Annotated in this window: 56 protein-coding genes and 1 riboswitch (2 of these 57 only partly in view); of the genes, 30 read left to right on the forward strand and 26 right to left on the reverse strand. The window is 67.5% G+C overall.

The genetic code is table 11. The features are described 5' to 3' along the window. Positions 1 to 764, forward strand: the 3' portion of a protein-coding gene (locus P5F91_RS02405; RefSeq protein WP_277906373.1) for an APC family permease. 700 nt of this gene lie to the left of the window's left edge; 764 of the gene's 1,464 nt are visible here — the last part of the coding sequence; its start codon lies off the left edge, out of view; it ends in the stop codon at positions 762 to 764. Here the strand turns inward: P5F91_RS02405 and P5F91_RS02410 are convergent, their stop codons facing one another. The 5 genes from P5F91_RS02410 to P5F91_RS02430 form a co-directional block, all read right to left on the reverse strand. After that, on the reverse strand, positions 765 to 1,196 hold the full coding sequence (locus tag P5F91_RS02410) for a type II toxin-antitoxin system VapC family toxin (RefSeq protein ID WP_277906374.1): 432 nt from the start codon (positions 1,194 to 1,196) through the stop codon (positions 765 to 767). Then, on the reverse strand, positions 1,178 to 1,429 hold the full coding sequence (locus P5F91_RS02415; RefSeq protein ID WP_145612627.1) for an AbrB/MazE/SpoVT family DNA-binding domain-containing protein: 252 nt from the start codon (positions 1,427 to 1,429) through the stop codon (positions 1,178 to 1,180). The genes P5F91_RS02410 and P5F91_RS02415 overlap by 19 nt, the downstream gene beginning before the upstream one ends. 70 nt (positions 1,430 to 1,499) lie before the next feature. Further along, positions 1,500 to 2,798: a spinster family MFS transporter gene (locus tag P5F91_RS02420; protein WP_277906375.1), complete on the reverse strand. Its 1,299-nt coding sequence runs from the start codon at positions 2,796 to 2,798 to the stop codon at positions 1,500 to 1,502. 86 nt (positions 2,799 to 2,884) lie between these two features. Next, on the reverse strand, positions 2,885 to 5,086 hold the full coding sequence (locus tag P5F91_RS02425; protein WP_277906376.1) for a TonB-dependent receptor: 2,202 nt from the start codon (positions 5,084 to 5,086) through the stop codon (positions 2,885 to 2,887). Positions 5,087 to 5,164: 78 nt separating this feature from the next. Then, positions 5,165 to 5,944, reverse strand: coding sequence for an alpha/beta fold hydrolase (locus P5F91_RS02430; protein ID WP_277906377.1), 780 nt, complete (start codon positions 5,942 to 5,944; stop codon positions 5,165 to 5,167). A 213-nt stretch (positions 5,945 to 6,157) separates the two neighbouring features. Here P5F91_RS02430 and P5F91_RS02435 point away from each other — a divergent pair, with 213 nt between their 5' ends. From P5F91_RS02435 to P5F91_RS02450, 4 genes are all read left to right on the forward strand, one after another. Next, on the forward strand, positions 6,158 to 6,859 hold the full coding sequence (locus P5F91_RS02435; protein WP_277906378.1) for a TetR/AcrR family transcriptional regulator: 702 nt from the start codon (positions 6,158 to 6,160) through the stop codon (positions 6,857 to 6,859). A 74-nt stretch (positions 6,860 to 6,933) separates the two neighbouring features. After that, positions 6,934 to 8,460 carry an AMP-binding protein gene (locus P5F91_RS02440; RefSeq protein ID WP_277906379.1) on the forward strand — a complete coding sequence of 509 codons (1,527 nt, stop codon included), beginning with the start codon at positions 6,934 to 6,936 and terminating at the stop codon, positions 8,458 to 8,460. After that, the gene (locus P5F91_RS02445) at positions 8,457 to 9,227 is read left to right on the forward strand and encodes a MaoC/PaaZ C-terminal domain-containing protein (RefSeq protein WP_211107043.1); all 771 of its coding nucleotides are present in this window, start codon (positions 8,457 to 8,459) and stop codon (positions 9,225 to 9,227) included. The genes P5F91_RS02440 and P5F91_RS02445 overlap by 4 nt, the downstream gene beginning before the upstream one ends. Positions 9,228 to 9,268: 41 nt before the next feature. Continuing rightward, positions 9,269 to 9,393, forward strand: a riboswitch (SAM-I-IV-variant riboswitch). Between the two features lie 49 nt (positions 9,394 to 9,442). Next, positions 9,443 to 9,799: a hypothetical protein gene (locus P5F91_RS02450; RefSeq protein WP_277906380.1), complete on the forward strand. Its 357-nt coding sequence runs from the start codon at positions 9,443 to 9,445 to the stop codon at positions 9,797 to 9,799. A 16-nt stretch (positions 9,800 to 9,815) separates the two neighbouring features. Here P5F91_RS02450 and P5F91_RS02455 read toward each other — a convergent pair whose 3' ends face one another. The 4 genes from P5F91_RS02455 to P5F91_RS02470 all read right to left on the reverse strand — a co-directional run bounded on the left by P5F91_RS02455 (position 9,816) and on the right by P5F91_RS02470 (position 14,148). Beyond that, a complete protein-coding gene (locus P5F91_RS02455; protein WP_277906381.1) occupies positions 9,816 to 11,147 on the reverse strand; it encodes a TetR/AcrR family transcriptional regulator in 1,332 nt (443 codons plus the stop codon). A 238-nt stretch (positions 11,148 to 11,385) separates the two neighbouring features. Beyond that, positions 11,386 to 12,012, reverse strand: a complete 627-nt coding sequence (locus P5F91_RS02460; RefSeq protein WP_277906382.1) for a cytochrome P460 family protein — start codon at positions 12,010 to 12,012, stop codon at positions 11,386 to 11,388. A gap of 36 nt (positions 12,013 to 12,048) precedes the next feature. Next, complete coding sequence (locus P5F91_RS02465; protein ID WP_277906383.1) at positions 12,049 to 13,056, reverse strand: GlxA family transcriptional regulator; 1,008 nt, start codon at positions 13,054 to 13,056, stop codon at positions 12,049 to 12,051. 144 nt (positions 13,057 to 13,200) lie between these two features. Further along, positions 13,201 to 14,148: an aldo/keto reductase gene (locus P5F91_RS02470; RefSeq protein ID WP_277906384.1), complete on the reverse strand. Its 948-nt coding sequence runs from the start codon at positions 14,146 to 14,148 to the stop codon at positions 13,201 to 13,203. A gap of 326 nt (positions 14,149 to 14,474) precedes the next feature. Between P5F91_RS02470 and P5F91_RS02475 the strand changes: the two genes are divergently transcribed. Genes P5F91_RS02475 through P5F91_RS02490 form a run of 4 tightly spaced genes read left to right on the forward strand, consistent with a single transcriptional unit; the run spans position 14,475 to position 17,354 of the window. Further along, complete coding sequence (locus tag P5F91_RS02475; RefSeq protein WP_145612620.1) at positions 14,475 to 15,950, forward strand: capsular biosynthesis protein; 1,476 nt, start codon at positions 14,475 to 14,477, stop codon at positions 15,948 to 15,950. A 27-nt stretch (positions 15,951 to 15,977) separates the two neighbouring features. Then, the gene (locus P5F91_RS02480; RefSeq protein ID WP_277906385.1) at positions 15,978 to 16,736 is read left to right on the forward strand and encodes a glycosyltransferase family 2 protein; all 759 of its coding nucleotides are present in this window, start codon (positions 15,978 to 15,980) and stop codon (positions 16,734 to 16,736) included. A 58-nt stretch (positions 16,737 to 16,794) separates the two neighbouring features. Beyond that, positions 16,795 to 17,055: a type II toxin-antitoxin system ParD family antitoxin gene (locus P5F91_RS02485; RefSeq protein WP_277906386.1), complete on the forward strand. Its 261-nt coding sequence runs from the start codon at positions 16,795 to 16,797 to the stop codon at positions 17,053 to 17,055. Next, positions 17,055 to 17,354, forward strand: coding sequence for a type II toxin-antitoxin system RelE/ParE family toxin (locus P5F91_RS02490; RefSeq protein WP_277906387.1), 300 nt, complete (start codon positions 17,055 to 17,057; stop codon positions 17,352 to 17,354). The genes P5F91_RS02485 and P5F91_RS02490 overlap by 1 nt, the downstream gene beginning before the upstream one ends. Before the next feature lie 11 nt (positions 17,355 to 17,365). On the opposite strand, the gene P5F91_RS02495 is transcribed toward P5F91_RS02490, so the two are convergent. Both P5F91_RS02495 and P5F91_RS02500 read right to left on the reverse strand, forming a co-directional pair. Further along, the gene (locus tag P5F91_RS02495; protein ID WP_277906388.1) at positions 17,366 to 17,764 is read right to left on the reverse strand and encodes a hypothetical protein; all 399 of its coding nucleotides are present in this window, start codon (positions 17,762 to 17,764) and stop codon (positions 17,366 to 17,368) included. Between the two features lie 92 nt (positions 17,765 to 17,856). Next, positions 17,857 to 18,447 carry a TetR/AcrR family transcriptional regulator gene (locus P5F91_RS02500; RefSeq protein ID WP_277906389.1) on the reverse strand — a complete coding sequence of 197 codons (591 nt, stop codon included), beginning with the start codon at positions 18,445 to 18,447 and terminating at the stop codon, positions 17,857 to 17,859. A gap of 193 nt (positions 18,448 to 18,640) precedes the next feature. On the opposite strand from P5F91_RS02500, the gene P5F91_RS02505 reads away from it, so the two are divergent. Genes P5F91_RS02505 through P5F91_RS02525 form a run of 5 tightly spaced genes read left to right on the forward strand, consistent with a single transcriptional unit; the run spans position 18,641 to position 25,241 of the window. Further along, positions 18,641 to 19,819, forward strand: coding sequence for an isovaleryl-CoA dehydrogenase (locus P5F91_RS02505; RefSeq protein ID WP_277906390.1), 1,179 nt, complete (start codon positions 18,641 to 18,643; stop codon positions 19,817 to 19,819). A 59-nt stretch (positions 19,820 to 19,878) separates the two neighbouring features. Next, on the forward strand, positions 19,879 to 21,501 hold the full coding sequence (locus tag P5F91_RS02510) for a carboxyl transferase domain-containing protein (RefSeq protein WP_277906391.1): 1,623 nt from the start codon (positions 19,879 to 19,881) through the stop codon (positions 21,499 to 21,501). 10 nt (positions 21,502 to 21,511) lie between these two features. Then, on the forward strand, positions 21,512 to 22,309 hold the full coding sequence (locus tag P5F91_RS02515; protein WP_145612615.1) for an enoyl-CoA hydratase/isomerase family protein: 798 nt from the start codon (positions 21,512 to 21,514) through the stop codon (positions 22,307 to 22,309). Beyond that, positions 22,309 to 24,342: an acetyl/propionyl/methylcrotonyl-CoA carboxylase subunit alpha gene (locus P5F91_RS02520; protein WP_277906392.1), complete on the forward strand. Its 2,034-nt coding sequence runs from the start codon at positions 22,309 to 22,311 to the stop codon at positions 24,340 to 24,342. The genes P5F91_RS02515 and P5F91_RS02520 overlap by 1 nt, the downstream gene beginning before the upstream one ends. After that, positions 24,339 to 25,241: a hydroxymethylglutaryl-CoA lyase gene (locus P5F91_RS02525; RefSeq protein ID WP_277906393.1), complete on the forward strand. Its 903-nt coding sequence runs from the start codon at positions 24,339 to 24,341 to the stop codon at positions 25,239 to 25,241. The genes P5F91_RS02520 and P5F91_RS02525 overlap by 4 nt, the downstream gene beginning before the upstream one ends. 7 nt (positions 25,242 to 25,248) lie before the next feature. Here the strand turns inward: P5F91_RS02525 and P5F91_RS02530 are convergent, their stop codons facing one another. Continuing rightward, positions 25,249 to 26,145 (reverse strand): LysR family transcriptional regulator, encoded by an 897-nt coding sequence (locus P5F91_RS02530; RefSeq protein WP_277906394.1) that lies wholly within the window; start codon positions 26,143 to 26,145, stop codon positions 25,249 to 25,251. A gap of 113 nt (positions 26,146 to 26,258) precedes the next feature. Between P5F91_RS02530 and P5F91_RS02535 the strand changes: the two genes are divergently transcribed. From P5F91_RS02535 to P5F91_RS02545, 3 genes are all read left to right on the forward strand, one after another. Continuing rightward, the gene (locus P5F91_RS02535) at positions 26,259 to 27,062 is read left to right on the forward strand and encodes a substrate-binding domain-containing protein (protein WP_277906395.1); all 804 of its coding nucleotides are present in this window, start codon (positions 26,259 to 26,261) and stop codon (positions 27,060 to 27,062) included. Positions 27,063 to 27,073: 11 nt separating this feature from the next. After that, on the forward strand, positions 27,074 to 28,372 hold the full coding sequence (gene tcuC, locus P5F91_RS02540; RefSeq protein ID WP_277906396.1) for an MFS transporter: 1,299 nt from the start codon (positions 27,074 to 27,076) through the stop codon (positions 28,370 to 28,372). Between the two features lie 544 nt (positions 28,373 to 28,916). Continuing rightward, on the forward strand, positions 28,917 to 30,782 hold the full coding sequence (locus P5F91_RS02545; RefSeq protein WP_277906397.1) for a phosphoenolpyruvate carboxykinase (GTP): 1,866 nt from the start codon (positions 28,917 to 28,919) through the stop codon (positions 30,780 to 30,782). 150 nt (positions 30,783 to 30,932) lie between these two features. On the opposite strand, the gene P5F91_RS02550 is transcribed toward P5F91_RS02545, so the two are convergent. Continuing rightward, the gene (locus P5F91_RS02550; protein ID WP_277906398.1) at positions 30,933 to 31,310 is read right to left on the reverse strand and encodes an SRPBCC family protein; all 378 of its coding nucleotides are present in this window, start codon (positions 31,308 to 31,310) and stop codon (positions 30,933 to 30,935) included. Positions 31,311 to 31,406: 96 nt separating this feature from the next. Then, positions 31,407 to 32,747, reverse strand: coding sequence for an MFS transporter (locus P5F91_RS02555; RefSeq protein ID WP_277906399.1), 1,341 nt, complete (start codon positions 32,745 to 32,747; stop codon positions 31,407 to 31,409). 189 nt (positions 32,748 to 32,936) lie between these two features. Here P5F91_RS02555 and rraA point away from each other — a divergent pair, with 189 nt between their 5' ends. Beyond that, the gene (rraA, locus tag P5F91_RS02560; RefSeq protein WP_277906400.1) at positions 32,937 to 33,413 is read left to right on the forward strand and encodes a ribonuclease E activity regulator RraA; all 477 of its coding nucleotides are present in this window, start codon (positions 32,937 to 32,939) and stop codon (positions 33,411 to 33,413) included. Positions 33,414 to 33,446: 33 nt separating this feature from the next. After that, positions 33,447 to 33,857, forward strand: coding sequence for a hypothetical protein (locus tag P5F91_RS02565; RefSeq protein WP_277906401.1), 411 nt, complete (start codon positions 33,447 to 33,449; stop codon positions 33,855 to 33,857). On the opposite strand, the gene P5F91_RS02570 is transcribed toward P5F91_RS02565, so the two are convergent. The 3 genes from P5F91_RS02570 to P5F91_RS02580 form a co-directional block, all read right to left on the reverse strand. Beyond that, complete coding sequence (locus tag P5F91_RS02570) at positions 33,838 to 34,701, reverse strand: pirin family protein (RefSeq protein ID WP_088875233.1); 864 nt, start codon at positions 34,699 to 34,701, stop codon at positions 33,838 to 33,840. The genes P5F91_RS02565 and P5F91_RS02570 overlap by 20 nt on opposite strands. A gap of 84 nt (positions 34,702 to 34,785) precedes the next feature. Beyond that, entirely contained in the window at positions 34,786 to 35,106 is a 321-nt protein-coding gene (locus P5F91_RS02575; protein WP_277906402.1) for an AzlD family protein, read from the reverse strand. Next, positions 35,103 to 35,876 (reverse strand): AzlC family ABC transporter permease, encoded by a 774-nt coding sequence (locus tag P5F91_RS02580; RefSeq protein WP_277906403.1) that lies wholly within the window; start codon positions 35,874 to 35,876, stop codon positions 35,103 to 35,105. Before P5F91_RS02580 ends, P5F91_RS02575 begins: the two co-directional genes overlap by 4 nt. A 195-nt stretch (positions 35,877 to 36,071) precedes the next feature. Here P5F91_RS02580 and P5F91_RS02585 point away from each other — a divergent pair, with 195 nt between their 5' ends. The 4 genes from P5F91_RS02585 to P5F91_RS02600 all read left to right on the forward strand — a co-directional run bounded on the left by P5F91_RS02585 (position 36,072) and on the right by P5F91_RS02600 (position 38,847). After that, a complete protein-coding gene (locus P5F91_RS02585; RefSeq protein ID WP_277906404.1) occupies positions 36,072 to 36,518 on the forward strand; it encodes a MaoC family dehydratase in 447 nt (148 codons plus the stop codon). 224 nt (positions 36,519 to 36,742) lie between these two features. After that, positions 36,743 to 37,180 carry a hypothetical protein gene (locus tag P5F91_RS02590; RefSeq protein WP_145612604.1) on the forward strand — a complete coding sequence of 146 codons (438 nt, stop codon included), beginning with the start codon at positions 36,743 to 36,745 and terminating at the stop codon, positions 37,178 to 37,180. Positions 37,181 to 37,446: 266 nt separating this feature from the next. After that, positions 37,447 to 37,869, forward strand: a complete 423-nt coding sequence (locus P5F91_RS02595; protein WP_145612603.1) for a hypothetical protein — start codon at positions 37,447 to 37,449, stop codon at positions 37,867 to 37,869. A gap of 321 nt (positions 37,870 to 38,190) precedes the next feature. Next, on the forward strand, positions 38,191 to 38,847 hold the full coding sequence (locus tag P5F91_RS02600) for a hypothetical protein (RefSeq protein ID WP_145612602.1): 657 nt from the start codon (positions 38,191 to 38,193) through the stop codon (positions 38,845 to 38,847). A 60-nt stretch (positions 38,848 to 38,907) separates the two neighbouring features. Here the strand turns inward: P5F91_RS02600 and purU are convergent, their stop codons facing one another. Then, positions 38,908 to 39,786, reverse strand: a complete 879-nt coding sequence (purU, locus tag P5F91_RS02605) for a formyltetrahydrofolate deformylase (protein ID WP_246138780.1) — start codon at positions 39,784 to 39,786, stop codon at positions 38,908 to 38,910. Positions 39,787 to 39,907: 121 nt separating this feature from the next. Continuing rightward, complete coding sequence (locus P5F91_RS02610; protein ID WP_277906405.1) at positions 39,908 to 40,738, reverse strand: IclR family transcriptional regulator; 831 nt, start codon at positions 40,736 to 40,738, stop codon at positions 39,908 to 39,910. Positions 40,739 to 40,918: 180 nt separating this feature from the next. On the opposite strand from P5F91_RS02610, the gene P5F91_RS02615 reads away from it, so the two are divergent. The 5 genes from P5F91_RS02615 to P5F91_RS02635 all read left to right on the forward strand — a co-directional run bounded on the left by P5F91_RS02615 (position 40,919) and on the right by P5F91_RS02635 (position 45,648). Next, positions 40,919 to 41,962: an aldo/keto reductase gene (locus P5F91_RS02615; protein WP_277906406.1), complete on the forward strand. Its 1,044-nt coding sequence runs from the start codon at positions 40,919 to 40,921 to the stop codon at positions 41,960 to 41,962. Further along, positions 41,959 to 42,276 carry a UxaA family hydrolase gene (locus P5F91_RS02620; protein ID WP_145612599.1) on the forward strand — a complete coding sequence of 106 codons (318 nt, stop codon included), beginning with the start codon at positions 41,959 to 41,961 and terminating at the stop codon, positions 42,274 to 42,276. The genes P5F91_RS02615 and P5F91_RS02620 overlap by 4 nt, the downstream gene beginning before the upstream one ends. 1 nt (position 42,277) lies before the next feature. Beyond that, on the forward strand, positions 42,278 to 43,483 hold the full coding sequence (locus tag P5F91_RS02625; RefSeq protein WP_277906407.1) for a UxaA family hydrolase: 1,206 nt from the start codon (positions 42,278 to 42,280) through the stop codon (positions 43,481 to 43,483). A gap of 11 nt (positions 43,484 to 43,494) precedes the next feature. Next, positions 43,495 to 44,223 carry an SDR family oxidoreductase gene (locus P5F91_RS02630; RefSeq protein WP_277906408.1) on the forward strand — a complete coding sequence of 243 codons (729 nt, stop codon included), beginning with the start codon at positions 43,495 to 43,497 and terminating at the stop codon, positions 44,221 to 44,223. Between the two features lie 93 nt (positions 44,224 to 44,316). After that, entirely contained in the window at positions 44,317 to 45,648 is a 1,332-nt protein-coding gene (locus tag P5F91_RS02635) for a phospholipase D-like domain-containing protein (protein ID WP_277906409.1), read from the forward strand. On the opposite strand, the gene P5F91_RS02640 is transcribed toward P5F91_RS02635, so the two are convergent. Both P5F91_RS02640 and fucP read right to left on the reverse strand, forming a co-directional pair. Beyond that, a complete protein-coding gene (locus tag P5F91_RS02640) occupies positions 45,645 to 46,454 on the reverse strand; it encodes an amidohydrolase family protein (protein ID WP_277906410.1) in 810 nt (269 codons plus the stop codon). The two genes, P5F91_RS02635 and P5F91_RS02640, sit on opposite strands and share 4 nt — an antisense overlap. An 11-nt stretch (positions 46,455 to 46,465) precedes the next feature. Further along, on the reverse strand, positions 46,466 to 47,812 hold the full coding sequence (fucP, locus tag P5F91_RS02645) for an L-fucose:H+ symporter permease (RefSeq protein ID WP_277906411.1): 1,347 nt from the start codon (positions 47,810 to 47,812) through the stop codon (positions 46,466 to 46,468). Positions 47,813 to 48,052: 240 nt separating this feature from the next. Here fucP and folD point away from each other — a divergent pair, with 240 nt between their 5' ends. Next, a complete protein-coding gene (folD, locus tag P5F91_RS02650; RefSeq protein ID WP_277906412.1) occupies positions 48,053 to 48,961 on the forward strand; it encodes a bifunctional methylenetetrahydrofolate dehydrogenase/methenyltetrahydrofolate cyclohydrolase FolD in 909 nt (302 codons plus the stop codon). A gap of 113 nt (positions 48,962 to 49,074) precedes the next feature. Then, entirely contained in the window at positions 49,075 to 49,428 is a 354-nt protein-coding gene (locus P5F91_RS02655; RefSeq protein ID WP_277906413.1) for a DUF6984 family protein, read from the forward strand. 19 nt (positions 49,429 to 49,447) lie between these two features. Here the strand turns inward: P5F91_RS02655 and P5F91_RS02660 are convergent, their stop codons facing one another. The 5 genes from P5F91_RS02660 to P5F91_RS02680 form a co-directional block, all read right to left on the reverse strand. Next, on the reverse strand, positions 49,448 to 51,664 hold the full coding sequence (locus P5F91_RS02660) for a tetratricopeptide repeat protein (protein ID WP_277906414.1): 2,217 nt from the start codon (positions 51,662 to 51,664) through the stop codon (positions 49,448 to 49,450). Continuing rightward, the gene (locus P5F91_RS02665; protein ID WP_277906415.1) at positions 51,661 to 53,151 is read right to left on the reverse strand and encodes a tetratricopeptide repeat-containing glycosyltransferase family protein; all 1,491 of its coding nucleotides are present in this window, start codon (positions 53,149 to 53,151) and stop codon (positions 51,661 to 51,663) included. The genes P5F91_RS02660 and P5F91_RS02665 overlap by 4 nt, the downstream gene beginning before the upstream one ends. 163 nt (positions 53,152 to 53,314) lie before the next feature. Further along, positions 53,315 to 54,316 carry an efflux RND transporter periplasmic adaptor subunit gene (locus P5F91_RS02670; protein WP_277906416.1) on the reverse strand — a complete coding sequence of 334 codons (1,002 nt, stop codon included), beginning with the start codon at positions 54,314 to 54,316 and terminating at the stop codon, positions 53,315 to 53,317. Positions 54,317 to 54,335: 19 nt separating this feature from the next. After that, positions 54,336 to 54,551: a DUF1656 domain-containing protein gene (locus P5F91_RS02675; protein ID WP_145612588.1), complete on the reverse strand. Its 216-nt coding sequence runs from the start codon at positions 54,549 to 54,551 to the stop codon at positions 54,336 to 54,338. Further along, positions 54,548 to 55,070: the 3' portion of an FUSC family protein gene (locus P5F91_RS02680; protein WP_277906417.1), read on the reverse strand. The gene runs 500 nt beyond the window's last position; 523 of the gene's 1,023 nt are visible here — the last part of the coding sequence; the start codon falls outside the window, past its right edge; the stop codon is at positions 54,548 to 54,550. Before P5F91_RS02680 ends, P5F91_RS02675 begins: the two co-directional genes overlap by 4 nt.

Genomic DNA, 55,070 nt, shown 5'->3' on the forward strand with positions numbered 1-55,070 from the left:
TCGGCTGGTCTGGTGTGTTCCGCGCCGCCGGCACCCTGTTCTTCGCCTATATCGGTTTCGATGCGGTCTCCACCGCGGCGCAGGAGGCGCGGTCGCCCCAGCGCACGGTGCCGCGCGGCATCCTGGGCGGCCTGGCCGTGTGCGTGACGCTGTACGTGGTGGTGGGCCTGGTCATGACCGGCCTGGCGCCCTACACCATGCTGGATGCGCCCGAGGCCATCTTCATCGCCATCAAGAACGCCGGCCCGTCCCTGGCCTGGCTGGGCATGATCATCAACCTGGCCGCCATCCTGGGCCTGGGCTCCGCCATCCTGATCTGCAACTACGGCCAGATCCGCATCTTCTATGCCATGGCCCGCGACGGCCTGATGCCGCCGTCCTTCGCCTCGGTCAATCCGGAGCACCATGTGCCGTGGCAGGCGACGCTGTGGGTGACGGTGGTGGCCGCCATCATCGGCGGCATCGCTCCGCTGGACGTGCTGGGCGACCTGGTGTCCCTGGGCACGCTCATGGCCTTCGCCCTGGTCTGCGTCGCCACCCTGGTGCTGCGCGTGCGCGACCCGCACCGCCCGCGCCCTTTCCGCGTTCCCTACCTGCCGGTGGTGGCCGTCGTCGGCGCCGTGATCTGCGTGGCGCTGATGATCTCGCTGGGCCTCAGCAACTGGATCCGCTTCGGCGCATGGAGCCTGCTGGGCCTGGCCATCTACTTCGCCTACGGCATGCGTAACTCCGCCCGCCAGCGTGAGGCGCAACTGGCGGAGTGATCACCCAGCGGACAGCACAAGGGTGGGTTCGGCAGCGTTCCCGCCCATACGCCGCCAGCGATTGACGGCGCCACGATCAAACGAAACAAACACTTCACCACCCTTGTCCCGGCCATCGGTCGCGATGGCCCCATCGGCGAAGTCGCCACCGGCGCGCAGGAAAACGGCACCCGCCATCAGCGCCTGCCTGTCGATGACGATTGTTTCGACAAGAAGCAGGCGTTCCAACTGATCCGCGATATCTGCGGCGGGAAGTCGATACCCGCGTCGCAGTACCCATGCCGCCTCGCACAGCGCGGGCAGGGGAATGACGATCCGTGTCCCTTTGATCATCAGGGCGCGTGCCTGGGCCGCCTGCTCTGGATCGTCTTCAATGAAGAAACGGACCAGGATATTGGTATCGATTGTGATCTTTATCGTTCGCCGGCCCAACCGGCCGCGATCGCTTCATTCACCTCGTCAATGGTAAGGACAGGTTGGCCGGGCCGTTTCAGCGCACCGAACAGCTCCGTTATGGCTAGGCCCGGTTTGGCATGGACCTGGACCCGGCCATCCGGCAATAGATCGACCACGACCTTGTCGCCTGGCCCTATGCCTAAGTGAGCCAGGACTTCCTGACGCAGGATGACCTGGCCCTTGGCCGTTACCGTCAGTTCGATGGACATGGGAGAATTCCCTCCCGCGGGAATTTCCACATTATAAGGCTCCTAGCCCTTACCTGCAACCCACCGGACTTCACCCTTCCCAATCCCGTTCCAGGCGGCGGCTGGAAAGGATGAAGAACAGGGCGCTCAGCAGGTAGAAACCCAGCCCGATCAGCAAGGAATAGCGCAGGGCCTCGGTGCCGTACCGGGGGGCCAGGAAGTCGGACAGGCGGCCGAAGAAGAAGATGCCGAAGCCGATGCCCACCAGGTTGTTGATGAAGAGGAAGATGGCCGAGGCGGTGGCCCGCATGGCCGGGGGCACCACGTGCTGCACGGCGGCGATGACGGGGCCCAGCCAGGCGAGGCCCAGGGCCAAGGGCAGGGTGCACAGCGCCGCCACCAGCCACAGCTCCTTGGCCAGGAAGCCCAGGGCATAGAGCGGTACCGCCACCAGGAAGGCTACGGCCGGCACCAGCGGATAGGCGGCTTTGCGCGCGCTGCCCAGCCGGTCGGCCAGGGCGCCGCCGGCCCAGATGCCCAACGTGCCGGCCACCAGGCTGCCGACGCCCAGCAGCAGCGACACGTCCTTCAGCGCCATGCCGTGCATGCGCGCCAGGAAGGCCGGCATCCAGAACGCCAGCCCATACCCCAGGACGGAGCAGGAGGCGGCACCGGCCGACAGCAGCCAGAACGACGGCTTGGTACACAGAATGGACAGCACGGCCCGCAGCGGCACCGGGGCGCCCGCGTTCTTCACGGCGTCGAACGCGCCGCGCACCGGCTCGCGCACGCAAACCAGGAAGATGGGCGTCATGATCAGGCCGGCGATGCCGCAGACGGTGAAGGCCAGGCGCCAGTTCACGGCCGTGGCGATATAGCCGCCAAGCAGGATGCCCAGGGCGCTGCCAAAGGGGATGCCGAAGGAATAGACGGCCAGGGCGCGGGCGCGCTGGTGCTTGGGGAAATAGTCGCTGATCAGGGAATAGGCGGGGGCCACGCCGCCGGCCTCGCCCACGCCCACGCCCATGCGGCACAGGAACAGTTGCCAGAACAGGCCCACCTGGCCGGTGAGTGCCGTAAAGCCGCTCCACAGCGCCAGCGACACGGCCATGATGCGCACCCGGCTCATGCGGTCGGCCAATCGGGCGATGGGGATGGCGAGGAAGGTGTAGAACAGGGCGAAGGCCGGCCCGCCCAGCCAGCCCAGCTGCGTATCGGTCAGCCCCAGCTCCGTCTTGATGGGCACGGCCAGGATGCTGAGGATCTGCCGGTCCACGAAGTTCAGGGTGTAGACCACGAACAGCGCCGCCATCACCAGGACGCGGTATCCCGGCCGTACCAGTGCGGTCGTCGGCGTGGCGGTCGTCTCGGTCATCGTGCTCTCGCTCATGGGTGATCCTGGCTGATCTCTAGCATGGAGCGGCGGGCGGAACCGCTGATCTGGACCCGCCCGCCGAGGCGCCGGCCGCGCCGGTATCAGAAATGCAAGCCGATGGTGCCGGTGATGGTGCGCGGCGGGCCGTAATAGGCGGCGAAGGAATTGGCATAGGTGGCGCCGCCGAAGGGATAGCCGCCCACGCGGTACCGCTCATCCGTCAGGTTCTTGGCATGCAGGCCCACCTGCCAATGATCATCGGCGGAGGTCCAGATAAAGTTGAGGTCCAGCAAGGTGTAGCCCGGCTGATCCAGGATGCTGGCGGTGTCGTACAGCTGGGTGAAGCTGCGATAGGACACGCTGGCCGAGGAATTCAGGGTGCTCTTGTCATCGAAGGGCAGCAGGTAGGACAGGGTAAAGCCGGTGGTCCATTTGGGGGTGTTCTGGAAGCCGCGGGTGTTGGCCACGTCCACGTACTGCCTGCTGGTCAGGTCGTAGGACAGGAACTTGTCGAACTGCGCCAGGGTGTAGCCGACATTGGCCTGGGCGGTCAGCTGGCGGGTCAGCTTTGCCACGGCCTCGAACTCCAGGCCGTAGATATGGCTGGCGCCGGCGTTGTCGACGAAGCTGGCGATACCGGTGGCGGTGGGCACCTGGGTCGTCACCTGCTGGCCGCTATAGTCGGCGTAGAAGCCGGCCAGGTTCAGCGTCAGGCGCCGATCCAGATAGTCCCCCTTCAGGCCCACCTCATAGCTATCGACCGTCTCGGGGTTATAGCCCTTGACCGTGTCGGGGGTGAGCACGGCGTCGCCGCGCATGTCGAAGCCACCGGACTTGAAGCCCTTGGAGTAGGAGACATAGCCGGTCACGTCCGGCGTCAGCTTATAGCTGACGCTGGCGCGCGGCGTGAATTCACCGAAGCTGCGGTCGTTGGTGTAGTTGGTGCGGATGGAGAAGGGCGCCTGCTGCTTGCCACCGAACATGGGGCTGCGGATGCCCAGGTAATAGGCGCGATAGACGCTGCCGGTCTTGTCGTCGTTGGTGTAGCGCCCGCCCAGCGAGACCTTCAGGTCATCGGTGATGTCGTAGCTGAGGTCGGTGAAGCCGGCGATGCTCTTGGTCTTGACCGAACCAGACGTCAGGATGCTGAGGCCCAGGTTCTGCACATCGGTGTCGAAGGCGCCGGCGGCGGTCGCGTCCATATAATAGATGCCGGCCACGCCCTGCAGCCGTTCGCCGGTGTAAACGGCCTGAACCTCCTGGCTGAACTGGTGGTCCTTGTACCAGGCGGGCACGTCCAGATAGGGCTGGGGCAGGTTGTCGAAGTCGATGTTGGTCTGGGTGTAGCCGTCGCGGTAGGCGCTGATGGCCTTCAGCAGCCACTGGTCTGACAGCTGCCATTCGGCCGTCAGCGACATGCCCCGGTTGGTCACGAAGTTGTGGTCGCCAACGCCGGCCATGGTGTCGTAGTCGTCGGCCAGGGGAGCGGCGCCGGCCGGTGTCGCCGTTTCGCGGTGGCCGCTCTTGGCGTTGGACATGTCATTGGTCTGGTCGGCCGCCACCTTGATGGTGAATTTCTCGGTGGGCTTGAATTCCGCACTGATGCGGCCGGCTACCACGTCCTTATTGTACTGGTCGGCGCCGGTGTAGAGGTTGTGGCCGTAGCCGTCATGGCGGTAGATGGCCACGGCACCGCCGATGGCGAATTTCTCGCTGAGCGGCGTGCTGCCGGACAGGATGACGTTGTGCTCGTTATAGCTGCCGATCTCCACCCGCGCATTGGCGGTGGGCTGGTCGGTCATGTCGCGGGTTACATACTTGATGGCGCCGCCGATGGTGTTGCGGCCGTACAGCGTGCCCTGTGGTCCGCGCAGCACCTCGATGCGGCTGACGTCGTAGATGTCCAGCACGGCACCTTGCGGCCGGGCGACGTACACATCGTCGACGTACAGGCCCACGCCGGGCTCGAAACCCCACAGCGGGTCCTGCTGGCCCACGCCGCGGATGAAGGCGATGAGGGTGGAGTTGGAGCCGCGCGCCACCTGCACCGTGGTATTGGGTGACTTGTATTCTAGGTCGGTCAGGTTGACGGAGCCCTGGGCCTGCAACTGGTCGGCGGAAATGGCGGTGACCGCCACCGGCACATCCTTCAGGTTTTCCGCCCGGCGGCGGGCCGTCACCACTACCTCTTGCAGCACGTCGCTGTCGGTGGCGGGATCGGCGGCCTGTTGCGCCCACGCCGCATCCCCCAGCATCAGACCCGCGACCGAAACGCCCAACAACCAGCGTGCAGCCTTGCTCATTCCCTTTGCCCTCCCGTCTATGGCCCTGTTCATGGGCCCGTTCTTTCGTCCGTTGATTGCCGTTCCCCACCCGCTCCCTCAGGGCGGCAGGCCGGCGGCGAAGCCGGTGATGATCTCGTTGAAGCGCTGCGGCTCCTCCAGATGCGGCGCATGGCCGGAGGCGGCGAAGGTGACCTGCCGCGCCCGGGGCAGGGCCGTCGCCAGCCAATCGGCCGTGCCGGCGGGATAGAGCTGGCTCAGGCCCCCGCGCAGGATCAGCGTGGGCAAGTCCAACTGGCCCAGGTCGGCCCGGAAGTCCTGGGCCAGCAGGTCCAGCCATAGGGCGGCCATGGCTTCGGCATCGCATCGCGCAACCTCTCCCTCCACCCAGCGGCGCAGGTCGGTGTGCAGGCTGCCGGCGGCGAAGATGCGCCGGGCGATGCGCGGCGCGAAGGCCGCCCAGTCGGTTGCCAGTAGGCGGGCGGCTTGTGGCCCGCGCGCCTGGACCGCCCCCCGCAGGCCCCAGGGCCAGCTGGCGTCGTTGCACAGGCGCGGGCTCATATCCACCACCACCAGGCCGGCCACCCGCTCCCGGGCGCCGTCCAGCAGAGCGCGCCACGCCACCATGGCCCCCATGGACCAGCCGACCAGCAGGGTACCCCGCAGGTCCAGGGCGTTCAGCAGGGCACGCAGCGCATCCGCCTGGTCTCGCACGGTGGGGTGGGGGGCTGGGGTGGCGCCGTGGCCGGGCAGGTCCGGCACCAGCACCTGGAACGAGGCGGCCAGGTCCGTAAGCTGGGGCGCGAAGAAGCCGCCATGGGTGGCCCAGCCGTGCAGCAGCACCAGAGGGCGGCCCTTGCCAGCCAGACGATAGGCCATCAGGCCCCCGTCAGCCGGTAGCAGCGGGCGTGAGTCTTCCCCGCGTGGCCGGGTCCCGGCCTGTCGCCCCAGTTCGTGCATCGGTGTTTTCCGCGCTTCGTGGTATCCACCGACGGTAGCGTCGGCGGATCATCCTCCCGCCGTCATGCTTGCCGTAAGATGAAAGTTGAGTCAACGTTCAAGTTCCGAAAAGCGAGAGAGGGAGGTTGGGGCATGGCGCGTTCACCCGAGGCGGCGAAGCGGGCTGTCGGCGATGGCGAAACCGATGCCATGACGCAGGGCGGTGGGGTCGAGGGCGCTGAGACCGAGGCGGCGCCTGGGGAAGCGGCCGCCGATAAAACGCCGCGGACCGAGCGGGGTAAGCGTACTTTGCGCAAACTGCTGGACGCCGCCGCCCTGGAATTCGGTGAGCGCGGCTTCCACGAGGCGTCGGTCAGCGGCATCACCCAGCGCGCGGCTGTGGCCCTGGGCACCTTCTACACCTACTTCGACAGCAAGGAATCGCTATTCCGCGCGCTGGTGGAGGATATGGGCGCGCTGACCCGCCGCTGGATCGCGGAGCGGGTGGCCCACGCGCCTGACCGGCTGACGGCGGAACGCCTGGGCCTGGAGGCGTTCATCGAGTTCGTGCGCGCGCACCGCAACCTCTACCGCATCGTGATGGAGGCGCAGTTCGTTGCCGAGGATGCCTACCGGCGCTACTATCAGGTGTTCGCCGACGGCTATATCAACAATTTGGAGTCGGCCAAGAAACGGGGGGAAATCCGCGAGGGCGACGTGGAGGTGCGGGCCTGGGCCTTGATCGGCGTCAGCGTCTTCATCGGCCAGCGCTACGCCGTCTGGGGCGATGACCGCCCGGCGGCGGAAGTCGCGGCGGAGGCGGCCGACTTCATCGCCCGGGGGCTGAAGCCGTAAGTAACCAAGCCTTAAGTCGCCTGGATCATTTCTGAACCGGAACGATGAGGGAGCGGGGCGCTTGGCGCCGAACCATGTGGGATCTGTTCGACCTGACGGCGCAGCGCGCCCGGCTGTCGCCGGACCGCAGGGCCCTGGTGGACCTGACCGCGGTTGGGTCCGCTGCCGGGGCGCTGACCTATGCCGGCCTGGACGATCGCGCCGCGCGTGCCGCCAGCCTGCTGGCCGCCCTGGGCGCCGAACCCGGTGACAGGGTGGCGGTGCTGTGCCGCAACCGACCAGACTTCTTCACGCTGCTGTTCGCTTGCGCCAAGCTGGGCTGCCTGCTGGTGCCGTTGAATTGGCGCATGCCGGCGGCGGAACTGGCTCCCGTGCTGGCCGATTGCCAACCCCGGCTGCTGTTCCATGGGGCCGAGGACAGGGCCACGGCCCAAGCCCTGGCCGGCGGGCTGGCCCATGTCGATCTGGCCCATGTCGATGTGGACGATGATTTCGAGGACCGGGTGGCGAAGCAGCCGCCGTTGCCCTGCCGCGAAGTCTGGCCGGCCGACGATGTCTGGTACCTGCTCTACACCTCCGGCACGACCGGTGAGCCGAAGGCCGTGCTCTACACCTACGGCATGGCCATGGCGAACTACGTCAACCTGCGCCAGGGCGTGGATTTGTCGGAGAACGACCGCACCCTGAACTACCTGCCGCTGTTCCACACCGCCGGCATCAACCTGCACACTCTGCCGCTGCTGATGGCGGGGGGCGAGGTGCTGGTGCAGCCGCAATTCGACGCCGGCGCTGTCCTGGAGCTGATCGCCCAGGGCCGCATCACCACCTTCTTCGGCGTGCCCGCCGTCTATCGCCAGCTGGCCTTGCATCCCCGCTTCAGGACCACGGACTTGGGCGCCGTGCGGCGCTGGGCTTGCGGCGGCGCCCCGCTGGAGGATGCGCTGGCCCGCCGCTTCATTGAGCGCGGCGCGTTCGTGTGCAACGGCATGGGCATGACGGAGACAGGGCCCACCCTGTTCCTGAACGACCCGGCCGGGGCCGCCGCCAAGGTGGGCTCCATCGGCAAGCCGCAGATTCTATGCCGGGTGCGGGTGGTGGATGGGGCCGGGCGGGACGTGCCCGCCGGGCAAGTGGGTGAGGTGTGGGTGAAGGGGGCCGCGGTCACGCCGGGCTATTGGCGCCAGCCGGCGGCCACGGCCGCCGCCTTTTCCCCCGACGGTTGGCTACGCACCGGCGATTTGGTGCGCCAGGACGAGGACGGCTACTATTACCCCGTGGGGCGGTTGAAGGAGATGTTCATCTCGGGCGGGGAGAACGTCTATCCGGTGGAGGTGGAGAACGCCCTGCTGCGCCATCCCGGTGTGCTGGAGGTTGCGGTGGTGGCCGTGCCCGACCCGGTGTGGGGGGAGGTGGGGCATGCCCATGTCCGCGCCCAGCCCGGCACCGACATCGACAGCCTGGCCAGGCATTGCCGGGGGCTGCTGGCCGGCTACAAGGTGCCGCGCCGGTTCGTGCTGGTGGAGGATTTCCCCCGCACCGCCGCCGGCAAGATCCAGAAGCACCGCCTGGTGCCGCCGCCGGGCCTGGATCTGGCCTCGTGATCCTCACGCGCACCCTGAGCCAGGATGACTTCCACGCCTTCGCCCGGCTGTCGGGCGATGATAACCCCATTCATGTGGACCCGGACCATGCGGCCCGCACCCGCTTCGGCCGCACTGTGGCCCACGGCGCCCTGCTGTGCGCCCTGCTGCGCGGCCTGGCCGCCGACGCGCAGCCCGGCCAGCCCCTGGCCCGCTTGGCCGTGACCTTCCCCGCCCCCGCGTACGCGGACGAGGTGCTGACCTTCCGCGCCGATCCGCAAGACGGCGCCCACGTGCGTCTGGTGGCCCAGCGGCGGACGGACGGCCAGGTCGTGTGTGACGGCGTGGCCACCCTGGCGCCGCTGGCGCCGGATGAGGACTGGCGCGAGCCGCCGCCGGGCGCCGCCGCCCAGGTCACCCGCCTATACGCGGACCAGGATCTGGCGCTTTATGAACGCCTAACCGGCCATCGCCTGCGCGAGCCGCTGGTGCTGAGCCTCTTCTCCTTCCTGCTGGGCGTCCACCTGCCGGGGCCGGGCACCAACTACCTGAAGCAAGACACGGTGTTCTGGCGCCGGGTACCCTTGGATGCGGCGCTGTCCGCCACCGTGGCCATCACCCGCCTGCGGCCCGAAAAGCGGCTGGTGGACTTGGCCACGGTGTGCCGTATTCATGACAGTGGGCGGGACGGCGACATCGTCGCCACCGGCCGCGCCCTGGTTCTGGCGCCGCACTGGACGCCGGACGACTGGGGCCGTCATGCCCAAATGGCCGCTTGCCAGGGCTGACGGTTGCGGGTATCCACAACGCGCCGGTGTTCGTGCCGGCACTGTTGCATCAGGAGCGGGGCCGGCGTCCCGCACCAACCTGCCAGCCCAGGCAAGGTGGTTTCCGCGTCCGCGCGGAGATGTGGCGGCCCCCGGTTCCCGGGCGGCGGCAACCAAGTGGGTCGCAGCGTATGGTCGCATCATGCCGGATCCGCTCCGTTTGGAGTGGACATCCCGTGCATATTCCCGCCGCCTTCCCGCTAAGCACGCCCGGTACCATTGCGCAGGCGGAGGAAGAACCGCCGGCCCCGGTCTTGGGCACCGCCCCGGGCATCAGCAGCCATCCGGGGGATGCCGTACATCTGCTGCGGGAAGAGCGCATGCCCCTTGCTGGCGTGCCGGACTGTGTCGCCCGCACCTACGCCGTCATCCACCGTCACCACGGCGTGTACACCCATATCTACACGGTGCTGGAAAGCCGGCAGCATGTGCGCCGGGTGACCCATCTGCGGCGGGTCCTGGACGGCGAACAACTGGCAGCCGCCCGCGCCTGGGTTCTGGCCGGCCGCCACCTGGGGCGCCTGGCCTTTTGACGTCAGGGCTTTCTTGTCAGGTCTTGGGCATCGCCGGCTGCAGGTAGCGCAGCAGGACGATCATCTCGGCGGCGTAGCCGTCGATATCGGGGCCGGCGACACCGGGCGGGTCGTCCATGGCGTGCAGGATCTGCGCGCGCCCCTGCATCCAGGTGGACACGATTTGCGCCTGAAAGGGGGAGAGGGAGGCCTGCGGGCCCACCACGTAATCCAGCGCCGCGCGGATGCGGGAGCCGCGGCCCTGGCGGAAGGCCAGGTACAACGGCACGAGGCTGGCGTCCCGGCAGGCCTCCAGCGCGAAGTCGCCCATGGCGTGGGTGGTGTTGCGGCCGGCGATGCGCCCGCCCTCCACCGGGGTCAGCATGTTGTCGGCCACGGCCCGCAGGAAGATGTCCAGCGGTGGCGGTTCGCGATTCACCGCCGGGATTTCGCGCCGCAGCTCCTCATGGATGAACTGGAAGGCGCGGCGGATGATGTCGCCGCGCGAGCGGAAGTAATAGGTGGTGGAGGAGAGAGAGACGCCCGCCCGCTGCGCCACCGCGCGATGGGTCACGGCGGCCACGCCCTGGTCGATGATGGTGGCCACGGCGGCGGCGATGATGCGCCGTTCCGTCTCGCCCACCGGTTCACCGCCGCCGTCGCCCGTGCTGCCGGGACGGCGCAGGCGCTCATGCCACAGGGCGCCGCGGCCTTCTTCCGGTTCGCACAGGTGGCGGATGTTCTCCACAACCGATAGGGCGAGGCCCGATGCGCCGCCGGCCACCAGCAGGGTGGAGCGGTCGCCCACCAGATAATGGGTCATGATGTCGGCGATATGGATGGGCAGGCCGGCCAGTGCGAACAGGTCGCGATAGTGGCTGCGCCGCTCTTCATACCATTGCGTCAGGATGGGGCGCAGGGCGGGGGTATGGCGGGCCTGGTGGATCAGCTCGTACCATACCAACTCGATGGTGCCCTGGCGTGACGACAGGTCCAGCGCCTGCACCACCAGCGCATCGGCCAGGGCGTGGACGGGCAGGCCGCCATCGCCCAGCGATACCCGGAACTGTGCCCAAGCTTGACGGTCACGCTCTGCCGCGGCCAGGAACACCGCTTGGGTCAGGCGGTCTTTGTCGCCCAGGTGATAGGGGACGGCGCTGGTGGACAGGCCGGCGGCGGCGGCCAAGTTGCGGACGCTCAATGCCTTCAGGCCGCCCTGGGCCAGCAGGGTGTGCGCCTGGTCGATCAGCCGTTCCCGGGTGCTGTCCTGGGGCCGGCCGGCCGTGCGGGATGGGGCCGACCCTCCCGCCGCCGCCGGCGGAGAATCGGAAAGGGACGGGTCCAAGGAGGGGATCAGGCCGGGCTTCATGACCGCGCTTTTATCTGCCGAAGCGCACTGATAGTCCATCCCCGACACGACGGCAACGGCGCCGTGTCAGAATACGTCACAAAGGCCAGGAAGGACGCCCCGGCCCGCGGTCGCCCCGGCCGGCAGCAGGCGCCGCCAAGAGCAAGATACAATCAGCCATGATCGTATCTTGCCCTTAACCTATTCATAATAGAGCGGATTTACACGGTCAGGCGACCCCACCTGATCGCCTTCTGCTCTAGGGTTTTTCGGCCAGGTATGCGGCGCTGAAGGTTTTCTTGGCCTCGGCGATGGGGCGCAGGGTCGGATAGAATTGCACGAAAGTAGTGTTCACCGCCCCATGCTCCCGGTGGCAGCTGTAACAGCTCTGCTCCACCGGCAACTGCTCCGCGGGCCGGGGTGCCGCGTCGCCCGCGTCAAAGGAATAAAAGCCCCAGCCGTCGTCGTGGAAGCGGGCGGTGTCTTTCACATGAACCTCCAGCCCCATGACCTCCGACGTCTGGAAATGGCCGGACTTGTTGATGGAGCCTTTGTCCGCCGCGCCGCGCACCTCCAGCACGAAGGTGGTTTTCTCCGGCCAGGTGCCGGTCTGTTTGAAGGCCAGGTAGGCCTCGCGGTTCACGAAGACGTTGTCGAACATGGAATGGCCCATGCGCATGGCCGGGCCATAGGCCATGTCGATGCCGGTGGTGACATAGACCCATTCCCGGTAGTCGGCGGGGAAGGTCAGCCGATCGTCCTTGTCGAATTGCGGAACGAAGGGGGCAGGTTCGTCCGTGGCGGCGGACCCCGTCGCGGGGGTGAGCAGCAGGCAAAGCAGGGGCGTTGCCGCCGCGAGGCGGCGGGCAGGGGAAAACCAGGCCATGGGGCCCTCCGGTGGTTCAGGGTGGGATGAAACGGCTCAGCTGCTGCCGGCCGGGGAGAAATGCGCTTGATATTGGCTGGGGGACACGCCGTAGCGCTGGCGGAAGGCGCGGCGGAAGGCGTCGGCGCTGCGGAAGCCGATGGCGGCGGCCAGCGTCTCCACGCTCACGCCTGGCTGCACCAGGCGGCGGCAGGCCTCGCCCAGGCGCAGGTCGGCGACATAATCCGCCGGCGGACGGCCTAGGGCGGCGGTGAAGCGGCGCCGGAACTGCCGGGGGCTGAGGTTCACCCGCGTCGCCAACTCCTCCACCGAAAGGTCGCGGTCCAGGTTGCCCAGCATCCAGGCCGACAGGTCGGCGAAACGGTTGGCCGCCCGGCTTTGAAACCGCAGGGGTTCGGAGAATTGCGCTTGGCCGCCCGGGCGCTTCATGAACACCACCAGTTCCCGGGCCGTCGCCAGGGCCAGCGCCGGCCCGTGGTCCTCCTCCACCAGCGACAGGGCCAGGTCGATGCCGGCGGTGACGCCGGCGGCGGTGTAGAAGTCGCCGTCCTTCAGGAACAGGGCGTCGGCGCAGACGCTCAAGCGCGGGAAGCGGCGGGCCAGGTCGGCGGCATGACGCCAGTGGGTGGTGACACGGCGGCCATCCATCAGGCCGCTGGCCGCCAGGCCGTAGATGCCGGTGCAGACGCTGGCCACCCGGCGGAAGCGATGGGCGTTTCCGACCAGCCACTGCGCCACGGCGGCATTGGTGACCGGCTCACGCAGGCCCTTGCCGCCGGCGATGATCAAGGTATCCAGGTCCGGCACGTCATCGGCCGCCAGACTGTGCGCCGGGGTGAAGGTCAGGCCGGACTCGCTGGTGAAGGGCCCCGCCTTCACGCCCAGCGGCACGACGCGATAGGGCCGTTTCCCCGGCGCCATCTCGGCCTCGCCCCATTCCGCCAGGTCGGCGGCGTTGGCGAAGACCTCGGCCGGACCGGTCACGTCCAGGGCGTTGACGTCGTCATAGCCCAGAATTCCGATGCCTGCCGGTGCCCGCGTCATTCTCCATTCCCCTCATCGCGCCGCCTCTCCGGTCGGCCGCGTCGTGGGGGCAGTATCGGCCGGACGCGTGCCGGGCGGAAGGACATCCACCCGACACTATCGGCCACGACCGGTGGCACCATACGGAATGGCACCATCCCTCATTCAGGGGACTTCATGGCCCTGGCTGGCCTCCAGGATCTGGAACCAGTGCTGGCGCTGCATCTTCAGCTGTGCTGCCTGCATGTAGGTGCGCATGCGGTCCAGGCGCGTGGTGCCCAGCACCGGCACGGGGCGTGACGGATGGCGCATCAGCCAGGCCAGCGCCACCGTGCCCGGGTCGCCGATGCCCATTTCCGCGCCCACGGCCTCCAGCGCCGCCAGGGTGCGGCGCGCCTGCTCCGTGGCGCCGGTGAACAGGCCGCCGCCGCCCAGGGGTGACCAGGCCATGGGCCGCATGCGCAGTTCCAGCGCCTGGTCCAGCGTGCCGTCGAACAGGGGCGCCAGGCTGGTGACGGAGAATTCGATCTGGTTGGTCACCAGCGGCCGGCCCAGGCGGGATTGCAGCAGCCGCACCTGCGACGGGTTATGGTTGGACACGCCGATGTGGCGGATCACGCCCGACCGCAGCAGCCGGTCCAGCGCGTCGGCCGTATTGTCCGGGTTCATCAGGGGATCGGGCCGGTGCAGCAGCAGCAGGTCGATATAGTCGGTGCCCAGGTTGCGCAGCGATTGCTCGACCGAGGCGATGATGTGGTCGCCGCAGGTGTTGTAATGCTTCACCACATGGCCCGGCCGCAGCGGCGACAGCAAGGCAATGTCGCATTTGGTGACCAGCTGCAGGGCAGAGCGCTTGCCGCCCCATTCCTTCAGCGCCTGGCCGAACAGGGACTCCGCCCCGTAATCGCCGTAAATGTCGGCATGATCGAAGCTGCTGATGCCCAGCTGCAGGCATCCGTCCAGGAAGCGGGCAAGCTTTGCCGGGGTGCCGGTTTCTTCCCCCTCGCGTGAGCGCCACGCCCCCCAGACCAGCGGCGACAGTCGCGGGCCTTCGGCGTGCAGGCAGCTCTGGGCGTCGGGAACGGGCGGGGTGTGGGTGGGGGTGCCAGGCATGGATCAGGATCCGGTTCTGAGATGGGGAATGAAAACCGTATGAAAACCGTCTGGAGAAGGGGACGCTCTTGTCGTCCCGTCCGTCCTGCGCCGATCTTCGACCTCTCCAGGGACCGCCGTCGAGTGGAAAACGTCAAGCCCATGCCACATGTCACGCCTGGCCGCCGTCACGCTGGCCGCACACGGGGCGTTGCCCGTCCGCCTTCCACCGGAAAGGGTAGGCCCGGCCTCTTGTCGCCGCGCCGCCGCTGCTGGCACAATCCCTGCATTCTTGTCAGGCCATGCGTCGTCCACACCGGCGGTGCCGGTATCGAGGAGGGATCGCGATGGGCCTGACCATACTGTTCGATGACAGCCGCCGGGTTCCCGACGACATCCTCAGCATGACCGGCGTTGGCAGTTTCGGCGGCCTGATCCACGGCCGCCGCACCCTGCTTCGCCATGTGCAAGAAGCGGCGCAGGAGGCTGGCCTGCCCCCGCCCGTGGTGGCCACCACCCGTGCCGCCCTGGATGAGGCGGCGGAGCGGGCGGGGACGGCCCCGGCGTCCACGCAGTTCCTGCTGTTCCCCGCCAACCTGGCCGCCGCCGGCCCCCGTGGGCAGCTGACGCAGTTGCTGAAGACATTGGCCCAGGCCACCGGCAACCAGGCTTGGCCGGTGCGTACCGTCGCGGAGTGGACCGGGCTGGTGCTGGTGGAACAGCGCCTGGCCGAGGGCGCGCTGAGCGCCCTGGCCCAGGGACGCCTGCGCGAATTCGTGTCGCGGCGGCGCAAGGACTTCACGGCGCCCGACCTGGCCGACACGGGTCTGATCGATTTGCGCGACCCGGCACAGTTCGTGGGGTTCCTGGCCAACAACTTCGACGCGCGCCACTTCAATTCCATCAGCGACGGGCCGGACTACACCCTGGTGAAGCGGTCGCGCGACCGCGCCAAGCTGCGGCGGGAGTTTGAGTATTACGGTCTGTTGCCGGCGCAGCAGCGTATCTTCTTCGTGCAGCCCTTCGACTTCCAGGACGACGGCGACACCGCCAGCTATCGCATGGAGCGCCTGCTGATCGCCGACATGGGCATCCAGTGGGTTCATGGCACCATGACCCCGGCGGAGTTCGGCCTGTTCCTGGACCGGGTGTTCAGCTACGTGACCCAGCGCCCGGCGCGCCGCGTCGGCCGGCCGGAGGGCAGGGCCGTCATGGACCGACTCTATCGCGACAAGGTGGTGGAGCGGGTGGCCCTGCTGAAAAGCCTGCCTGCCTACGGCGACCTGGCGCCCCTGCTGGCCCGCGCCGTGGGCGGCATCGACGCGCTGACCGACCGCTACCTGGCGGCCTACCAAGGCCTGCGGGACCGCTTCCCCGCCGACCGGCTGGTGGTGGGCCATGGCGACCTGTGCTTCTCCAACATCCTCTATTCCAAGGCGACGCAGCTGCTGCGTTTCATCGATCCGCGCGGCGTGGAATCGGCCGATGAGCTGCACACCGATCCCTATTACGACTTGGCCAAGCTGTCCCACTCCATCCTGGGCGGCTACGACTTCGTCAACAGCGGGCAGTATGAGGTGGCGCTGGGCGCCGACCTGGGCCTGACCCTGGCCAGCGACGCCGGGGAGCGTGCCTGGGCGCAAGCGCTGTTCCGCGACCGCCTGGCCCAGGCGGGCTTCGACCCCCTGCTGGTGCGGCTGTGCGAGGCCTCGCTGTTCATCAGCATGGCGCCCTTGCACATCGACGTGCCGAAGAAGATTTTAGGCTTCGCCCTGACCGCCCGCTCCATCCTGGAAGAGATCGAGCAGGCGACCGCCGCTTGAAGCCAATCCGCTTGATGGAAGGTCCGCGTGCCCATGTCCACCGCCGCCCCGCCCACGGTCATCATCACCATGGCGGGCATGGGCCAGCGCTTCCGCGACGCCGGCTACACCGTGCCCAAGTACCGGATCGAAGCGCACGGCCGCACCCTGTTCGTCTGGTCCATGCTCAGCCTGCGCTCCTTCATCGAGGCAGGATCGCCCTGCATCTTCGTGGCCCTGCGGCAGGATGGGGCGGGGGATTTCATTCGTGAGCAAGCCGCCGCCTTGGGCATCCGCGACGTGTCCTTGATCGAACTGGACGCGCTGACCGATGGCCAGGCGACCAGCGCCTTGGCGGCCCGGGACGCGGTGGCCCACCCCGACCGGCCGATGCTGGTCTACAACATCGATACCCATGTCGACCCGGCCCACCTGCCGGCCGATGCCGTGCGCGGCGACGGTTGGGTTCCTTGCTTCCCGGGACCAGGGGCGGCCTGGAGCTTCGCCCGCGCCGATGAGAGCGGCCGCATCACGGAACTGAGGGAGAAGGAGCGCATCTCCGACGATGCCACCGTCGGGCTCTACTGGTTCTCCTCCTTCACCCTCTACGCCCGATCCTATGCCGAGTTCTTCGCCAACCCGGCCAACATGGCGAAGGGGGAGAAGTACATCGCCCCGCTCTACAACCATTTGATCCGGGCGGGGCTACCCGTCTACCTGCACCGCATGCCGTTCACGGCGGTGGTGCCCCTGGGCACACCAGCGGAGGTGGCGCGCTTCCTGGAGGCGACGCCGCCCGCGCTGTAAGGCCATTGTCCAAGCCGGGCGGCGACGCTATCATTAGATGATAGCGACAGGTGAAATCATGCCCAGCAGCTACACCCTTGGCCGGCATTTCGAAGAATTCATTCAGGACCAGCTACATAGCGGCCGCTACAATAACGCCAGCGAAGTCGTACGCGACGGCTTGCGTCTATTGGAGGCACGGGACCGGCGCCTATCGGCTTTGGATACCGCATTGGCTCAAGGCATCGCGGACATCGAAGCGGGCCAGGTTCATGATTTGCATGAAGTCTGTGCCGAGCTTGAAGCGGAGATCGCGGCGCTGCCGGACGCGTCGCACTAATGAAGGTGGTCCTTTCGGGTCGTGCCCGGGCAGGCCTGCGTGCCATCGCCCTTTACATTGCCCGCGATAATAAGGACCGCGCGATCACCTTCGTGAGGGAATTGGAGCGATGCGCGCTTGAGATCGGCCGCATGCCCGAGGCCTTCCCTTTGCTTCCGACTCATGAGGCGAGCGGTATCCGCCGCCGGGTTTTTCGCGATTACCTGATCTTTTACCGTGTCCAGGCGGGCCAGGTCAGCATCATCCATATTCTCCATGGCGCCCAGGATTACGACGGCATCCTGTTCTCGGATGAATAGGGCGGCCTGTCCTAATTCCGCCACCAAAGCATCTCGTCCGCCTCATGGCTCCAATAGAGGTTGATGGGGTCGCAATTGCCATCCTCAATGGACAATGCTTTCACCCCCTTGCCTGCCTTACAGCCGGACAGGGGGCCATCCTCTGTGTCGCAGACCAGATCAGTGGCGCGCAGGGTGACCGGTAGGCTGCACACGCCCTGTTGACTCGCGCCGCCAATGGCGAATTCCAGGATTTGGAAGGCTTGCCTGCCGCCACGCCGCACGGCTAGGAGCAGCGTCCGGTCACGATAGCCCAGGACGGCTTGGTCCGGTACGCCGTCGCCATTGAAATCGCCACAGACCATGGAGCGCGCGTCCCAGCGCACATCCTTGGTGGATCGCGCCAGGTTGGATGGGGTTTGGGTGGTCATCGCCTCTGTGGGGCAGGGCGCGGCGGCCGCGACCTGTGGCGCGAAAAGGCAAAAGGCGGCTAGCCCTATGGCCACGACCTGGCGGGGCGTCCTCACACCAGTACCCCGCCCAGGATCATGTCCTGATGCAGCCGGATCAGCTCTTCCTCGCCCATGCGGCCGGCGGGGTTGTACCAGGTGCAGACGCCGGTCAGCATGGCCAGGATGGCGTAGGCGGTGACGGGTGGGTCGGTGCGCTTGAACTGGCCAGCGGCCATGCCGTCCTCCAGGATGGCGACCAGCAGGCGCTCGTAATCGCGGCGCATGGCCAGGATGGCGGTACGGTTCTCCCCCTCCAGGCTGCGCAATTCGGACCCGCCGATGAACACCTCATCCGTGCGGCGGATGTGGTAGGAGACGTGGAAACGGATGAAGCGCCGCAGCCGGTCCAGGGGATCGGCCGCCCCCTCCAGCGCCGTGGCGACCTCGGCCGACAGGGCCACCATGTGGTCGCGGATGAGGATGAACAGCAGTTCCTGTTTCGACTGGATGTAGTTGTACATCGAGCCGGGCTGGATGCCGACTTCCTGCCCAAGCTGGCGCAGCGTGATGGCCTCATAGCCGTGCTGCCGGATCAGGCGCAGGCCCGCCGCGCGTATCGCCTCCATCGTCTTCGGGCCGCGAGAGCCCACCGTGCGCACCATGCTCAAAAATCCAATCTCAAACGTTTCCGGGGCTTAGCCCGTCCCGGCCTTGCGACTTTTCGGACCATGGGTGGCGGCCGTCAAGATCACGCCCCATTTGGTCTCTAAATCACCCTTGCGGCCCGCTCGAAAGAAACGTATGACCGTTTGTAAATAAGCAATCTCACATTCCCTGAGGGAGGACAAGCCCGCCATGTCGATCTCCGCCGCGTTCCCCACCATGGATTTTGGCCTCGGCGAAACCGCCGACATGCTGCGCGACGCCGTGGCGTCTTTCTCGGCGGCGGAGATCTCGCCCCTGGCGGCGGAGATCGACCGCACGGACCAGTTCCCCATGGACCTGTGGCGCAAGCTGGGCGACCTGGGCGTGCTGGGCGTGACGGCAGAGGAGGAGTACGGCGGGGCGGCCATGGGCTATATCGAGCACATGGTGGCGATGGAAGAGATCAGCCGCGCCTCCGCCTCGGTCGGCCTCAGCTACGGCGCTCATTCCAACCTGTGCGTCAACCAGATCCGCCTGAACGGCCGGGCGGAACAGAAGGCCCGCTACCTGCCCAAGCTGATCTCGGGCGAGCATGTCGGCGCCCTGGCGATGAGCGAGCCCGGTGCCGGTTCCGACGTGGTGTCCATGAAGCTGAAGGCGGAGCGCCGGGGCGACCGCTACGTCCTCAACGGCACCAAGATGTGGATCACCAACGGCCCGGACGCCGACACCCTGGTGGTCTACGCCAAGACCGACCCATCGGCGGGCCCCAAGGGCATCACCGCCTTCCTGATCGAGAAGGGCTTCAAGGGCTTCTCCTGCGCGCAGAAGCTGGACAAGCTGGGCATGCGTGGCAGCCACACCGGCGAGCTGGTGTTCGAGGACTGCGAGGTGCCGGAGGAGAACATCCTGGGCCAGGTGGGCGGCGGCGTCCGCGTGCTGATGAGCGGCCTGGATTATGAGCGTGCCGTGCTGGCGGCGGGTCCCCTGGGCATCATGCAGGCCTGCCTGGACGTGGTCGTGCCCTACATCCACGACCGGGAGCAGTTCGGCCAGCCCATCGGTGAGTTCCAGTTCATCCAGGGCAAGGTCGCGGACATGTATGTGGCCCTGAACTCCGCCCGCGCCTACGTCTACGCCGTGGGCCGCGCGGCGGACGCCAAGAAGATCACCCGCAAGGACGCGGCCGGGGCCATCCTGCTGGCGGCCGAAAGCGCCACCAAATGCGCGCTGGACGCCATCCAGATCCTGGGCGGCAACGGCTACATCAACGAATACGCCACCGGCCGCCTGCTGCGCGACGCCAAGCTGTATGAGATCGGTGCCGGCACCTCGGAAATCCGCCGCATGCTGATCGGCCGGGAACTGTTCCGCGAAAGCGCCACCTGACCGGCGCATCGGCCCGCCGACCTCATCTGCCTGAGACAACAAGGGGGAACACCCGCGTCATGCCCCAGCTGATTTCCCAGATCGACACCCGCGCCGCCGCCTTCGCCGACAATGTCGCGGCCATGCGCGCCCTGGTCGACGACCTGCACACCACCGTCACCGGCATCAAGCAGGGCGGGGGTGAGAAGGCGCGGGCCAAGCACCTGTCGCGCGGCAAGCTGCTGCCCCGCGACCGGGTGCGCCACCTGCTGGACCCGGGCAGCCCCTGGCTGGAGTTCTCGCAGCTGGCCGCCCACGGCGTCTATGACGACGTGGTGCCGGCCGCCGGCATCCTGACCGGCATCGGCCGCGTCTCGGGCTCCGAGTGCGTGGTGGTGGCCAACGATGCCACGGTCAAGGGTGGTACCTACTACCCCCTGACGGTGAAGAAGCACCTGCGGGCGCAGGAGATCGCGCGGGAGAACAACCTGCCGTGCGTCTATCTGGTGGACAGCGGTGGCGCCAACCTGCCCAACCAGGACGAGGTGTTCCCCGACCGCGACCATTTCGGCCGCATCTTCTACAACCAGGCCACCATGTCGGCCGCCGGCATCCCGCAGATCGCCGTGGTCATGGGCAGCTGCACGGCGGGCGGCGCCTACGTCCCGGCCATGGCGGACGAGTCCATCATCGTCCGCAACCAGGGCACCATCTTCCTCGGCGGGCCGCCCCTGGTGAAGGCTGCCACCGGTGAGGTGGTGAGTGCCGAGGATCTGGGCGGCGCCGACGTGCACAGCCGCACCAGCGGCGTCACCGACCATCTGGCCCAGAACGACGCCCACGCCCTGGCCATCGCCCGGCGCATCGTCGGCAACCTGAACCGGGTGAAGGCGCCGGCCCTGGCCCTGCGCGAACCGGTGGCGCCCAAGTACGCGGCGGAGGAGATCTACGGCATCATCCCCACCGACAGCCGCAAGCCCTTCGACGTGCGCGAGATCATCGCCCGCCTGGTCGACGGATCGGAGTTCGATGAGTTCAAGCAGCTGTACGGGACCACCCTGGTCTGCGGCTTCGCCCACCTATGGGGCTATCCCGTCGGCATCATCGCCAATAACGGCATCCTGTTCTCGGAAAGCGCGCTGAAGGGCGCGCACTTCATCGAGCTGTGCAATCAGCGCGGAATACCGCTGATTTTCCTGCAAAACATCACCGGTTTCATGGTCGGGCAGAAGTATGAGAACGCCGGCATCGCCAAGGACGGCGCCAAGCTGGTGACGGCCGTGGCCTGCGCCAAGGTGCCCAAGTTCACCGTCATCATCGGCGGCAGCTTCGGCGCCGGCAATTACGGCATGTGCGGCCGGGGCTATTCCCCCCGCTTCCTCTACATGTGGCCCAATGCCCGCATCAGCGTCATGGGCGGGGAGCAGGCTGCCGGCGTCCTGGCCACGGTGAAGCGCGATGGCCTGGAGGCCCAGGGCAAAACCTGGAGTGCCGAGGAGGAGGAGGCGTTCAAGGCCCCCATCCGCGCCCAGTACGAACACCAGGGCCATCCCTATTACGCCAGCGCCCGCCTGTGGGATGACGGCATCATCGACCCCGCGGAGACGCGGATGGTGCTGGCGCTGTCCTTGTCCGCCGCCCTCAATGCAGCCCCTGACGTCAATAGGGGGGAGCCGACCACCTACGGCGTCTTCCGGATGTGAGATCAAGACCATGACCGATGTTCTTGCCACAGTGGATCAAGCCGGGACCGCCACCGTCACCCTGGACCGGCCGGCCCTGCACAATGCCTTCAACGAGGGCGTGATCGCCGAGCTGACCCAGCTGTTCGACCAGCTGGGCCGTGACCCGGACGTGCGCGTCATCCTGCTGAAGGGCAATGGCCCCAGCTTCTCCGCCGGGGCGGACCTGGACTGGATGCGGCGCATGGCGGGCTATACCCGCGACCAGAACCACGCCGACGCGCTGGGCCTGGCCACCATGCTGCGCACCCTGAACCGCTGCCCCAAACCCACCATCGCCGTGGTGCACGGGGCGGCCTTCGGCGGCGGCGTGGGCCTGGTGGCCTGCTGCGACATCGCCGTCGCGGCCGAGGGCGCCACCTTCTGCCTGTCGGAGGTCAAGCTGGGCCTGATCCCGGCCACCATCGGCCCCTATGTCGTGGCCGCCATGGGAGAGCGTGCCTGCCGCCGCTATTTCCTGACGGCGGAGCGCTTCAGCGCGGCGGATGCCCAGGCGGCGGGCCTAGTGCACCAGGTGGTGCCGGCCGACCAGCTGGACGAGGCCGTGGCCACGCTGGTGAAGCGCCTGGGCGAGGGGGGCCCCGTTGCCCAGGCGGCCGCCAAGCAGCTGGTCTTCGACTGCGCCAACCAGCCGGTCACCGACGCGCTGATCAGCGACACGGCGGAACGCATCGCCCGCATCCGGGCCAGTGACGAGGGGCGGGAGGGTGTTTCCGCCTTTCTGGAAAAGCGCAAGGCCGCCTGGGTCCAGCCTGCAGGGGACAAGTGATGATCGATACGCTGCTGATCGCCAACCGCGGTGAAATCGCCTGCCGCATCATCCGCACGGCCCGCCGCCTGGGCATCCGCACCGTCGCGGTCTATTCCGACGCCGACGCGGGTGCGCTGCATGTGGCCTTGGCGGATGAGGCGCTGCGCATTGGCGCCGCCCCGGCCCGGGACAGCTACCTGCGCATGGACGCCATCCTGGACGCGGCCGCCCGCACCGGCGCCCAGGCCATTCACCCCGGCTATGGCTTCCTGTCGGAAAACGCCGGCTTCGCCGAGGCCTGCGCCGCCGCCGGCCTGATCTTCGTCGGCCCGCCGGCCAGCGCCATCCGCGCCATGGGCGGCAAGTCCGAGGCCAAGGCCCTGATGGAAACCGCTGGCGTCCCCCTGGTGCCTGGTTACCATGGGGAGGAGCAGAACAGCGGCGTGCTGGCGGCGGAGGCGGCCCGCATCGGCTTCCCCGTGCTGATCAAGGCGTCGGCCGGCGGCGGCGGCAAGGGCATGAAGGTCGCCACCTCGGCCGAGGACTTTCACGAGCAGCTGGCCTCCGCCAAGCGCGAGGCACAGGCCGCCTTCGGCAACGACCGGGTGTTGATCGAGAAGTACCTAGGCCGGCCGCGCCATGTGGAAATCCAGGTCTTCGCCGACAGCCACGGCAACTGCGTCTACCTGTTCGAGCGTGACTGTTCCATCCAGCGCCGCCACCAGAAGGTGGTGGAGGAGGCGCCGGCGCCCAACCTGCCGCTGGAGCTGCGGCAGGAGATGGGGGCGGCGGCCGTGGCGGCGGCCAAGGCCATCGGCTATGTCGGCGCCGGCACGGTGGAATTTTTGCTGGACCCGGTGGAGACGGGCGGCGACGGCCGTTTCTACTTCATGGAGATGAACACCCGCCTGCAGGTCGAACATCCGGTGACGGAGTACATCACCGGGCAGGATCTGGTGGAGTGGCAGTTGCGGGTGGCGGCCGGCGGCGCCCTGCCGCTGAACCAGGATCAGCTGGCGGTGACCGGCCACGCCATCGAGGTGCGCCTCTACGCCGAGGATCCAGACAAGGGTTTCCTGCCGCAGACCGGCACCCTGTCGCACCTGCGCTTCCCGGAAGCGGGGTCGCATGTGCGTGTGGACACGGGGGTGCGCCAGGGCGACGCCATTTCCATCCACTATGACCCCATGATCGCCAAGCTGATCGTCTGGGACGTGGACCGCCCCGCCGCGGTGCGGCGCCTGCGCCAGGCCCTGGCGGGTACGGAAGTGGGCGGCCTGGCCGCCAACATCCCCTTCCTGGCGTCCATCGCCGGCCATCCTGCCTTTCTGGCGGCCGACCTCGATACCCGCTTCATCGAGCGATACCAGGCCGGCCTGCTGCCCGCGCCGGCCGCTCCTGACGATGACGTGCTGGCGCTGGCTGCCTTGGGCGTGCTGCTGGAGCGCGAGGCGGAGACGGCAGCCGCGGCCGCTCGGACCAACGACCCGTGGAGCCCCTGGGCCATGGCGGACAGCTGGCGCCTGAACGACGCCGTGGCGGAGATCCTGACCTTCACCGATGGGCGCGAGGGCGCTGAGCCGCAGGAGGTGCGGGCCCGCCGCCGGCGCGATGGCGGCTTCGACATCACCCTGCCCAGTGGCCAGGAACTGGCGGGGAATGCCCGCTTCGCGGCGGATGGCCGCCTGGTGGCCGAGGTCGGCGGGCGCCGCCTGACGGCCGGGTGGTCGCGCCGGGCGCGGGAGCTGGACCTGTTCCGCCCCGGCCGGCATCACCGCCTGACGTTGATCGACCCGTTGGACGTGGGCGTGGTCGATGCCGGCGGCGGCGGGCGCTTGGTGGCACCCATGCCGGGCAAGGTCATCGCCGTGCTGGTGGCGGCCGGGGACCGGGTGGAGAAGGGCCAGGGCCTGGTGGTGCTGGAGGCCATGAAGATGGAGCACACCATCAAGGCGCAAGGGCCCGGCACGGTGGAAGCCGTGCGCTATACCGTGGGCGACCAGGTGCCGGACGGTGCTGAGCTGATCATCGTGAAAGGGGATGAGGCATGAGTGGTCCTGCCATCCGTATCGTCGAGGTCGGTCCCCGCGATGGCCTGCAGAACGAGGCGGCGCTGGTGCCCACCGACACCAAGGTGGCCCTGATCGACCGCCTGTCGGCCACCGGCCTGGCGGTGGTGGAGGCCGGGGCCTTCGTCTCGCCCAAATGGGTGCCGCAGATGGCCGACACGGCCGACGTGCTGGCCCGCATCCAGCGAAAGGCGGGCGTCGGCTACCCCGTGCTGGTGCCCAATGAGCGCGGCTTCACCCAGGCGCTGGCGGCCGGCGTGACGGAAATCGCCGTCTTCGCCGCCGCGTCGGAGGCCTTCTCCCAGCGCAACATCAACTGTTCCATCGCCGAGAGCCTGGACCGCTTCGCCCCCGTGACGCGCCTGGCGCGCGACAACGGCATCGCCGTGCGCGGCTATGTCTCGTGCGTGCTGGGATGCCCGTATGAGGGCGCGATCGACCCCGCCAAGGTGGCGGAGGTATCGGCCCGCCTGGTGGAACTGGGCTGCGCCGAAATCTCGCTGGGCGACACCATCGGCGTGGGCACGCCGGCCAAGGCGGCGGCCCTGATCCGGCGCGTGGCCGAAGAGGTGCCGGTGTCTCGGCTGGCCGTGCATTTCCACGACACCTACGGCCAGGCCCTGGCCAACCTGTTGGCCTGCCTGGATGAAGGCATCCGGGTCATCGACAGCTCCGTCGCCGGCCTCGGCGGCTGCCCCTATGCCAAGGGCGCCACCGGCAACGTGGCGACGGAGGACGTGGTCTACATGCTGGAAGGGCAGGGCCTGTCGACGGCCGTGGACCTCGACGCCCTGTCCGTCATCGGCGGCTGGATCTCCGACGCCATTGGCCGCCCTAACGCCAGCCGCGCCGGCCGCGCCCTGCTGGCCAAGGCGGGCTGAGGGGCGGTTAATCGCCGATCTTTTGCAAGATCAGGTCGTGAAGGGCGGACGCGGGCTGGCTCAGGCGCGTGCCGGCGCGGGTGACCAGGCCTAGGGTGCGGCTGAGTTCAGGGTCCCGCATCGGTATGCCCATCAGCCCCGGATAGGCGTTGTTGGCCAGGGCCAGCGCGGGCAGCACCGCCACCCCCAGCCCGGCCGATACAAGGCCCAGCGCCCCGGCGACATGATTGGCCTCATAATGGATGGTGGGCCGCCGCGGCAGGCCGGCCAGCACGTTCTCGATCAGGATGCGGTTGCCGCTGTTCAGCGAGACGGCGATCAGGCGTTCGGCCTCCAGGCTGTCCCAGCGGGCCGCCGCTGCCGCTGCCAGGGGATGGTCCCGGCGCACCGCCAGCACATAGGGTTCGCTGCGGATGGGAATGAAATCCACCTCCGCGTTCTGGGCGCCCAGGAAACTGATCCCGATATCGGCCTCGCTCTCCATGACGGCATCCAGCACCTTGCCGGCGCTTTCATCGATGATGCGGATGCGTACTCCCGGATGGGTTTGGGCATATAGGCGCAGGATGCCGGGCAACACATGGTTGGCCACGGAAGGCACGCAGGCCACCGTCACCAGCTGCTTGGCCCGGCTGGCGCGCTCTACCATGCTTGCGCGTGCTAATTCCAACTCTTCCAGGATGACGACGGCGTGGTTCAGGAACTGACGGCCGGCCTCCGTCAAGTCCACCTTGCGCGTCGTGCGCTCCAGCAGGCGCATCTCCAGCGCCGCCTCCAGCTTCTCCACCCGCCGGCTTAAGGCGGGCTGGGATAGGTGCAGCCTGTCCGCCGCTGCGCGGAAGTTCAGCGTCTGCGCCACTGTGACGAAGGCCAGCACCTCCCCAAACTCGAAATCCAGCCGCATGCCACGCGCTCCAATTGATGCACCATCGTTATTAATTGAGAAGATAAATGCAATTCCTGTCCGGTCGCCGGCATTCCACAATGGCGGCGATATTAAAACCGGAGGAGACGGTGATGACCGGAAGTGTCCCGCGTTCCGCGGGCGGCGTCATGTCGCGTGCGTTCGCCCTGCTGCTGGCGTTGTCGCCGCTGTCGGCCAACGCCGCGGAATTGCACGTCGCCAGTTCCGGTGGCTTCGCCGCCGCGTACAAGGCCTTGGCGCCGGAATTCGAAAAACGCACCGGGCACACGCTGGTCTCGGTGTGGGGCCCGTCCATGGGGGACACGCCGGAGGCCATCCCCAATCGGCTGCGCCAGCATCAGGATATCGATGTCGTCATCATGGTGGGCGACAGCCTTGAAACGCTGGTGCGGGACGGGCAGGTGATGGATCTGGACCACCGGGTCCTGGCCCTGTCCAAGATCGGCCTGGCCGTGAAGGCCGGCGCGCCCCATCTGGACATCTCGACCGTGGCGTCCTTGAAGAAGGTGCTGCTGGACGCCAAGTCGGTCGCCTATTCCGACAGCGCCAGCGGTGTCTTCCTGTCCACGGTCCTCTTCAAGCGCCTGGGCATCGCCGACGCCATGAGGGACAAGGCGCGGATGATCCCGGCGGAGCCGGTCGGCAACGTCGTCGCCCGCGGCGAGGCGGAGATCGGCTTCCAGCAGATCAGCGAATTATTGCCGCTGTCCGGCATCGACATCGTTGGGCCCCTGCCCGATGAGGCGCAGAAGGTGACACCGTTTTCCATCGGCATCGTCGCCGGAACACGGGAAACGCAGGCGGCCGAGGACCTGATCGCGTTCCTGTCCTCGCCCGACGCCGCGTCGCTGATCACCAAATCCGGGCTGGTGCCCGCCACCGCAGCCCCCCGCTGAGGATCGCTTCCATGCCGAGTTCCAATGCCAAGCAGCCGTCCAGGCTGGCCACGGTGCTGCGTGTGACCAGTGGCAACTTCCTGGAGATGTTCGATTTCTTCCTTTACGGCTTCTACGCGCCCTATATCGCGAGCACGTTTTTCCCCAGCGGCGACGACACCGCGTCGCTGATGCTGACCTTCGCCACCTTCGGCGCCGGATTCCTGATGCGGCCGGTGGGGGCCGTCATCCTGGGCAGCTACATCGACAGGATCGGGCGCCGCAAGGGCCTGGTGCTGACGCTGGCCATCATGGCGCTGGGCACGGTGCTGATCGCCTTCGTGCCGGGTTACGCCAGCATCGGGCTGCTGGCCCCCGCCCTGGTGCTGATCGGCCGTCTGCTGCAGGGCTTCTCCGCCGGGGTGGAGATGGGCGGCGTCTCTGTCTACCTGTCGGAAATGGCCACGCCGGGCCGCAAGGGCTTTTACGTCAGCTGGCAATCCGCCAGCCAGCAGGCGGCCATCATGGCCGCTGCCCTCATCGGCTATGGGCTGAGCCGGATTTTGACGCCGGAGCAAATCCACGACTGGGCCTGGCGCATACCCTTCTTCATCGGCTGCCTGATCGTGCCGGTGATCTTCGTCATCCGCCGCTCGCTGGAGGAGACGGCGGAATTCCAGCACCGGCGGCATCGTCCCACCTTTCGGGAGATCGTCCGGTCTATCGCCGCGAACTGGCGGCTGGTGCTGGCCGGCATGATGATGGTGGTGATGACGACGGTGTCCTTCTACCTCATCACCGTCTATGCGCCGACCTATGGCAAAAGCGTGCTGAAGCTCGATGCCGGGCAAAGCCTGCTGCTCACGTTCTGCGTCGGCCTGTCCAATTTCATCTGGCTGCCGGTGATGGGGGCTCTGTCCGACAAGGTGGGCCGCCGGCCTCTGCTGATAGCCTTCACCATCCTGGCCATGCTGACGGCGTATCCGGTGCTGAACTGGCTGGTCCATGACGTCAGCTTCGGCACCATGCTGGTGGCCGAGCTGTGGTTGTCCTTCCTCTACGCCAGTTACAATGCGGCGGCCCTGGTGGCCCTGACGGAGGTCATGCCCCCGGAGGTGCGGACGGTTGGGTTTTCCCTGGCCTACAGCCTGGCTACGGCCCTGTTCGGCGGCTTCACGCCGCTGGTGTCGACCTGGCTGATCGATCTGACGGACGACAGGGCCGCGCCCGGCCTGTGGATGGCCGCCGCCGCCCTCTGCGGTTTGCTATCCGTCCTCATGGTTTACCGGCGTGACCCGGCGACGGTGCGGATGCTGGCGGATACGCCATGATGTTAATACCTTGGATAAAGGCGCGCGGCCTTCCCAACCGGGCTGGTCGCCGTTGACACAGCCAAGCCACTGGACATCCGGTGGCGCGGCGGTAGAAGATGGATCAGGCACGCGCCCGGCGACAGGGCCGGCCATATTTTGAGGGTGGAGCTGGCGGTAAAGACCGGCCCACTCGTACTCAACTTCGGGGAGTAGCGCACAATGACCTTCACCCACGGAATCCATCGACGATCCCGTCCGCGGGGCGATCGCCCTGCCGCACCCGGCCTGTCCGGTGCCAGGGAGGCTTGCGCGTATAGTTGACCTGTCAACGGTCGGCCATCGCGCCCTTCAACGCCCCACACCAATCATGACCGTCTGCGCCGATGGAAGCGGCGCGGCATCATTTGCCATCGGCTGTGCCCACACCCTGCCGGCCCCCGGGAACGATGCTGCGAACCTGACGCTTCCGTTGATGGCCGGCGCCCCCTTCCGGGCCAGGCAGGCCGGAACGGCACCGGGCCAACCGCCAGCGGTTTCGCGGATCGAAAGGTAGAATATTTCCATGAGCAGCTCCGTCACGACGTCCTCCGCCCTGACCGGCTCCCCCCTGAGTGGCGCCACCGGCGCGCCCACCACCAACCAGGCCCTGCTGGACTGGGTTGATGAGGTTGTCGCCCATTGCCAGCCGGCGGCCGTCCATTGGTGCGACGGCAGCCAGGAGGAATATGACCGGCTGTGCGAAGAAATGGTGGCCCAAGGCACCTTCATCCGCCTGAACCCGGCCAAGCGGCCCAATTCCTTCCTCTGCCGGTCCGACGCCGGCGACGTCGCCCGGGTGGAGGATCGCACCTTCATCTGCACCCCGACGGCGGAAGAGGCCGGCCCGACCAACAACTGGGCCGATCCCGCCGAGATGCGCCAAACGCTGCAGGGCCTGTTCAAGGGCAGCATGCGCGGCCGCACCCTGTACGTGGTGCCCTTCAGCATGGGGCCCCTGGGTTCCCCCATCTCCCACATCGGCGTGCAGCTGTCCGACAGCCCCTATGTCGCTGTGAACATGCGCATCATGACCCGCATGGGCGAGGCGGTGCTGCGCCAGCTGGGTGACGGCGGTTTCGTGAAGTGCCTGCACTCGGTGGGCGCGCCCCTGGCCCCCGGCCAGAAGGACGTAGCCTGGCCCTGCAACGCCCGGCACAAGTACATTGTCCACTTTCCCGAGACGCACGAGATCATCAGCTATGGCTCCGGCTATGGCGGCAATGCCCTGCTGGGCAAGAAGTGCTTCGCGCTGCGCATCGCGTCATCCCTGGGGCGCGAGGAGGGCTGGCTGGCCGAGCATATGCTGATCCTGGGCGTGGAAAGCCCGGAGGGCGAGAAGACCTATGTCGCGGCGGCCTTCCCCTCGGCCTGTGGCAAGACCAACTTCGCCATGATGGTGCCGCCGGCCGTCTTCGACGGCTGGAAGGTGCGCACCATCGGCGATGACATCGCCTGGATCAAGCCAGCGCCGGACGGCACCCTGCGCGCCATCAATCCGGAGGCGGGCTTCTTCGGCGTGGCGCCGGGCACCAGCCTGAAGTCCAACCCCAACGCCCTACTGACCCTGCACGCCAACGTCATCTTCACCAACTGCGCCCTGACCGATGACGGCGACGTGTGGTGGGAAGGCCTGACCGAGACGCCGCCGGCCCACCTGATCGACTGGGAGGGCAAGGACTGGACGCCCGCCAGCGGCCGCAAGGCGGCGCATCCCAACGCCCGCTTCACCGCCCCGGCCAGCCAATGCCCCAGCATCGATCCCGCCTGGGAAGACCCCGCCGGCGTGCCCATCAGCGCCTTCATCTTCGGCGGCCGCCTGTCGCGCACCTTCCCCCTGGTGTTCGAGACCCGTGGCTGGAACGAGGGCGTGTACTGGGCGGCGACCCTGGGGTCGGAGGCGACCGCCGCCGCCGTGGGCCAAGCCGCCATTCGCCGCGATCCCTTCGCCATGCTGCCCTTCTGCGGCTACAACATGGCGGAGTACTGGCGCCACTGGCTGGACATGGGCAACAAGATCAATGACCTGCCGCGCATCTACCGCGTCAACTGGTTCCGCAAGGACCAGGACGGCAAGTTCGCCTGGCCGGGCTTCGGCGATAACATGCGGGTGCTGAAGTGGATCGTGGACCGGGTGCGGGGTCGTGCCGTGGAAACGGAAGAGAACCTGTTCGGCCTGACGCCACGCTATGAGGACCTGACCTGGACCGGCCTCGACTTCGGTCGCGACCAGTTCGACGCCGTCATGGCGGTGAACGAGGTGGAGGCTGAAACGGAACTGCGTGACCAGTCGGAGCTGTTCGGCCGCTTCGGCGGCGACACGCCGCAGGAACTGATCGACCAGCAGGACGCCCTGCTGGACCGCCTGGCGCAGAACCGCGAAGCGGCCTGACACCTTTGTCAGCGGCATGAGGGCACAAGCCTCATGCCGCTGTAGGACGCCACTGCGTCCGCCGGAGCGAGCGCCGCCCGGCGTTTGAGGGAGCACTAAAGTCCCCGGATGGACGGCCACCCGGGGTTTCTTCATTGACGCTGGGCGACGTTAATAGCCCTTGGCCCAATAGACGAAGGCCACCGTGTTCCAGCTGGCAGGGCCATTGGGGCGGCCGCCGGCGTCCTGGCCGCCGATGACGAAGCCGGTCAGGCTGGGATCATCGAAGGGGATCTTCACGACGGTGGAAGGGGCGAAGCCACCGCCCGGATCATAGGACATGGTGACGCTGACCTGCCGGCCGTTGCCGGGCGGAATCACCACCTGGCCCACCAGCTTGTTGTTCTGGGCGCCGGTGCCGTTCCAGGTGATGGGCGCCTGGCCCGTGACCTCGATCACGATGCGCTGGGCCCAATAGGCGGAATTGGTGAAGCCGTTGATCTTGATGGTGGTGCCGTCCGGCACAGGGAAGGTGGCGGTGTTGTACATGCTCTTCTCCAGGGCTGGCGCGACAACCTATGCGCGCATAAGCGATATTCCTCCTCATACATCTTTTTGCGGGAGCTTCCTACAAAAATAGATTTCTCAGGTTGTGGCGTTTCCGCTTGCCCCCGAAAGGGAAAGGCCGGCCGCTGGCACCGTTTCACCGGTTGACGCCATCGCCTCCAGGCTGGCGGCATAGCGGCGGCACGCGATCAGCGCCAGCACGATGCAGGCACCCAGCATGGCGGGCAGGGTCAGCAGCAGCGACAGGTCCAGACGGCTTTCGTCGCGCAGCACCTTGTCCGTCACCAGCGCCACCACCGACGGCCCCGCGCCCAGGCCCAGCAGGGTGGCGATCAGTGCCGCCACGGCGTGCTGGAACCCGCGCAGGCGGTTGGGGGTGATCTCCTGCAAGGCCGGGGGGCTGGAGCCGATGGCCAGGGTCATGCAGCCGATCAGCGGCCCCAGCCATGTCAGCGCGCCATCGCCGTCCGGCGCGCGCAGGGCGGGGTAAAGCAGCAGGCAAGACGCGGCGGCACCGGCGATCATCACGACCAGGCGTCCCTGGACCAAGCCCCGCCGGCGCAGGAGGTCACCCAGGATGCCGGCCAGCAAGGCGCCGCCGGCGCCGAACACCATCAGGCGCCAGCCCATGCCCTGGCCGATGTCCAGCGGCTTCATGTGGTGGATGCGGGCCAGCAGATGCGGCAGCCAGGCGCCCAGGCTGTACAGCGCCATGGCGGCGAAGGTGCCGGCCAGGTTGACCATCAGGGCGTTGACGCCATGGGCGCGGTAGTAGGCCCGCACCTCGGCCCAGTTGGGCGCGGTGTGCGCCCCGGCGCCCGTTCTTTCCGGTTCCCGCACGGTGGCGACCCACAGCGCCATCAGCAGGCCCACGGGCCCCAGCAGCAGGAACACCACCTGCCAGCCGCGCAGGCTGCCCAGCACGGGCAGCACGACATCCGGCGGCAGATGGTGCAGCACCAGTCCGCCCAGGATCAGGGCCAGCCCGGCGCCCACATAGGGACCCATGTTGTAGAGGCCGATGGCCAGGCCCAGGCGCCGGCCGTGGAACAGGTCGCCGATCAGGGAGTAGGCCGACGGGACCATGGTCGCCTCGCCAAAGCCCACGCCCACGCGCGCCAGGAACAGGGCTGGAAAGGATCGCGCCAAGCCGCAGGCGGCGGTGAACAGGCTCCAAGCCGCGACGCCGGCGGCCAGCACCGCCGTGCGCCGCCGCCGATCCACCAGGCGGCCGATGGGCAGGCCGCCAATGGCCAGGAACAGGGCGAAGGACAAGCCCTGCAGCAGGCTGAGCTGCAGGTCGCTGAGGCCCAGATCGGCCTTCATCGGCACCGCCAGTAAGGTCAGGATCTGGCGGTCGATGAAGGCCAGCACATAGGCCAGCACCAGCACCACCAAGACATAGATGGAATAAGCCACGGAAATTCCCCACCGTTCCTGGTCCAGCGCCGGCCTTGATTTCCAAATCCGGCACCAGACCTTACCGCTGCAGTATACACATCCATGTAGTCACTTAAGAGTGTGGTCACGGTTCCATCCTCGCCGCTGCCGTGCCGGCCAAAATGCGCTAGGATAAGGAGAAACCTTGGCAGGGAAGGGAGGGGTGGCATGACCCATCGCACCGCCGACTTGGTCGACGCCTATGAGGACAGCCTGCAAAGCTGCGAGATCCAGTTCCGCTCCTTCGGGGCGCGGGCGTCTTTCCACGGGCCCATCCGGACCGTGCGCTGCCATGAGGACAACGCCCTGCTGAAGCATACGCTGTCCGAGGCGGGCGAGGGTGCCGTCCTGGTGGTGGACGGCCACGGCTCGCTGCGCACCGCCCTGGTGGGCGACGTCATCGCCGGCCTGGCGTTCAAGCACGGCTGGGCCGGCCTGGTGCTGTGGGGCGCCGTGCGCGACAGCGTGGCCCTGGCCCACATCGACCTCGGCATCAAGGCGCTGGGCACCAACCCGAAGAAAAGCACCAAGACCGGCGCCGGCCAGGTGGACGTGCCCCTATCCTTCGGTGGCGCGCAGTTCACGCCCGGCGCCTGGCTCTACGCCGATGAGGACGGTATCGTCGTCAGTCCGACGCGGATTTAAGAATTCATATCTGGCTAGACCAGAAAGTGGCACATGATAAAATACTACCCTCTCGACATCGGGATCGCATTCAAGGCCAACAATAGTGATTTAGTGAATTTCCACTGGGAAACCAACAGGATATGGGCAGACTTCCGTCTACCTGGATATGAAGGTTCCGTTGTTAGGGTCACTTTCGATAATCAGTGCATAGTCAGGATTATTGATGAAATGCCACTGAGCACGGAAAGCGATCCCGCTGACTGGGAAGGATTGATTCCCGACCACTTCGCTTATCTGGTGGAAGGGGCCGCCTTTATGCAAATGCAGTCCATCACGTGGAAGGAAATCACGGGAGCGAGGCACTATCAATTTTGCACCGGTTGGGCTTGTCTGGACGTGATCTCGGCGGCGGAGCCCACTTTCGAGGTGCTGTCGTCTGCTCTTACCCCGGCAGCGGAATGAACTCCTTGTCGTCCAGGTCCGGCAGCTTCATGCGGCCGGCGCGCCAGTCGGCCTTGGCCTGCTCGATCCGCTCCTTGCGGGAGGAGACGAAGTTCCAGTCGATGTAGCGGTCGCCCAGCGGCTCCCCGCCCAGCAGCATGACCACCGCAGGGGTGACGGCGGTGAACAGCACCGGCTGGCCGGGGGCGAACACCAGCATGTGGCCGGCCTCCACCGTCCTGCCTTCCACCTCCACCGAGCCGACGGCGACATAGGCCGCGCGCTCCGGATACTCGGCCGGCAACTGCGCCTTGGTGCCGGGCTGCAGAACCCAGTGCACATAGAACAGGGGGGAGTGGGTCTTGACCCCGGCCTTGGCGCCGAAGGCCTCACCCGCCACCAGCCGGGCCCACAGCCCGCCATGCTCATAGGTGGGCAGGTCGTCCGCGCCGTAATGATGAAAGCTGGGGTCGGTCTCCTCATCCGCTTCGGGCAGGGCCACCCAGGCCTGGATGCCGTGCAGCGCGCCGCCCTCGGCCCGCGCCTTCTCGAAGCGCTCGGAATGGGTGATGCCGCTGCCGGCGGTCATCCAGTTGACCTCGCCCGGGCGGATGGCCTGTTCGGAGCCCACACTGTCGCGGTGCATGATCTCACCATCGAACAGGTAGGTGACGGTGGACAGGCCGATGTGCGGGTGCGGGCGCACGTCCCGCTCCAGCGGGATGCCCTTGGGGAAGTCCACCGGGCCCATATGGTCGAAGAAGACGAAGGGGCCGACATGGCGGCGCTGGGCCACGGGCAGGATGCGCCCGACCTCGAACCCGCCCAAGTCGCGCCGCCGCTGGTCGATGACGAGTTCGATCATGATGCTTTTCCCCCATAGGCCTTGGGCGGGAAGGATGCCAACGACGCGGTTGGGGTTCAACCGTTTAGCGACGGCCGCCCCACTTCATAGCACATGGCGCAACAGGGCGGTGACGGCCACGCCGACGATGACGGTGGGCAGCATGGGGAAGCGGCAGGCCATGGCCAAGGTCACCGCCAGGCCCAGCAGGTCCGCCGGATTGGTGGTGGTGAAGGCCGGCGCGATGACGGAGATCAGCACGGCGCCCGGCACCGCCTCCAGCACCGCGGTGGCGCGGGAACTGAGAGCGCGGTTGCGCAGCACCAGGTATCCCGTGACGCGGGTGGCGTAGGTCACCGCCATCATGGAGAGGATGGCCAGCAGGGATGGTACGTCCAAGGTGAGATAGTGGGCGAAGTCGCTCACGGCGCGGCCTCCCGGGTTTCGGTGCCGGCGACGAAATAGGCGACGGCCAGGCCGGCCAGCGTGCCGGCCGGCACGTACCAGGCGCCCGGTACCGCCAGATGGGTGACAGCGGCCACGCCCAGGCTGACCGGCCAGGGCAGGGCGCGGCGCCAGCCCTTCCACATGCCGCGGATCAGCACCAGGAAGACGGCGGTGAAGGCCATGTCGAAGCCATAGGCGTGGGGGTTGCCCAGCACCGGCCCCACCACCGCCCCCAGCACCGTCACCGCCACCCAGGCGATGTAGAGGGAGACGGCGAGGCCGGCATAGTAAGGCAGGCTGATGCCCGGCCGGCCGGTGACCGCCATGCGGCGGCGGGCGTCGTCCATGCCCAGCGCCCAGGTCTCATCGGCCATGACGAACAGCACCAGCGCCGCCTGCCAGGGGCGCAGGCGCCGCAGATGCGGGGCGAATGACGCCCCCATCAGCAGATGGCGGCAGTTGACCAGCAGGGTCATGCCGGCGATCAGCGCGATCTGCGGCGGGCTGCGCCACAGCTCGATGGCCACGAACTCCGACCCGCCGGCGAAGTTCAGGCCGCACATCAGCGCCACTTCCAGCGGGCTCAGGCCCTTCATCGCGGCCTGGGAGCCCAGCACCAGGGCGAAGGGCGCCACGCCCAGCAGAATGGGCGCCATGGCGGCGAGCCCCCGGCGGAACTCCGCCCACACCGACCGACCGGGCTCCCGCTCGTCCGGGGCGACATCGTCGGGCAAGGCGGTGGCGGTCATGGATGGTCCGTTGGTCAGGGCGGGCCAAAGGCGGGGCCGCAGAGGAGGAGGACGCTTATGGTAGGCGAACGGTGCGCGTGGGGAATTGCATAGTCCGTGCCCTTGCCCCGCCAATTTGGCATCCTGCCACCGCGTGCGGGACCCCCCGTGTCACGGGATACCTCTTGCTGCGCCAACAACGAGGAGGGAAACAGAATGCTGACCGTGGACATGGCCGACCTGCCCACCCTGGTGGGACGGGACCTGGGCTACTCCGACTGGGTGGTGGTGGATCAGGACCGCATCAACGGTTTCGCCGACGCCACCGACGACCATCAATGGATCCATATCGACGTGCCGCGTGCCACGGCGGCCCTGGGCGGCACCATCGCCCATGGCTTCCTCACCCTGTCGTTGCTGGCCGCCTTCAGCTATCAGACGCTGGAGGTGCGGGACGCTGGCAAGGGCGTGAACTATGGCTTCAACAAGATCCGCTTCCTGGCGCCGGTGCCGGCAGGGTCGCGCCTGCGCAGCCGCCAGACCCTGGATTCGGTTGAGGAAAAGGGCGGCGGCTGGCTGTTGACCCGCACCGTCACCATTGAAATCGAAGGTCAGGAAAAGCCGGCGCTGCTGGCCGAATGGCTGACTGCTGTCTATCCATGATGGCTAAGTGATGAATGCTTCGTTCGGGCGGCATGAGGAGTATATGCCGCCCACCGATTTTCCTATCCATTTTAAAATACACCGTAATCAGCGAAGGGGTTAAGCAAATAGAGCTGCAATTATTGCCAAATTCCGGCCATATTACGGGGCTGAACTCTAGTCGGTAACAGGCAGGCGCATCGTTTCATGTGATGCCCGCCGTACGCAGATACGGAGGAATAACCATGAATACCCGTCTTCTTCTGAGCAGCGCGGCTTTCGCCAGCCTTCTGGCCGGTGCGGCGTGCGCCCAGTCCGAAACCACGACCTCGCGCACTACGACGACCACCGCCGTTCCTGTGGCCCAGTCGCGCACCACCACCACGGAAACCACCACGCAGCAGCCTCCGGCCCCCGATGCGGCGTCGGATGCGGCCATGGATGCGGCCATGCCCGGTACCACCCAGTCGACCGAGACCTACAGCTCCCAGTCCGGGTCGGACGATGACCGCACGGCCAAGTCGAAGACCACGACCACAACGTACCCGGACGGCAGCAAGTCCACGCGCAGCAAGAGCAAGGTGGAAACCCCGGACGGCAGCACGGTGGAGCATCAGTCGACCCAGACCGACGGCTATGGCAATTCCACCAGCACCACCACGACGACCAGCACGCCGCGTTGACGATAATCGGGGGGTGGGTGGCGCCACCCCACCGGCCTGACGGAAAATAAGGGCAAGGCATCCCGACGATGCCATGCCCTTATTTGTCTTTATGGTTTAAATAATGATGTAATTCATTCGAATATTTCTAATGATTAATGACAAAAACATTCCTATTACACACCGAAATCCAGCCATATTCAGAAATAAAATTCAATTTCGTAGCAAGGCGGGCGCGGCAACTCAATCCAATGCGCCCACCGGAAACGCACAATGGAGGAAGTGTCATGAGCACCCGTCTTCTTTTGACTGGCGCGGCCCTGGCGAGCCTGCTGGCTGGTGCGGCTTGCGCCCAGTCCGAAACGACCACCACCCGCACCGTCACCACCAGCGCGGTGCCGGTGGCCCAGTCCCGCACCACCACCACCGAAACCACCACGGTGCAGCCGCCCGCGCCCGACATGATGGCGCCCGGTACCACCCAATCGACCGAGACCTCCTACAGTTCGGTCACGGGTTCCGATGCCGATCGCGTCACCAAATCCCGCACCACCACCACGACCTATCCGGACGGCACCAAGGTCACGCGCAGCGGCAGCAAGGTGGAGACGCCGGACGGCAGCGTGGTGGAGCGCCAGTCGACCCAGACGGATGGCTACGGCAACACCAGCACCACGACCACCACCACCACCACCAGCACGCCGCGCTGAGCGCCGTTGGTGTGACCGGTCCTTGCGACCGGCGAAAACAGGGCGGGATGTCCCCGGGACGTCCCGCCCTTTCTCACGGCCATGTCTTTGAAAAATTCTCATAAATTCCGGAAGTGTGTGGGTGGATAGAAGATCAATTTCATTTTTAATAGAGAGAGGAATATTTTAAATTTCTGAGCCTTTACGGCTTTCGCATTAGGCTAATTGAATCCATTCCCTTGCCAAATTGCCGCCATCATTGGGTAATGAACTGGCCTCTGTAGCAAGGGCAGGCGCGGAAAATTTGAAGGCGCTTGCCGCACTGCGATACGGAGGAACACCATGAATACCCGTCTTCTCCTGAGCGGCGTGGCTGTCGCCGCCCTGCTGGCCGGCGCCGCCAACGCGCAGTTGATCGGCGGCCATGCCACCGGTGCCGTGACCGGTGGCGTCAGCAGCACCCTGAACACCGCCACCGGCGCCAACCTGGGCGCCCAGCAGAATGCGATGGCCGGCTTGAACGCCCAGGCCGTCCCCCGCGCCGCCAGCGGCACCGCCGCCGCCGGCCAGGTGAGGGACAGCGCCGCCGTGACGGCGCAGGACACCACCAATGCCGCCACCGATGCCGCCAAGGCGAACGCCAACGCGGCCGGCAGTACCGCCGCCAGCGCCGCGGCCACCACCCAGGAGGTCGAGAACGGCACCACCGCCGGCGCCATGGGCGTGACCAACGGTACCGCCGCCGGTACGACCCAGACCACCGGCAGCACGAGCACCACGGCCGTGGGCGCCGCCAAAGCTCCGACGCTGCTGAACGGTGGTGCCGGCGTGTCGGCCGGCACCACCGGCGGCGCTGATGTCTCGGCCGGCAAGTCCGGCGTGTCCGCCAACGACCATGCCAGGGTCCAGAGCCAGGACAGCGTGTCCGCCGGGGGCGCATCGGCCAAGGTGAACGCCTCGGGCGGCACATCGACCAGCACCAGCGTAACGCCGCGCTGACCGTAGTGGCGCCTGAAGTCTAAGGGCGGGACGGCTGGCTGGCTGTCCCGCCCTTTTCGTTCAGCTGAACACGATGGTTTTCTGCCCCGTCACCAGGATGCGGCGCTCGATGTGCCAGCGCACGGCGCGGGCCAGGACGGCGCATTCGATGTCACGGCCGATATCCACCAGGTCTTCCGGCGTCTGGGTGTGATCCACCCGCTCGATGCCCTGTTCGATGATGGGGCCTTCATCCAGGTCTGTGGTCACATAATGGGCGGTGGCGCCGATCAGCTTCACGCCACGGGCGTGGGCCTGGTGGTAGGGCTTGGCGCCCTTGAAGCTGGGCAGGAAGGAATGGTGGATATTGATGCAGCGGCCCGCCAGTTGGCCGCAGAGGTCAGCCGACAGGATCTGCATGTAGCGGGCCAGCACGACCAGGTCGGCACCGGCCTGATTCACCACGTCCATGAACGCGGCCTCCTGCGCCGTCTTATCGCCCTTCACCGGCAGGTGGTGATAGGGGATGCCGCTCCATTCCACGAAGGAGCGCATGTCGTCGTGGTTGGAGATGACGGCCGGGATGTCGATGGGCAGGGAGCCGGAGCGGGCGCGGTGCAGCAGGTCGTAAAGGCAGTGGCCGAACTTGGACACGGCGATCACCACTTTGGGCTTCACCGTCATGTCCACCAACTGCCAATCCATGCGGAAGCGGCGGGCGATCAACTGAAAGCCCTGGCGCAGGCTGTCCAGGTCGGGGAATCCCGGGCCATCCGGCCGGAAGGCCGTGCGCATGGAAAAGCTGTTGGTCAGCTGGTCGTTGAAATGATTGGATTCGGTGATCGAGGCGTCGTTGTCGGCCAGATAGCTGGAGACGGCGGCCACCACACCCTTCACGTCGGGGCAGGTCAGCACCAGGACGTAGGGGCTGTGGGGGGCGGGGGTCGGCTGCGACGTCACGGCGAACTATTCCTCAAGGCATGCGGGTGTTATTTGGAAGGAAGTTGCCCGGGTCTAGCATAAACCATGGCCCTGTCACAGCCCTGGGCGCGTGCATGCCGGCCATCCCGTGCGGGTCGGTTCAGGCCCGTTCCGTGAGGTCAAGGGCGATCTGCCGGGCGGTGGCTTGCACCATGCCTATGGTTTCCGCCAGGGAACGGACCTGGGGTGTATGCTGCATGAAGGGCACGGTCAGGGCCGCCACCGCCGCCCCGGTGCCACCGATGACCGGGGCGGACAGGTCCATGACCCCCAGGGCGTAGTCGCTGGCGGCCTGGGCATAACCCTGGGTGCGCACGGCATCGGCGCGGGCGGCAAAGGGGGCCACCCGTTCCGGCCCCACGGCGCGTTCCAGCATGGCGCGCCACAGGGCCTGGGTGTGAGGCGGCTGGAAGGCGTACAGCACCATGCCGGACGTAGCCTCCACCAAGCTGCGATGATAGCCGGGACGCACGGAGAAACCCAGGTGGCCCGGGTTCTCGATGCGCGCCACCACCACCATCTGGTCGTCCGAAGCCACCGCCAGGTGGCAAGATTGGCCGATGGCCAGCGCCAACTCGCGCATCAGGGGCAGGGCCGCCTCCAGAAGGGTGCGCACCGACGCCCGCGCCATGCCCAGAGTAAACAACTTGTTGGTCAGCTCATAGCCATCGGCCGCCGCCGCCGGCGCGATATAGCCCCGGAACTCCAGCACCTGGATCATGCGGAAAAGCTCACTGACCGAGCGGCCCAGCCGGGCGGAAATCTGCGACGGCGTCATGGGCGCGCCGTGGCTGGCCATCAACTCCAGGATGTCCAGCCCTTTCTCCAAGGCGGGCGCCCGGTACTTGCGCACGGTTTCCGCCGCACCGTCGGCCGTGAGGTCATCGGGGGTGTCGAGGTCGGGCACGGTATCATCGGGAAGGGGGGGCATGGATAATCCGGCCTGGGCCTGAGGGCTGGGTTTGCGGCTCTCCGGCTATGCCATCAGGGCGCCCGCCGGGCAAGAGATGGCGTGAGGCGTCTTGACTTACGGACTGTGGCCGATGATTTTATATGCGGAAGGTGATTTCGTATATGAATTGAAAATCGCCCCGCCCCCGGGAAGGCCGCCATGGACGCATTCTCTTCATTCACCCCGGCATGCCCGCCCTTGCCCCCGCTGGGCTTCGGCGCCGCGGCCATCGGCAACCTGTACCAGCCGGTGGCGGAGGAAGCGGCCCGGGCCGCCGTGACGGCGGCGGTGACGGCCGGCATCCGCTACCTGGATACAGCACCCCATTACGGCTTTGGCCTCAGCGAGAGCCGCCTGGGTGCTGTGCTGGCAGAGTTGGACCCCGGTGAAGAGCTGGTGGTTTCCACCAAGGTGGGGCGGGTGCTGGTGCCGGTTGGCGCGGGCGCGGGCCCGGTGAGGCACGGCTTCGCCGACGCCGCCCCGTATGAGCCCGTGTTCGACTACAGCTATGATGGCGTCATGCGTTCCTACGCCGAAAGCCGGCGGCGGCTGGGGCGGAACCGCATCGACCTGCTGCTGGCCCATGACCTGGGCACCGTCACCCATGGTGACGACCACGCCGTTCATTTCCGCCGTTTCCTGGACGGCGGCTACCGCGCCATGCGGGAACTGCGGGACCAGGGGGCGGTGCGCGCCATCGGCCTGGGCGTCAATGAGTGGCAGGTGTGCCTGGAGGCGATGGGCCATGCCGACTTCGACGTCGTGTTGCTGGCCGGCCGCTACACCCTGCTGGAACAGACGGCGCTGGATACCTTCTTTCCCGCCTGCGCCGCGCGCGGGGTGAGGGTCATCGTCGGCGGCCCCTACAATTCCGGCATTCTGGTGAACGGCACCCAGGGTGCGGCCCCGCTGTACTACAATTACCAGCCGGCGCCCGCCACCATCATCGACCGCGTGCGCCGGCTGGAGGCGGCCTGCGATCGCTTCGATGTGCCCCTGGCGGCGGCGGCCCTGCAGTTTCCGCTGGCACACCCGGTGGTGGCCAGCGTCATCCCCGGCATGGCGGATGCGGCACAGGTGGCCCAAACCCGGGCCCTGATGGACACCGTCATTCCACCCGAGCTGTGGCAGATCCTGCGCGCCGATGGCTTGCTGCATCCGGATGCCCCCGTTCCCACTCCCAACACAACGAAAGCCGCATGAGCACGCCCATCTCCCCCCTCATCCTGCTGCATCCGGATGACAACGTGCTGGTGGTCCGCGCCGCCATCCGCGCCGGCGACGCCCTGGAAATCGACGGCACGCCCGTCACCGCCGCCCAGGACGTGACCGTGGGCCATAAACTGGCCCGCCGCACCCTGGCGGCGGGGGACAAGGTGCTGAAATACGGCGCGCCCATCGGCTCCATGACCGCCGCGGTGGACGTCGGCGGCCATGTCCACATGCACAACATGAAAAGCGATTACATCGCCAGCCATACACGACAGGTGGTCGGCGGCAGCGAAGGGGGCCACTGATATGGCGGAGATGCGTGGGTTTCTCAGAAGCGACGGGCGCAAGGGCATCCGCAACGTGGTGGTCGTGGCCTATCTGGTGGAATGCGCCCACCATGTGGCCCGCCGTATCGTCACGGTCAGCGACGACATGGACGTGCACCTGATCGGCTTCCCCGGCTGCTATCCCAACAGCTACGCCTTCCAGATCATGACCAAGCTGTGCACCCATCCCAACGTGGGCGGGGTGCTGCTGGTGTCGCTGGGCTGCGAGAGCTTCAACCGTGAGGCCCTGCGCCAGGTGGTGGCGGCCAGCGGCCGGCCGGTGGAAACCCTGGTCATCCAGCAGGCCGGCGGCACCAAGGCCACCATCGAGGCCGGGCGCGCCGCCGTGGCGCGCCTGAAGGCCCTCGCCGACCAGACGCCGGTGGTGCCCATGGCCCGGCACGAACTGGTGGTGGGCACCATCTGCGGCGGGTCCGACGGTACCAGCGGCATCACCGCCAACCCCGCCGTGGGCCGCTGCTTCGATTGGCTGGTCGAGGCCGGCGCCACCTGCATTTTCGAGGAGACGGGCGAGCTGGTGGGCTGTGAGCGCATCATGTCCGACCGGGCCGTGACGCCGGAACTGGGTGCCGAGATCGAGGCCTGCGTGCAGAAGGCGGAGCGCTACTACACCATCATGGGCTTCGGCAGCTTCGCCCCTGGCAATGCCGAGGGCGGGCTGACCACCCAGGAAGAGAAGTCCATGGGCGCCTATTCCAAGTCCGGCTCCTCCCCCATCAGCGGCCTGATCAAGCCGGGCGACATTCCGCCGTCAGGTGGACTGTACCTGATGGACGTGGTGCCGGATGGCGAGCCGCGCTTCGGTTTCCCCAACATTTCCGACAACGCGGAGATCGTGGAGCTGATCGCGTCGGGCAGCCACGTCATCCTGTTCACCACCGGGCGCGGCTCCGTCGTCGGCTCCGCCATCTCCCCCGTCATCAAGGTCTGCGCCAACCCGGAGACTTATACCCGGCTGTCGGAGGACATGGACGTGAACGCCGGCCGCATCCTGGAAGGCAAGGCCACGCTGGATGAGGTGGGGGCCGAGATCCTGGATCTAGTCGAGGCGGCGGCGGCGGGCGAGCGCACCGTGTCCGAGGCCCTGGGCCATCAGGAATTCATCCTGACCTACAAATCGTTCGAGCCGGTGGGCCCCGCCTGCCTGCCCACACGGGCTGTTTGAGGAGATCACTAATGGGACGTCTAGAGGGTAAGACGGCGCTGGTGACGGCCGCCGCCCAGGGTATCGGCCGGGCGGCGGCGGAACTGTTCGCGCGGGAGGGGGCAACCGTCCACGCCACCGATATCAACACCGACAAGCTGGCGGAGGTCGCGGGCTGCCGTCACCACCGGCTGGACGTGCGCAGTGACGCGGACGTGGCTACCATCGCGGCGGAGGTCGGGCCCATCGACGTGCTGTTCAATTGCGCCGGCTTCGTCCATGCGGGCACCATCCTGGAGTGCGATGCGGCCGCCTGGGACTTTTCCTGGGATCTGAACGTCACGGCCATGGTCCGCACCATCCGCGCCTTTCTGCCCGGCATGCTGGAGGCGGGCGGGGGCAGCATCGTCAACATGTCGTCGGTCGCCAGCTCCATCAAGGGCGTGCCCAACCGCTTCGCCTACGGTGCCACCAAGGCCGCCGTCATCGGCCTGACCAAGTCGGTGGCCGCCGACTTCGTGGGCCGGGGTGTGCGCTGCAACGCCATCTGTCCCGGCACGGTGCAGACCCCCTCGCTGGATGAACGCCTGGCCGCCACCGGCGATTATGCCGCAGCGCAGGCCGCCTTCGTCGCCCGCCAGCCCATGGGCCGCCTGGGCCGGGCGGAGGAGATCGCGGAACTGGCGCTGTACCTGGCCAGCGACGCCTCATCCTTCACCACCGGCGCCATCCATGTCATCGACGGTGGCTGGACGGCCTAAGCCGCCGCATCCCCCGCATAAGCCGGAAATCGGGCCCCGCTCCGCCGCTGGTCGCAATGGCCGGATGGCGGCGGCGGTGGCACGATCCGGCCCATGCCGTCCCGCCTAAGCTTCGCCAAAACCGCCCTTATCGCCCTTGCCTTGGTTGGGAGCGTCGCCGGCTGCGCCACGCTGCCCTCGGCCGACCCCGACATCGCCCGGGCACTGGCCACGGCGGATGCGACCAGCCGGCTGGATCTGCTGCGCCGGCAGGGGGAGATCATCGGCGGCGCGCCCTTCGTCGGCGGCAACAGCGTCACCCTGTTGCGCAGCGGCACCGAGACCTATGCCGCCATGGACGCCGCCATCGATGGCGCCCGCACCCGCATCGACATGGAAAGCTATGAGTTCGATGGGGTGGAAGGCTCCCGCTTCGCGGAGAAGCTGGTGGCCAAGCGGGCGCAAGGGGTGGAGGTCAACCTGATCTATGACGCCTGGGGCTCGCAGGACACGCCCAAGGAGGTGTTCGAGCGCCTGCGCCAGGGCGGCGTGAACCTGCTGGTCTTCAACCCGGTCGACCCCGCCACGTTGCTGACCCTGGACGTCAACCGCCGCGACCATCGCAAGCTGCTGATCGTGGACGACGCCGTCGCCATCGTGGGCGGCGTGAACATCAGCGAGGTCTACGACCGCCGCCATCACGCCGGCGCGGGCGCCGAAAACCAGGATCCGGAACAGCGCCCCTGGCGCGATACCGATGTGCGCATCGCCGGCCCGGTGGTGGCGGAGTTCCAGCGCCTGTACGCGGACACCTGGGACCAGCAGCGCCAGGCCCAGGGGCTCGACGCCGCCCCACCCTTGAGCGCGCCGCCGCCGGGCCCACGAACCCGGCCGGGCGACATCGTCCTGCAGGCCCTGAGCGGCGCGCCGACGGAGGGCCGGCCGCTGATCTACCGCAGCCTGCTGGTGGCCATCACCCTGGCGCGCAAGTCCATCCACCTGACCACCGGCTATTTCGTGCCGACGCCGGACCTGGCCCGGGCACTGAGGCAGGCGGCCGCGCGGGGCGTGGATGTCACCGTGCTGGTGCCGGGGCCCAGCGACAGCCCCCTGTCGGTCATGGCCGGGCGCGGCTATTACAGCGATCTGCTGGCCGCCGGCGTGCATATTTACGAGTATGCGGACGCCATCCTGCATGCCAAGACCGCCGTCATCGACGGCGACTGGTCCACCGTCGGTTCCTCCAACCTCGATTGGCGCAGCGTCGCCTTCAACAACGAGATCAACGCCGTGGTCCTGGGCGCCGGGTTCGGGCAGGAGATGGAGGCCATGTTCCAGCATGACCTGACCCATGCCCGGGCGATAGACCCCGAGGCATGGCATCATCGTGGCCTGGACGAGCGCCTGGGCGAATGGGGCGCCCGGCTGGTGGAGGAGGTACTTTAAAGACGGTAGAAGCGCTGCGCCGTGCCGTCGAACACCGCCGGGTGCGCCTCGGCCGGCACCAGATCGCGCGCCATCGCCAGCCAGCCCGCGTAATCGCCCGCCAGGTTCAGCACCGGCCAGTCGCTTCCCCACATCAGCCGGTCGGGGCCGAAGGCGTCCAGCAGAACGTCCACGTAGGGTTTCAGGGCGTCGGCCGTCGGCCGGTCGCCAGCCTCGGTCAGCAGACCTGACAGCTTGGTGTGGACCTGGGGCAGGGCGGCCAGACCCCGCATGCTGGCGGCCCAGCCGTCGATCTCCCCCCGGGCGATATAGGGCTTGGCGCCGTGGTCGATCACCATGGCCAAATCCGGGTGCCGGCGGGAGAAGTCCAGCAAAGCGGGCAGGTGGGGCGGCAGGACCAGCGCGTCGAAGCTCAGGCCGCACGCCACAAGGGCGCGGGCGGCGGCATCGACGGATGGATCGGCGATCCAGTCCACGGGTAGGGACTGCAGCATGGGGCGCAGGCCGCGCATCTTGGGGCGGGCGGCCAGGGCGGCGATGCGCGCTGGCGCGTCCGGCGCCTTCATGTCAACCCAGCCCACCACACCCTGGACGAAGGGCTGGCGCGCCGCTTCCTCCAGCAGGAAGTCGGTGTCCTCGTCACAGGGCTGGGACTGCACCAGCACGCTGCCGGTGACGCCCAGGGGGGCGGCCAGGGCCTCCAGGTCCGCTACCTCATGGTCGCGGTGGATGACCGCGAGGTCGGGCGTGGGCCAGCTGTGCCCGTGCCGGCCCAGGCGCCAGATGTGCTGGTGGGCATCGATCATGCCGGTCGCCCTCAGTGCGTGGCCACGACCTTCAGCCGCTCATCGCGCCCACCCACCGGCGCCGTGCGCCCCGCCAGGCTGAAGGCGCCGACGACGGCGAAGCACACCCCCGGCACCACCATGGCGACGGCGATGCTGGTCATGTCCGACACACGGCCCATGGCCACGGGGATGGCGGCGCCCCCGATGATGGCCATGACCAGCCAGGACGAGCCCAGCTTGGTCAGCGGCCCCAGGCCGCGCAACGACAGGGCGAAGATGGTGGGGAACATGATGGACATGAAGAAGCTGGTGGCGATCATGGCGCCCAGCCCCAGCCAGCCGCCGCCAAACGCCCCGACCAGGCACAGCGTGACGTTGATGGCGGCGAACACGCCCATCAGCCGTTCCGCCGGCACCCGGCCCATCAGGGCCGTTCCCGCGAAGCGCCCGGCCATGAAGGCCACCAGGGACAGGGTGAGGTAGGCGGCGGCCGTCTTCTCCCCCGTGCCGGGCAGGGCGTGCTGGGAATAGCGGATCAGGAAGCTCCATACCCCCACCTGGGCGCCGACGTAGAAGAATTGCGCCACCACACCGAACAGGAAATGGCGGTGCCGCAGCAGACCGCGGAAGCCGCTTCCATCACCAGCCGCCGCCGTATCCACCCCTTCCTCAGGCCTTTCCTCCGGCCCGTCGCTCAGGGTGGGGAAGCGCACGGCGAACACCACCACCGCCCACAGCAGGACCAGCAGGCCCAGCACCAGGTAGGAGGATTGGGCAGCCATGGCCTCGGTGTCCCGGAACCGGGCCAGCGCCTCGGGCGATAGGGCGGCCAGTTGCTCGGGCGTGTATTCCACGCCGGACAGGATGAACTGCCGCCCCACGAGGACACCCGCAACGGAGCCCAGGGGATTGAAGGCCTGCGCCAGGTTCAGCCGCCGCTCAGCCCCCGCCGGGTCGCCCAGCACGGTCATCAGCGGGTTGGCGGAGGTTTCCAGGAAGGCGAGGCCGCTGGCGATGACAAACAGGGCGCCCAGGAAGGCGCTGTACGCCCGCAGTTCGGCCGCCGGATAGAACAGCAGCGCGCCGATGCCGTAGAGCGCCAGCCCGAGGACAATGGCGGCCTTGTAACCGTAGCGCCGGGCGAACAGGGCCGCTGGCATGGCACAGAAGAAATAGCCCAGGTAGAAGGCGGATTGCACCAGACCGGACTGCCAATCCTGAAGATCGAAGGCCTTGCGGAACTGCGCGATCAGCACGTCGTTCAGGTTGTTGGCCACGCCCCACAGGAAAAACAGGCTGACGATCAGGGCGATGGGAATCGCCCATTTCGGTTTTGTGGCTTGGTGCTGATGCGGATGCGCGCGGCCGTCCGACATGTCCCCTCCCAGGGTGTTCTTTTGGCCGGCATGCGGCCCGGCTGGTGATCAGCACATCAAATATGAATTTATACGTCAAATATAAAAACTTCTGGCGACGGCCTTGTCACGGCACCGGGGGGACCGACGGTGCCGCATGGCAGGGTTCGGAAGGCTTTTGAGCCCAAGGGATTGGCGGCGCAGTGCGCTGCGGCTAATGTCCCGCGCAATTCTCAGGTTTCGCTGGCGGAGGAACAGGTCATGGCGCACATCATCGACGGTAAGGCATTCGCTGCGGCCTTGCGCGAACGCATCGGCGCCAAGGTCGCCGACCTCATCACCCGTCACGGGCTGAAGCCCGGCCTGGCCGTGGTGCTGGTGGGCGAGGATCCGGCCAGCCAGGTCTATGTCCGCAACAAGGGCGAACAGACCCACGCCGCCGGCATGCACTCCGTCACCCACCGGCTGGACGCCAGCACCACGCAGGAAGACCTGCTGGCCCTGGTACACAGCCTGAACGCCGACCCCGCCATCCACGGCATCCTGGTGCAACTGCCCCTGCCGGCCCATATCGACAGCAACGCCGTGCTGGCCGCCATCGACCCCAACAAGGATGTGGACGGCTTCCACGTGGTCAACGCCGGACGCCTGGCGGTGGGCCTGCCGGGCATGGTGCCGTGCACCCCGCTGGGCTGCCTGATGCTGCTGAAGGACCATCTGGGCAGCCTGAAGGGCAAGCACGCCGTGGTGGTGGGCCGGTCCAACATTGTGGGCAAGCCCATGGCCCAGCTGCTGCTGCAGGCCGACTGCACCGTCACCATCGCCCACAGCCGCACCGCCGATCTGCCCGCCCTGTGCCGCACCGCCGACATCCTGGTGGCCGCCGTCGGCCGACCGGAGATGGTGAAGGGTGATTGGGTGAAGCCCGGCGCCGTGGTCATCGACGTGGGAATCAACCGCGTGCCCGCCCGCGATCCCGAGGCGGCTGCCGCCGGCAAGACCCGCCTGGTGGGCGACGTCGCCTATGACGAGGCGGCCGCTGTGGCCGGCGCCATCACCCCGGTGCCGGGCGGCGTGGGTCCCATGACCATCGCCGTGCTGCTGCTGAACACCCTGACCGCCGCCTGCCGCAGCCGTGGGCTGGAGGCGGAACTGGCGGAGTTCGCGTAAAACGCCTTGCCATTCCAAGCCCCCGGCCGGACCGCGCGATGCGGGGTTCAGCCAGGGGCTTTTTCATACGCGAGAGACGGGCCTCAGCGTCACCAACCGGGAAAATATCGACCATGAGCGAACGTGCTCTTAGTTCCAAAGAGCTGTTGATCATTCGGAAATTTGCCGAGAGGCTCGATCCGGGCAAGCGCCAGATATTAATCCAAGACATGGAAAATGCGGTCGTTGAGTCAACTCGTGCAAATGGTGAAGTGATAAAATTGAGGATCAATGGCTATGCCAGGCCATCCTATCATGGACAGCATTCTTATTCGCCTGGAGGCGTTCTCCTAGACGCTGATCATACTGAAATTGAGGTTGTTTTATATGCCGACGAAAATGATCGGCTGTTGGAGTTAGAATTTATACGACGGGAGGAAGGCGATATTATCGAACCACAATGGAACACACTAAGGTTTCTATGGTGATCGATGTTGATGCTGCCCCCTAATTCCGCTCTGCCACCTTTATTGCCAGCGCCTTCCACACCGCCATCACCACGCCATCCCAGTCCCCCGGTGCCGCCTGGCTGAACAGCCGTAAAGTCGGATACCAGGGGCTGTCGTTCCGGTTCCGGAACCATCGCCAGCAGCTGTCGTGGCGGTTCATCATCCACACCGGCTTGCCCAGCGCGCCGGCCAGATGGACGACCGAGGTGTCGACACTGATCACCAGGTCCAGGTTGGCGATGAGGGCGGCGGTGTCCCCGAAGTCCGCCACTTCCGCCATACGGTCGATCAAGGGGAGATCGGCCGGTGGTGCCGCGTCCTTCTGCAGGCTGTAGAGCCGCACGCCGGGCACCTGGGCCAAGGGCGCCAGCAACTCCGGCGCCACGGAGCGGCGGCGGTCCACGGCTGCCAGTTCCGGCCGGTCGCGCCGGGGGTTGCCGGCCCAGACCAGGCCGACGCGCAAGCCCGCGCCGTCGCCCGCCAGGCGATCGCGCCAGACGGCCACGTCCCCCGCGTCGGCGGCCAGGTAGGGCACCTCCGCCGGGACGGTCTCCACCGTGGTGCCGAAGGCCAGCGGCAGGCTCATCATCGGGCATTGCAGGTCGAAGGGCGGCAGGGGTTCCCCTTCCACCAGGATATGGGTCACGCCGGGCAGGGGGCGCAGCAGGCGGGCCACCTGCGGCTGGACGGCCAAGGTGATGCGCAAGCCCCGCGCCGCCACCAGGGGCAGGTAACGGCTGAACTGAAGGGTATCGCCCAGGCCCTGTTCGGCGTGGATCAGGATGGTCTTGCCGGCGGCCGGCTCTCCCCGCCACTGCGGCTGGGGGAACTGGCGGGCGTAGGGCGTCATCTGGCGGGTGCGCCAGCGCCACTCATATTCGCGCCAGCCCTCCTCATACTGTCCGGCGGACAGCAACGACATGCCCAGATTGTTGTGGCAGGCGCCGTAGTCGGGCTTCAGCGCGATGGCGCGGCGGAAGCAGGCGGCGGCCAAGTCCAGCTCACCTTTGGCCTGAAAGACAGCGCCCAAGTTGTTGTGGGCCTCCGGATAATCCGGGTTTAGGGCCAAGGCGGCCTGGATGCTGGCCAGCGCCTGGTCCATCCGCCCCTCGGCATGCAGGGCCATGCCCAGGTTGTTGTGTGGCTCGGCATAGTCCGGCTGGGCGTCGATGGCCAGGTCGAAGGCTCGCGCCGCCTCCGCGCCCTTACCCTGCGCCAGAAGGGCGAGCCCTAAGTTATTGTGGGTCTTGGGATTGCCGGGCAACAGCGCAATGGCGCGGGCGAAACAAGACTCCGCCTCGGCATAGCGGCCGTGGACGTAAAGGATAAGGCCCATGTTGTTGTGGGCGTCGGCGAAATCCGGCTTCAGCGCCAGCGCCCGCTGATAGCACAGCAGCGCCTCCGGCGCGTGCCCCAAGGTTTGCAAGGTGGTGCCCAGGCTGCTGTGGGGGACAGGATCATCGGGGCGCAGGGCCGCCGCCCGGCGCAGGTACGGCAGGGCGTCATCGTGCCTGTCCAGATCCTGTAAGGCGAGGCCCAGGTTGAAGCAGGCTTCGGCATGGTCGGGCGCCCGATCCACCGCCTGCTCCAGCCAGGGCATGGCCTCTTCCAGCCGGCCGGTCAGGCGTAGCACCAGGCCCAGGTTGTAGAGGGCGTTGACATAGGTGGGCTTGGCCGCCAGTGCCTGCCGGAAGCCGGCTTCGGCCTCGGCCCAGCGGCTTTGCAGGCGATGGACCACGCCCCTGTTGTTGTGTGCCTCCGCATAGGCGGGGCGAAGCTCCAGCGCCCGGTCCAGCGCCGCCAGGGCTTCGTCCAGCTTTCCCTGTGCCTTCAAGGCGTTGCCCAGGTTGTTGTATCCTTCGGCGAAATCTGGTTTCAGCGCTACGGCGCGCTGGAAGCAATCGGCGGCGGCATCGATGTCACCCTGTGCCTCCCGCACCGTGCCCAGATTGTTCAGTGCCTCGGGGAAGGCTGGCTTCAGGGTCAGGGCCTGGGTGATCAACACCACTGCCTCATCCATGCGCTTCTGCTGGAAGGCGACGACGCCCAGCAGGTGCAGGCTTTCCGGGTGCCGGGGCATCAGCGACAGCGCCTTGCGGTACAGCACGGCCGCCGCTTCCAGCCGGCCGGCCTTGTGCTGTATCACGGCGGCGGCGAAGGCTTTCTGACCCGCCGGCAGGGGTGGTTTGGGAAGGGCGGCGGGGCGGGCGGTCATGGGCGGTGTCCAGAGGTGAAGGTGGCGGCCAGCGCCGCGCGGACGGATTGAACGACACCGCCCCAGTCCCCCAGGCGCGTTTGCCGGAACTGGCGCAGGTTGCCGGCATACCAGGGACTGTCATCCCGGCCGCGCAGCCAGCGCCAGCAGCTGTCGAAGCGGTTCAGCAGCCAGACGCTGACGCCCATGGCCGCCGCCAGGTGGGCCACGGCGGTGTCGACGCTGATCACCAGGTCCAGGTTGCTGACCAGGGCGGCGGTGTCGGCGAAATCCACAACGCTGTCGATCAGGCCGCCCAGGCCGGGTGGCACCTCCGTCTCCGCCGCGTCCTTTTGCAGACTGATGAAACGCACGCGGTCATCATCCAACAGGGGCATGAGGGCGGCCAGGCCCATGGACCGGCGGCGATCGGCCACCGCCACGTCGGGCGTACCGGCGCGGGCTGCCCCCGCCCAAACCAATCCCACCAAGGGCCGGTTGTCACCCGGCGCTGCCAGCACCAGGCGCCGTCGCCAAATCTCCACCTCCGCCGGATCGGCCGCCAGATAAGGGAGGGGCCCCGGGATGGTGGCGAGGGTGGTGCCGAAGGCCAGCGGCAGGCTCATCATCGGGCAATGCAGGTCGAACGGCGACAGGGCCTGGCCATGGGCCACCACCTGCTCCACCCCCGGCAGACGGCGCATCAGCCGGACCAGGGGCTGGGGCACTTCCACCACCACGCGCAGGCCGCGTTCGGCCACTAGGGGGATGTAGCGGCAGAACTGCAGGCTATCGCCGTAGCCTTGTTCCCCATGGATCAGCACGATGCGGCCAGGCGCCTCCTCGCCGCGCCATTGCGGGCAGGTAAAGGGGCGGCGGGCACCGGCCAGTTGGGCGTCCTGCCAGCGCCATTCGAACTCCCGCCAGCCTTCCTCATATTGGCCGGCCGCCAGCAGGGTCATGCCCAGGTTCTTGTGCGCGGCGGCATAGTCGGGGCGCAGCGCGACGGCACGGCGATACGACGCGATGGCCTGATTCAGCCGGCCCTGCATCTGCAGCACCACGCCACGGTTGTTCAGAGCCTCCGGATAGTCCGGGCGCAGGGCCAGCGCCCAGTCGAAGAACGCCAGCGCGTCGTCCAGCCGGTTCTCCACCTGCAACAAATGGCCCATGTTGTTGTGTGCCTGGGGATCGTCCGGATCGCTGGCCAGCGCATCCTCGAAACAGCTCATGGCCTGGGCCATGTCGCCGGCGTCGTGGTGTGCAATGCCCAGCGCGTTGTGCAGCCGGGCGTCGAAGGGGTTCAGCACCAAGGCCTGGCGGTACTGCGCTACCGCCTCGTCCCGCCGGCCGTCGGCCTGCAACAGGACGCCGAGGTGAAAGCGCGCATCGATGGATGTGGGGCTGTCCGCCACCGCACCTTCCAGCCGCAGGATCGCCCGCCGGATGGCCTCGGCGCTGGGCATGCTGCCCGTGGGCACACTCGCCGTGCCGGATGCCCCTTCCATGATGCCGATTGCCCCCGATGCCCCGGCCCCCGCCCACGGGGCGCCTGGGTCATTAAACGGGGCGGGGCCCGCTGGCTGTCGGGGGCCTACTGGACTGCGACGTCATGTCCCTGAATGAAAGGGCGGCAGCGCCCCTTTCACATTCTTCCTTGGACAGTCTTCGTCACCGCGCCTTGGGCTTGTTGGCGGGGACTGTCGGCTGGGAAGCCGGCGCGGCAGGGGCGGGCTGCGGCTGGGCGCCCTGTTGCGGGTCGATTGGACGGGGCAACTTGGTCAGAGGGGTCTTCAGCACGGCGTCGGAGCCCACGACAGCCACGGTGGCGGTGCGGCCGGGGATCAGGCGCAGGTCGGCCGGCGGGTTGTCCAGCACCACGCGCACCGGGATGCGCTGGGCCAGGCGCACCCAGCTGAAGGTGGGGTTGACGTTGGCCAGCAGGTTGCTGCCGTCCGTGCGCTCCCGGTCCTCGATGGCGGCGGCCACGCTCTCCACATGGCCACTGAAGCTGCGCGGGTCGCCCATCAGGCGCACGGTCACCGGATCACCCACATGGATGCGGCCCAGCTTTGTTTCCTCGAAATAGCCCTGGACGTGCAGGCTGTCGCTGTCCACCAGGGCGGTCACGGCCTTGCCGGCGGTGACATAGTCGCCGGGGCGCAGGTCGAAGTTGGTGATATAGCCGTTCACGGTGGCCATCACCTCCGTCCGGTCCAGGTTCAGCTTGGCGACGTTGCGGTCGGCCACGGCCTGCAGGTAGATGGCCTCGGCCTGCTTGGCGGCGGCCACCGTCTGCTCCTGCTTCTCCCGCGACACGGCGGAGCTGCTGAGCGATTCATAGCGGTTCCGCTCCAGCACCAGTTCGTCGAAGTTGGCCTTCTTGGCGGCCACCGCGGCGTCGGCCTGCTGCAGCGCCAGGGTGAAGCGGGCACGATCGATGCGGAACAGCACCTGGCCCTTGGTCACGGTCTGGTTGTCATGCACCAGCACCTCATCCACCAGGCCGGAGACGTCGGGCGTCACGCCCACGATATCGGCCCGCACCCGGCCGTCCCGGGTCCATGGCTCTTCCATGTAATAGATCCAGAAGCGCCAGCCTACCAGGGCGGCGATGGCGACCACGACCAGCGTGACGGCAAGGCGGGTCAGGGCGGTGATGAAGCTGCGCATGGCGGCGGCGTCCAGCAAGTCAGGGATGAGACGTGTAGTGGGTGAAGACGGCGGCGACCCCGCCGAGGACGATGACGTAAACGGCCAGGTCGAACAGCGGCCGATGCCAGACTAGGCGATAGGCGCCCACCAGGCGCAGCACCCAGCGCACGGCCATGGAGATGAGGAAGGCGACCACGCCCCAGACCAGCAGGGGGGAGACGAAAACGCCGTGAATGTCCATTTCGCCGATCATGCGGCCAGGCTTTCTTCCGGGGTGGGAGGGGCGGGAACGGCGGGGGTGGGCGGCGGCAGGTCGGGCACGCCGTCCGACAGGGCCCGGCGGATTCCGGCCAAGGCCAGCAAGGCTTGGCGCGGCTTGCGGTCAGGCAGCGGCATCAGCGCCGCCAGGGCGGCGTCGATGCCGGCCAGCAACGGCGGCGAGGGCGGGCGCGGGGCACCGGCGCGGCAGACGGCCCGGTAATGGTCGGCCAGCAGGGACAACGCCCCGTCCACCGCCGCCCGCGCCGAGATGGGCAGGGCCCGTTCCACCCCGCGCAGCTCCAGCACGTTCATGCCCGTGCGGATGTCGGCCAGGGCGTCGGCGGCCGCGATTTCCGACCCCGGGGGCAGGGCGGCCAGGCGTGGTACCAGCAGGCCCATGCGGTCCAGCAGCTTGCCGGCGAACACGGGGCGCAGGCCGCCGTCGGGGGCGGGGGCGCGGATGTCGGCCACGGCCCGGATGTCGTACCAGCAGGCGCGCAGGATGCGCCGG

This window comes from Nitrospirillum amazonense, assembly GCF_029594735.1.
Lineage (GTDB): Bacteria > Pseudomonadota > Alphaproteobacteria > Azospirillales > Azospirillaceae > Nitrospirillum > Nitrospirillum amazonense.

Coding starts and splice junctions, on each gene's coding strand:
- P5F91_RS02435 (WP_277906378.1), top strand. CDS start 6,158: ATGGCGCGTTCACCCGAGGCGGCGAAGCGGGCTGTCGGCGATGGCGAA.
- P5F91_RS02655 (WP_277906413.1), top strand. CDS start 49,075: ATGAGCGAACGTGCTCTTAGTTCCAAAGAGCTGTTGATCATTCGGAAA.
- P5F91_RS02595 (WP_145612603.1), top strand. CDS start 37,447: ATGAGCACCCGTCTTCTTTTGACTGGCGCGGCCCTGGCGAGCCTGCTG.
- P5F91_RS02635 (WP_277906409.1), top strand. CDS start 44,317: ATGCCGTCCCGCCTAAGCTTCGCCAAAACCGCCCTTATCGCCCTTGCC.
- P5F91_RS02490 (WP_277906387.1), top strand. CDS start 17,055: ATGAAGGTGGTCCTTTCGGGTCGTGCCCGGGCAGGCCTGCGTGCCATC.
- P5F91_RS02430 (WP_277906377.1), bottom strand. CDS start 5,944: ATGGCCTATCGTCTGGCTGGCAAGGGCCGCCCTCTGGTGCTGCTGCAC.
- tcuC (WP_277906396.1), top strand. CDS start 27,074: ATGCCGAGTTCCAATGCCAAGCAGCCGTCCAGGCTGGCCACGGTGCTG.
- P5F91_RS02570 (WP_088875233.1), bottom strand. CDS start 34,701: ATGATCGAACTCGTCATCGACCAGCGGCGGCGCGACTTGGGCGGGTTC.
- P5F91_RS02665 (WP_277906415.1), bottom strand. CDS start 53,151: ATGGAAGGGGCATCCGGCACGGCGAGTGTGCCCACGGGCAGCATGCCC.
- P5F91_RS02475 (WP_145612620.1), top strand. CDS start 14,475: ATGGGCCTGACCATACTGTTCGATGACAGCCGCCGGGTTCCCGACGAC.
- P5F91_RS02515 (WP_145612615.1), top strand. CDS start 21,512: ATGACCGATGTTCTTGCCACAGTGGATCAAGCCGGGACCGCCACCGTC.
- P5F91_RS02675 (WP_145612588.1), bottom strand. CDS start 54,551: ATGATCGGCGAAATGGACATTCACGGCGTTTTCGTCTCCCCCCTGCTG.
- P5F91_RS02415 (WP_145612627.1), bottom strand. CDS start 1,429: ATGTCCATCGAACTGACGGTAACGGCCAAGGGCCAGGTCATCCTGCGT.
- P5F91_RS02565 (WP_277906401.1), top strand. CDS start 33,447: ATGATAAAATACTACCCTCTCGACATCGGGATCGCATTCAAGGCCAAC.
- P5F91_RS02440 (WP_277906379.1), top strand. CDS start 6,934: ATGTGGGATCTGTTCGACCTGACGGCGCAGCGCGCCCGGCTGTCGCCG.
- P5F91_RS02455 (WP_277906381.1), bottom strand. CDS start 11,147: ATGAAGCCCGGCCTGATCCCCTCCTTGGACCCGTCCCTTTCCGATTCT.
- P5F91_RS02625 (WP_277906407.1), top strand. CDS start 42,278: ATGGCGGAGATGCGTGGGTTTCTCAGAAGCGACGGGCGCAAGGGCATC.
- P5F91_RS02630 (WP_277906408.1), top strand. CDS start 43,495: ATGGGACGTCTAGAGGGTAAGACGGCGCTGGTGACGGCCGCCGCCCAG.
- P5F91_RS02510 (WP_277906391.1), top strand. CDS start 19,879: ATGCCCCAGCTGATTTCCCAGATCGACACCCGCGCCGCCGCCTTCGCC.
- P5F91_RS02505 (WP_277906390.1), top strand. CDS start 18,641: ATGTCGATCTCCGCCGCGTTCCCCACCATGGATTTTGGCCTCGGCGAA.
- P5F91_RS02425 (WP_277906376.1), bottom strand. CDS start 5,086: ATGAGCAAGGCTGCACGCTGGTTGTTGGGCGTTTCGGTCGCGGGTCTG.
- P5F91_RS02550 (WP_277906398.1), bottom strand. CDS start 31,310: ATGTACAACACCGCCACCTTCCCTGTGCCGGACGGCACCACCATCAAG.
- P5F91_RS02420 (WP_277906375.1), bottom strand. CDS start 2,798: ATGAGCGAGAGCACGATGACCGAGACGACCGCCACGCCGACGACCGCA.
- P5F91_RS02460 (WP_277906382.1), bottom strand. CDS start 12,012: ATGGCCTGGTTTTCCCCTGCCCGCCGCCTCGCGGCGGCAACGCCCCTG.
- P5F91_RS02585 (WP_277906404.1), top strand. CDS start 36,072: ATGCTGACCGTGGACATGGCCGACCTGCCCACCCTGGTGGGACGGGAC.
- fucP (WP_277906411.1), bottom strand. CDS start 47,812: ATGTCGGACGGCCGCGCGCATCCGCATCAGCACCAAGCCACAAAACCG.
- P5F91_RS02660 (WP_277906414.1), bottom strand. CDS start 51,664: ATGACCGCCCGCCCCGCCGCCCTTCCCAAACCACCCCTGCCGGCGGGT.
- P5F91_RS02640 (WP_277906410.1), bottom strand. CDS start 46,454: ATGATCGATGCCCACCAGCACATCTGGCGCCTGGGCCGGCACGGGCAC.
- P5F91_RS02485 (WP_277906386.1), top strand. CDS start 16,795: ATGCCCAGCAGCTACACCCTTGGCCGGCATTTCGAAGAATTCATTCAG.
- rraA (WP_277906400.1), top strand. CDS start 32,937: ATGACCCATCGCACCGCCGACTTGGTCGACGCCTATGAGGACAGCCTG.
- P5F91_RS02545 (WP_277906397.1), top strand. CDS start 28,917: ATGAGCAGCTCCGTCACGACGTCCTCCGCCCTGACCGGCTCCCCCCTG.
- P5F91_RS02530 (WP_277906394.1), bottom strand. CDS start 26,145: ATGCGGCTGGATTTCGAGTTTGGGGAGGTGCTGGCCTTCGTCACAGTG.
- P5F91_RS02500 (WP_277906389.1), bottom strand. CDS start 18,447: ATGGTGCGCACGGTGGGCTCTCGCGGCCCGAAGACGATGGAGGCGATA.
- P5F91_RS02670 (WP_277906416.1), bottom strand. CDS start 54,316: ATGCGCAGCTTCATCACCGCCCTGACCCGCCTTGCCGTCACGCTGGTC.
- P5F91_RS02525 (WP_277906393.1), top strand. CDS start 24,339: ATGAGTGGTCCTGCCATCCGTATCGTCGAGGTCGGTCCCCGCGATGGC.
- P5F91_RS02520 (WP_277906392.1), top strand. CDS start 22,309: ATGATCGATACGCTGCTGATCGCCAACCGCGGTGAAATCGCCTGCCGC.
- P5F91_RS02495 (WP_277906388.1), bottom strand. CDS start 17,764: ATGACCACCCAAACCCCATCCAACCTGGCGCGATCCACCAAGGATGTG.
- P5F91_RS02470 (WP_277906384.1), bottom strand. CDS start 14,148: ATGCCTGGCACCCCCACCCACACCCCGCCCGTTCCCGACGCCCAGAGC.
- folD (WP_277906412.1), top strand. CDS start 48,053: ATGGCGCACATCATCGACGGTAAGGCATTCGCTGCGGCCTTGCGCGAA.
- P5F91_RS02590 (WP_145612604.1), top strand. CDS start 36,743: ATGAATACCCGTCTTCTTCTGAGCAGCGCGGCTTTCGCCAGCCTTCTG.
- P5F91_RS02600 (WP_145612602.1), top strand. CDS start 38,191: ATGAATACCCGTCTTCTCCTGAGCGGCGTGGCTGTCGCCGCCCTGCTG.
- P5F91_RS02580 (WP_277906403.1), bottom strand. CDS start 35,876: ATGACCGCCACCGCCTTGCCCGACGATGTCGCCCCGGACGAGCGGGAG.
- P5F91_RS02620 (WP_145612599.1), top strand. CDS start 41,959: ATGAGCACGCCCATCTCCCCCCTCATCCTGCTGCATCCGGATGACAAC.
- P5F91_RS02615 (WP_277906406.1), top strand. CDS start 40,919: ATGGACGCATTCTCTTCATTCACCCCGGCATGCCCGCCCTTGCCCCCG.
- P5F91_RS02535 (WP_277906395.1), top strand. CDS start 26,259: ATGACCGGAAGTGTCCCGCGTTCCGCGGGCGGCGTCATGTCGCGTGCG.
- P5F91_RS02465 (WP_277906383.1), bottom strand. CDS start 13,056: ATGACGCGGGCACCGGCAGGCATCGGAATTCTGGGCTATGACGACGTC.
- P5F91_RS02610 (WP_277906405.1), bottom strand. CDS start 40,738: ATGCCCCCCCTTCCCGATGATACCGTGCCCGACCTCGACACCCCCGAT.